General features: G+C 63.1%; 50 protein-coding genes and 1 CRISPR repeat array (1 of these 51 only partly in view). Of the genes, 23 read left to right on the top strand and 27 right to left on the bottom strand.

Features of this window, described 5'->3' with window-relative positions; genetic code table 11:
* Positions 1 to 604: the final stretch of a putative bifunctional diguanylate cyclase/phosphodiesterase gene (locus ACTIFE_RS15830; RefSeq protein ID WP_439530128.1), read on the top strand. Its footprint begins 1,400 nt before the window's first position; the window shows 604 of its 2,004 coding nt (coding positions 1,401–2,004); its start codon lies beyond the left edge, outside the window; its stop codon occupies positions 602 to 604.
* 27 nt (positions 605 to 631) lie between these two features.
* Here the strand turns inward: ACTIFE_RS15830 and ACTIFE_RS15825 are convergent, their stop codons facing one another.
* Positions 632 to 1,546: a polyprenyl synthetase family protein gene (locus tag ACTIFE_RS15825; protein WP_439530127.1), complete on the bottom strand. Its 915-nt coding sequence runs from the start codon at positions 1,544 to 1,546 to the stop codon at positions 632 to 634.
* A gap of 323 nt (positions 1,547 to 1,869) precedes the next feature.
* Between ACTIFE_RS15825 and mtgA the strand changes: the two genes are divergently transcribed.
* The 3 genes from mtgA to ACTIFE_RS15810 all read left to right on the top strand — a co-directional run bounded on the left by mtgA (position 1,870) and on the right by ACTIFE_RS15810 (position 3,515).
* Positions 1,870 to 2,574: a monofunctional biosynthetic peptidoglycan transglycosylase gene (mtgA, locus tag ACTIFE_RS15820; RefSeq protein ID WP_439530126.1), complete on the top strand. Its 705-nt coding sequence runs from the start codon at positions 1,870 to 1,872 to the stop codon at positions 2,572 to 2,574.
* A gap of 145 nt (positions 2,575 to 2,719) precedes the next feature.
* Entirely contained in the window at positions 2,720 to 2,905 is a 186-nt protein-coding gene (rpmF, locus tag ACTIFE_RS15815) for a 50S ribosomal protein L32 (protein ID WP_106753646.1), read from the top strand.
* A 193-nt stretch (positions 2,906 to 3,098) separates the two neighbouring features.
* On the top strand, positions 3,099 to 3,515 hold the full coding sequence (locus ACTIFE_RS15810; protein ID WP_439530125.1) for a hypothetical protein: 417 nt from the start codon (positions 3,099 to 3,101) through the stop codon (positions 3,513 to 3,515).
* A 55-nt stretch (positions 3,516 to 3,570) separates the two neighbouring features.
* Here ACTIFE_RS15810 and ACTIFE_RS15805 read toward each other — a convergent pair whose 3' ends face one another.
* The 3 genes from ACTIFE_RS15805 to ACTIFE_RS15795 form a co-directional block, all read right to left on the bottom strand.
* Positions 3,571 to 4,254, bottom strand: coding sequence for a septation protein A (locus tag ACTIFE_RS15805; protein WP_439530124.1), 684 nt, complete (start codon positions 4,252 to 4,254; stop codon positions 3,571 to 3,573).
* 153 nt (positions 4,255 to 4,407) lie between these two features.
* Positions 4,408 to 5,136: an acetoacetyl-CoA reductase gene (phbB, locus tag ACTIFE_RS15800; protein ID WP_439530123.1), complete on the bottom strand. Its 729-nt coding sequence runs from the start codon at positions 5,134 to 5,136 to the stop codon at positions 4,408 to 4,410.
* A gap of 203 nt (positions 5,137 to 5,339) precedes the next feature.
* Positions 5,340 to 6,524: an acetyl-CoA C-acetyltransferase gene (locus tag ACTIFE_RS15795; RefSeq protein WP_439530122.1), complete on the bottom strand. Its 1,185-nt coding sequence runs from the start codon at positions 6,522 to 6,524 to the stop codon at positions 5,340 to 5,342.
* Positions 6,525 to 6,858: 334 nt separating this feature from the next.
* Here ACTIFE_RS15795 and phaR point away from each other — a divergent pair, with 334 nt between their 5' ends.
* Entirely contained in the window at positions 6,859 to 7,461 is a 603-nt protein-coding gene (phaR, locus tag ACTIFE_RS15790) for a polyhydroxyalkanoate synthesis repressor PhaR (RefSeq protein ID WP_439530121.1), read from the top strand.
* 49 nt (positions 7,462 to 7,510) lie between these two features.
* On the opposite strand, the gene ACTIFE_RS15785 is transcribed toward phaR, so the two are convergent.
* Positions 7,511 to 7,942: a GlcG/HbpS family heme-binding protein gene (locus ACTIFE_RS15785; RefSeq protein ID WP_439530120.1), complete on the bottom strand. Its 432-nt coding sequence runs from the start codon at positions 7,940 to 7,942 to the stop codon at positions 7,511 to 7,513.
* A 131-nt stretch (positions 7,943 to 8,073) separates the two neighbouring features.
* Here ACTIFE_RS15785 and ggt point away from each other — a divergent pair, with 131 nt between their 5' ends.
* The gene (gene ggt / locus ACTIFE_RS15780; protein WP_439530119.1) at positions 8,074 to 9,669 is read left to right on the top strand and encodes a gamma-glutamyltransferase; all 1,596 of its coding nucleotides are present in this window, start codon (positions 8,074 to 8,076) and stop codon (positions 9,667 to 9,669) included.
* 69 nt (positions 9,670 to 9,738) lie between these two features.
* On the opposite strand, the gene ACTIFE_RS15775 is transcribed toward ggt, so the two are convergent.
* The 5 genes from ACTIFE_RS15775 to ACTIFE_RS15755 all read right to left on the bottom strand — a co-directional run bounded on the left by ACTIFE_RS15775 (position 9,739) and on the right by ACTIFE_RS15755 (position 13,179).
* The gene (locus ACTIFE_RS15775) at positions 9,739 to 10,104 is read right to left on the bottom strand and encodes a hypothetical protein (protein ID WP_439530118.1); all 366 of its coding nucleotides are present in this window, start codon (positions 10,102 to 10,104) and stop codon (positions 9,739 to 9,741) included.
* Positions 10,105 to 10,360: 256 nt separating this feature from the next.
* Complete coding sequence (gene rplT, locus ACTIFE_RS15770) at positions 10,361 to 10,720, bottom strand: 50S ribosomal protein L20 (RefSeq protein WP_106753637.1); 360 nt, start codon at positions 10,718 to 10,720, stop codon at positions 10,361 to 10,363.
* A 26-nt stretch (positions 10,721 to 10,746) separates the two neighbouring features.
* Complete coding sequence (gene rpmI / locus ACTIFE_RS15765) at positions 10,747 to 10,944, bottom strand: 50S ribosomal protein L35 (protein WP_106753636.1); 198 nt, start codon at positions 10,942 to 10,944, stop codon at positions 10,747 to 10,749.
* Positions 10,945 to 11,272: 328 nt separating this feature from the next.
* Entirely contained in the window at positions 11,273 to 11,815 is a 543-nt protein-coding gene (infC, locus tag ACTIFE_RS15760; RefSeq protein WP_439530149.1) for a translation initiation factor IF-3, read from the bottom strand.
* Positions 11,816 to 11,985: 170 nt separating this feature from the next.
* A complete protein-coding gene (locus tag ACTIFE_RS15755; protein WP_439530117.1) occupies positions 11,986 to 13,179 on the bottom strand; it encodes a glycosyltransferase family 4 protein in 1,194 nt (397 codons plus the stop codon).
* Positions 13,180 to 13,267: 88 nt separating this feature from the next.
* On the opposite strand from ACTIFE_RS15755, the gene ACTIFE_RS15750 reads away from it, so the two are divergent.
* Entirely contained in the window at positions 13,268 to 14,050 is a 783-nt protein-coding gene (locus ACTIFE_RS15750) for an alpha/beta hydrolase (RefSeq protein ID WP_439530116.1), read from the top strand.
* A gap of 16 nt (positions 14,051 to 14,066) precedes the next feature.
* Here the strand turns inward: ACTIFE_RS15750 and purU are convergent, their stop codons facing one another.
* Complete coding sequence (purU, locus tag ACTIFE_RS15745) at positions 14,067 to 14,945, bottom strand: formyltetrahydrofolate deformylase (protein ID WP_439530115.1); 879 nt, start codon at positions 14,943 to 14,945, stop codon at positions 14,067 to 14,069.
* A 333-nt stretch (positions 14,946 to 15,278) separates the two neighbouring features.
* Between purU and ACTIFE_RS15740 the strand changes: the two genes are divergently transcribed.
* On the top strand, positions 15,279 to 16,145 hold the full coding sequence (locus ACTIFE_RS15740; RefSeq protein ID WP_439530114.1) for a sterol desaturase family protein: 867 nt from the start codon (positions 15,279 to 15,281) through the stop codon (positions 16,143 to 16,145).
* A 239-nt stretch (positions 16,146 to 16,384) separates the two neighbouring features.
* Here ACTIFE_RS15740 and ACTIFE_RS15735 read toward each other — a convergent pair whose 3' ends face one another.
* Both ACTIFE_RS15735 and ACTIFE_RS15730 read right to left on the bottom strand, forming a co-directional pair.
* Positions 16,385 to 18,748 (bottom strand): 1-deoxy-D-xylulose-5-phosphate synthase N-terminal domain-containing protein, encoded by a 2,364-nt coding sequence (locus ACTIFE_RS15735; protein ID WP_439530113.1) that lies wholly within the window; start codon positions 18,746 to 18,748, stop codon positions 16,385 to 16,387.
* Positions 18,749 to 18,929: 181 nt separating this feature from the next.
* On the bottom strand, positions 18,930 to 20,135 hold the full coding sequence (locus tag ACTIFE_RS15730) for a methionine gamma-lyase (protein WP_439530112.1): 1,206 nt from the start codon (positions 20,133 to 20,135) through the stop codon (positions 18,930 to 18,932).
* A gap of 130 nt (positions 20,136 to 20,265) precedes the next feature.
* Here ACTIFE_RS15730 and ACTIFE_RS15725 point away from each other — a divergent pair, with 130 nt between their 5' ends.
* Positions 20,266 to 20,724 (top strand): Lrp/AsnC family transcriptional regulator, encoded by a 459-nt coding sequence (locus ACTIFE_RS15725; RefSeq protein WP_439530111.1) that lies wholly within the window; start codon positions 20,266 to 20,268, stop codon positions 20,722 to 20,724.
* 22 nt (positions 20,725 to 20,746) lie between these two features.
* On the opposite strand, the gene ACTIFE_RS15720 is transcribed toward ACTIFE_RS15725, so the two are convergent.
* Both ACTIFE_RS15720 and ACTIFE_RS15715 read right to left on the bottom strand, forming a co-directional pair.
* Positions 20,747 to 22,726, bottom strand: coding sequence for a TonB-dependent receptor domain-containing protein (locus ACTIFE_RS15720; protein ID WP_439530110.1), 1,980 nt, complete (start codon positions 22,724 to 22,726; stop codon positions 20,747 to 20,749).
* Positions 22,727 to 22,875: 149 nt separating this feature from the next.
* Positions 22,876 to 23,799 carry a LysR family transcriptional regulator gene (locus ACTIFE_RS15715; RefSeq protein WP_439530109.1) on the bottom strand — a complete coding sequence of 308 codons (924 nt, stop codon included), beginning with the start codon at positions 23,797 to 23,799 and terminating at the stop codon, positions 22,876 to 22,878.
* Between the two features lie 362 nt (positions 23,800 to 24,161).
* Between ACTIFE_RS15715 and ACTIFE_RS15710 the strand changes: the two genes are divergently transcribed.
* Genes ACTIFE_RS15710 through ACTIFE_RS15695 form a run of 4 tightly spaced genes read left to right on the top strand, consistent with a single transcriptional unit; the run spans position 24,162 to position 29,139 of the window.
* Entirely contained in the window at positions 24,162 to 25,763 is a 1,602-nt protein-coding gene (locus ACTIFE_RS15710) for an ABC transporter substrate-binding protein (protein ID WP_439530108.1), read from the top strand.
* On the top strand, positions 25,760 to 26,740 hold the full coding sequence (locus ACTIFE_RS15705; protein ID WP_439530107.1) for an ABC transporter permease: 981 nt from the start codon (positions 25,760 to 25,762) through the stop codon (positions 26,738 to 26,740). Before ACTIFE_RS15710 ends, ACTIFE_RS15705 begins: the two co-directional genes overlap by 4 nt.
* Positions 26,741 to 26,752: 12 nt before the next feature.
* Positions 26,753 to 27,556, top strand: coding sequence for an ABC transporter permease (locus ACTIFE_RS15700; protein ID WP_439530106.1), 804 nt, complete (start codon positions 26,753 to 26,755; stop codon positions 27,554 to 27,556).
* Positions 27,553 to 29,139 (top strand): ABC transporter ATP-binding protein, encoded by a 1,587-nt coding sequence (locus tag ACTIFE_RS15695; RefSeq protein ID WP_439530105.1) that lies wholly within the window; start codon positions 27,553 to 27,555, stop codon positions 29,137 to 29,139. The genes ACTIFE_RS15700 and ACTIFE_RS15695 overlap by 4 nt, the downstream gene beginning before the upstream one ends.
* Positions 29,140 to 29,370: 231 nt before the next feature.
* Here the strand turns inward: ACTIFE_RS15695 and ACTIFE_RS15690 are convergent, their stop codons facing one another.
* The 5 genes from ACTIFE_RS15690 to ACTIFE_RS15670 all read right to left on the bottom strand — a co-directional run bounded on the left by ACTIFE_RS15690 (position 29,371) and on the right by ACTIFE_RS15670 (position 33,946).
* Positions 29,371 to 30,744 (bottom strand): glutamate--cysteine ligase, encoded by a 1,374-nt coding sequence (locus tag ACTIFE_RS15690; protein ID WP_439530104.1) that lies wholly within the window; start codon positions 30,742 to 30,744, stop codon positions 29,371 to 29,373.
* 45 nt (positions 30,745 to 30,789) lie between these two features.
* Positions 30,790 to 31,494: a glutathione S-transferase N-terminal domain-containing protein gene (locus ACTIFE_RS15685; protein ID WP_439530103.1), complete on the bottom strand. Its 705-nt coding sequence runs from the start codon at positions 31,492 to 31,494 to the stop codon at positions 30,790 to 30,792.
* Positions 31,495 to 31,586: 92 nt separating this feature from the next.
* Positions 31,587 to 32,816, bottom strand: a complete 1,230-nt coding sequence (locus ACTIFE_RS15680) for an acyl-CoA dehydrogenase family protein (RefSeq protein WP_439530102.1) — start codon at positions 32,814 to 32,816, stop codon at positions 31,587 to 31,589.
* Between the two features lie 35 nt (positions 32,817 to 32,851).
* Positions 32,852 to 33,268, bottom strand: a complete 417-nt coding sequence (locus ACTIFE_RS15675; RefSeq protein ID WP_439530101.1) for an acyl-CoA thioesterase — start codon at positions 33,266 to 33,268, stop codon at positions 32,852 to 32,854.
* A gap of 9 nt (positions 33,269 to 33,277) precedes the next feature.
* On the bottom strand, positions 33,278 to 33,946 hold the full coding sequence (locus tag ACTIFE_RS15670) for a prephenate dehydratase (RefSeq protein WP_439530100.1): 669 nt from the start codon (positions 33,944 to 33,946) through the stop codon (positions 33,278 to 33,280).
* Positions 33,947 to 34,419: 473 nt separating this feature from the next.
* Between ACTIFE_RS15670 and ACTIFE_RS15665 the strand changes: the two genes are divergently transcribed.
* On the top strand, positions 34,420 to 35,310 hold the full coding sequence (locus ACTIFE_RS15665) for a LysR family transcriptional regulator (protein ID WP_439530099.1): 891 nt from the start codon (positions 34,420 to 34,422) through the stop codon (positions 35,308 to 35,310).
* Here the strand turns inward: ACTIFE_RS15665 and ACTIFE_RS15660 are convergent.
* The 7 genes from ACTIFE_RS15660 to ACTIFE_RS15630 form a co-directional block, all read right to left on the bottom strand.
* Positions 35,260 to 37,182 (bottom strand): MaoC/PaaZ C-terminal domain-containing protein, encoded by a 1,923-nt coding sequence (locus ACTIFE_RS15660; protein WP_439530098.1) that lies wholly within the window; start codon positions 37,180 to 37,182, stop codon positions 35,260 to 35,262. The genes ACTIFE_RS15665 and ACTIFE_RS15660 overlap by 51 nt on opposite strands.
* A 331-nt stretch (positions 37,183 to 37,513) precedes the next feature.
* Entirely contained in the window at positions 37,514 to 38,773 is a 1,260-nt protein-coding gene (locus tag ACTIFE_RS15655; protein ID WP_439530097.1) for a vanadium-dependent haloperoxidase, read from the bottom strand.
* Positions 38,774 to 39,019: 246 nt separating this feature from the next.
* Positions 39,020 to 39,709 (bottom strand): gamma-glutamylcyclotransferase, encoded by a 690-nt coding sequence (locus ACTIFE_RS15650; protein ID WP_439530096.1) that lies wholly within the window; start codon positions 39,707 to 39,709, stop codon positions 39,020 to 39,022.
* Positions 39,710 to 39,725: 16 nt separating this feature from the next.
* Positions 39,726 to 40,313: a flavoprotein gene (locus ACTIFE_RS15645; protein ID WP_439530095.1), complete on the bottom strand. Its 588-nt coding sequence runs from the start codon at positions 40,311 to 40,313 to the stop codon at positions 39,726 to 39,728.
* Positions 40,314 to 40,395: 82 nt separating this feature from the next.
* Entirely contained in the window at positions 40,396 to 41,178 is a 783-nt protein-coding gene (locus ACTIFE_RS15640; protein ID WP_439530094.1) for a hypothetical protein, read from the bottom strand.
* A gap of 39 nt (positions 41,179 to 41,217) precedes the next feature.
* Positions 41,218 to 42,612 carry an MFS transporter gene (locus tag ACTIFE_RS15635; protein WP_439530148.1) on the bottom strand — a complete coding sequence of 465 codons (1,395 nt, stop codon included), beginning with the start codon at positions 42,610 to 42,612 and terminating at the stop codon, positions 41,218 to 41,220.
* A gap of 305 nt (positions 42,613 to 42,917) precedes the next feature.
* Positions 42,918 to 45,299: direct repeats of the CRISPR family, unit length 31 nt; unit sequence GTTTCGATCCGCGCCCCTGTGAGGGGGCGAC.
* A 521-nt stretch (positions 45,300 to 45,820) separates the two neighbouring features.
* Positions 45,821 to 46,282 (bottom strand): Rrf2 family transcriptional regulator, encoded by a 462-nt coding sequence (locus ACTIFE_RS15630; protein WP_439530093.1) that lies wholly within the window; start codon positions 46,280 to 46,282, stop codon positions 45,821 to 45,823.
* 501 nt (positions 46,283 to 46,783) lie between these two features.
* On the opposite strand from ACTIFE_RS15630, the gene ACTIFE_RS15625 reads away from it, so the two are divergent.
* The 9 genes from ACTIFE_RS15625 to ACTIFE_RS15585 form a co-directional block, all read left to right on the top strand.
* Positions 46,784 to 48,154, top strand: coding sequence for a hypothetical protein (locus ACTIFE_RS15625; RefSeq protein ID WP_439530092.1), 1,371 nt, complete (start codon positions 46,784 to 46,786; stop codon positions 48,152 to 48,154).
* Position 48,155: 1 nt separating this feature from the next.
* Positions 48,156 to 48,887, top strand: coding sequence for a HEAT repeat domain-containing protein (locus ACTIFE_RS15620; RefSeq protein WP_439530091.1), 732 nt, complete (start codon positions 48,156 to 48,158; stop codon positions 48,885 to 48,887).
* 76 nt (positions 48,888 to 48,963) lie between these two features.
* Positions 48,964 to 49,815, top strand: coding sequence for a GNAT family N-acetyltransferase (locus ACTIFE_RS15615; protein WP_439530090.1), 852 nt, complete (start codon positions 48,964 to 48,966; stop codon positions 49,813 to 49,815).
* Positions 49,812 to 50,681, top strand: coding sequence for a class I SAM-dependent methyltransferase (locus tag ACTIFE_RS15610; RefSeq protein WP_439530089.1), 870 nt, complete (start codon positions 49,812 to 49,814; stop codon positions 50,679 to 50,681). Before ACTIFE_RS15615 ends, ACTIFE_RS15610 begins: the two co-directional genes overlap by 4 nt.
* Positions 50,682 to 50,689: 8 nt before the next feature.
* Positions 50,690 to 52,288 carry an FAD-binding oxidoreductase gene (locus tag ACTIFE_RS15605; RefSeq protein WP_439530088.1) on the top strand — a complete coding sequence of 533 codons (1,599 nt, stop codon included), beginning with the start codon at positions 50,690 to 50,692 and terminating at the stop codon, positions 52,286 to 52,288.
* Positions 52,285 to 54,120 (top strand): NAD(P)/FAD-dependent oxidoreductase, encoded by a 1,836-nt coding sequence (locus tag ACTIFE_RS15600; protein ID WP_439530087.1) that lies wholly within the window; start codon positions 52,285 to 52,287, stop codon positions 54,118 to 54,120. The genes ACTIFE_RS15605 and ACTIFE_RS15600 overlap by 4 nt, the downstream gene beginning before the upstream one ends.
* Entirely contained in the window at positions 54,117 to 55,613 is a 1,497-nt protein-coding gene (locus tag ACTIFE_RS15595; protein ID WP_439530086.1) for an amidase family protein, read from the top strand. The genes ACTIFE_RS15600 and ACTIFE_RS15595 overlap by 4 nt, the downstream gene beginning before the upstream one ends.
* Before the next feature lie 14 nt (positions 55,614 to 55,627).
* Positions 55,628 to 56,254, top strand: coding sequence for an FMN-dependent NADH-azoreductase (locus tag ACTIFE_RS15590; protein WP_439530085.1), 627 nt, complete (start codon positions 55,628 to 55,630; stop codon positions 56,252 to 56,254).
* Between the two features lie 82 nt (positions 56,255 to 56,336).
* Positions 56,337 to 57,171 (top strand): cation:proton antiporter (locus ACTIFE_RS15585; RefSeq protein ID WP_439530084.1); only part of this gene is annotated, 835 nt, incomplete at its 3' end.

The following is a 57,171-nucleotide window of genomic DNA, read 5'->3' as shown; positions in this document are numbered from 1 at the left end:
GGCCTGTGAGGCCGCCGTGCAGTGGCCGGACGGCATTTCGATTGCCGCCAATCTTTCCCCCTCCCAGTTTGAAGGGGGAACGCTGCCGGGCCGCGTCGCGGAAATCCTTGCCGACACCGGCCTGGAACCGGCCCGGCTGGAACTGGAGATCACCGAAACCCTGTTGCTGCGCGATGATGAAACGGTCATGTCGCAGCTTCGCCAGCTCAAGGCGCTCGGCGTCAGCATCGTCATGGACGACTTTGGGTCCGGCTACTCCAGCCTGAGCTATCTCTGGCGTTTTCCCTTTGACAAGATCAAGATCGATCGCAGTTTCATGGCCGCCTATGCGCAGTCAACCGAGACTGTCCAGAAGATCCTGTCGGCAACAGTGGCGCTTGGTCATGCCCTCAACATGCAGGTGACCATCGAAGGCGTCGAAACGGTGTTTCAGGCACGGGCCCTCGAGACGGTCGCCTGCGACCGGCTGCAAGGCTATCTCTTTGGCAAGCCCATGGCAGATATCGAAATCCCGGCGAGCTTGCTGAATGAGTTCCTGCGCACCGTCAATCAGGTATCCGAACATCCGGACACCGGCCGAGCCAAGACGGTCTCCGTTTCCTGATCCCTGCCAAAGCAGCAACAGCAGGCATCAATGGCTGCGGAAAGCCACAAAGCTTGCAATATCTGCAAGCCTCTGGCCGACCGGACCAAGCTCGCCGGCCAGCCCGGAAGCCTCCGCGACCAGTTCGGCAAGGATGGCGCGTGTCCGCTCTGGACCATACAGGCTGACCAGCGTCGCCTTGCCGGCCTCCGCATCCTTGCCAGTCGCCTTGCCCATGACCTCCGGTGATGCCTCCAGATCCAGAAGATCGTCGGCCAGTTGGAAAGCCAGACCAACTACCTCGCCATAGCGGCGCAAACGGACAATATCCTCATCCGAGGCATTGCCAAGCCGGGCACCGGCCTCGCACGCATAACGAAGCAACGCACCGGTCTTCATGGCCTGCAGCGTCCGGATCTCGTCTTCCGCCAGGGTCCGATGCTCCGACTGAAGGTCCAGCATCTGGCCACCGGCCATGCCGCCGACGCCGGCCGCGCGGGCCAGGTCCCTCGACAGCACCAGCCGGACGGCCGGGTCATCATGCACCCGCGGATCCGCGATCAGGTCAAAGGCTAGCGTCAGGAGACTGTCGCCCGCCAGGATCGCCGTTGCCTCGTCATAAGCCTTGTGAACGGTGGGCAGGCCCCGGCGCAGGTCATCATCGTCCATCGCCGGCAGATCGTCATGCACTAGCGAATAGCTGTGCAGACATTCAAGCGCGGCAGCAGCTACAAGGACGCCCGGATCCTGACGGCCAAACGCCCTCGCGCATTCGATCACCAACAGCGGCCGCAGCCGCTTGCCGCCATTCAGGGTGGCATGACGCATCGCGGCCAGGAGCCGCTCGGGCCGAACCCTTTCACCCGCTCGCGGTTCGGCCGACAGCGCCTCCGTGATCGTGTGTTCCATTTTCAGCGCCGTGTCGCGCAGGGCCTCTTCCAGCCAAGCCACGCCAATGCCCATACCTGTCCCCTGCCATTGCTTTGCCCGTTCACACGCCAGTGCGGAAAAGACCTGCCTTGCCTGTCCGCGCCGGCGTGGTCGAACAGGGCCCTGCGTGTCCGGTTTTCAGCGTCCCGTCAAGCGTCTTGGGACCCGGCACGGTCCCGCCCACTTTGACGTGGTCACCCAGCGCATGTAGAACAGTCTGAACGGGCCACATCTGGCAAGCGATCCGGTTTGCGGCAAAAGGGGCGACTGGCTGAGCGATGTTTGAACCTGTGGCGGGAGACAGCCGGCGGGATGACGCTTCTGATGCAACCGCCAGGCCACAGCTGGCAACAGCCATGAACGAGCGCCGCCCGCGCAGGGGTCTTGGTCGACGGATTGTCCGCTTCATATTCATTTGCGGCCTGATCGCGGTCGCGACACCGCCCGTGCTGACGCTTGTCTATGCCGTCGTGCCGCCGGTCAGCACCCTGATGCTGGGCCGCTATGCACAGGGGCTCTGGGTCGACCGGCAGTGGCGCTCCCTGGATGAAATCTCCCCCAGCCTGGTCCGTGCGGTCATTACGTCTGAAGACAGTGCTTTTTGCAGCCATGATGGCGTCGACTGGGTGGCACTCGAAAGTCAGATCGAGCGGCTCAACGCCGGCAAGGACGCCCGCGGTGCCAGTACGATCTCCATGCAGCTGGCCAAGAACCTGTTCCTGTGGGGTGATCGCAGCTTCGTTCGCAAGGGTCTCGAGCTGCCGCTTGCCATGATGCTGGATCTCATGCTGACCAAGCGCAGGATCATGGAACTCTATCTCAACATCGCCGAGTGGGGCGAAGGCATCTTCGGGGCGGAGGCGGCAGCACAAGCCTGGTTCGGCAAGCCGGCAGCGAAGCTGACCCAGGCTGAGGCCTCGCGGCTGGCAACCGCCCTGCCCAATCCGTTTCTGCGCAATCCGGCCAAGCCGGGCCGTGGCCACGCCCGTCTGGCCCGCACCAACGAAAGCCGCGTGGTTCAGGCCGGAGACATTTTTTCCTGCGTCCTGGGACGTCCTTAAGGGGCAAAAGAAAAATTCGGCTCTCCTCTGGCATATGCCGGACATTGCCTGTATAAGGCCCAGCATTCCGACACGCTGCGTGGTTTCACGCCCCGGGCAAACCCGGTCCGGGCGGCGTGGACTATGGACTACGGAGAACAAGAACATGGCCGTTCCGAAGAGAAAAACTTCGCGCATGAAGCGCGGTTTTCGCCGTTCCGCGGACGCCCTGAAGCAGCCGACTTACGTCGAGGACAAGGATTCGGGCGAACTGCGCCGTCCGCATCACGTCGACCTCAAGACTGGCATGTACCGGGGCCGTCAGATCCTTTCGATCAAGCAAGACGTTTGATCAAGGGATCGCTGCGGCGACTGAAATCCTGATCAAGGCCGGCGGCAACGCCGGCCTTTTTCATGTGCTCGGGTCCCTGCAAGGTCGTTTCATGTCGAGCAGTCAAGACCGGTTCCAGTCTATAATATGGCTTCACGCCGCCTGACATGTGCAGGTTCCCGAGCACCCTTGCAGACCCTTTCGGAGGTTTCTCATGTCGCTGCTTCTGTCCATTCCCCTGACTGTTCTGCCGTTGGTGCTCTATAATTTCGTGGCGTTCGGCTGGTTCGGACCGATCTCCGGCGACCCCTGGTTCGCCCCCGTCATAACAGTCGAGATGGTCTCGTCGGCCCGGTTCACCCTGGTCCTCGGCGACATGATCCTGACGCTCGCCCTGGCGCTGCTGTTTGTCGAGATCCTGAAGGCGACCCGCACCGGCACCGCCGTGCTCTCCGACCACATCCTGTCGATGGTGGTGTTTGTCGTCTATCTGATCGAGTTCCTGACCATCCGCGAAGCGGCGACCTCCACCTTTTTCCTGCTGATGGTCATTGCCGCGATCGATGTCATCGCCGGCTTCACGGTCACGATTTCCGGCGCCCGGCGCGACGTCAGCTTTACCGGCAACTGAAGGCGGACAGCGCAAAGCCGGAATTCGATCGGCAAGACTGGGGGGACATGGGTTGTCAGGTTTTCGGGTCCGGCCCTTGCCCTGCCGCACCTTCCGGCTCCGGCAACGCATGGCGCTGGATCAGCGGCAACTGGAACAAGGTGAAGACCAGGGTGATCGGCATCATGCCGAATACCTTGAAACTCACCCAGAAATCCGTCGAGAAGCTGCGCCAGACCACTTCATTGACGCCTGCCAGAAACAGGAAGAACAGGCCCCAGCGCAGCGTCAGCACGCGCCAGCCTTCATCCGTGAGGCGGAAGGCACTGTCAAAGACATAGCCCAGCAGCGAACGGCCGAACAGCAACCCGCCGAGCAGGATAACACCGAACAGGGTGTTGATGATCGTCGGCTTCAGCTTGATGAACAGTTCGTCATGCAGCCAAAGGGTCAACGCGCCGAACACCAGAACGATAAGGCCGGAGACGAGCGGCATGATCGGGAGACGCTTCGTCAGCCACAGCGACACGCCTAGCGACAGCGAGATCGCCACCATGAAGGCGGCCGTTGCCAGAAAAATGGGGCCGCCGAAAATCGCCAACTGAGGCACCGCCGCCTGGATCTGCTCGCCCCGCGCATTGAACAGGAAAAACACCGCGAGCGGTCCGAGTTCCAGCGCCAGCTTCAACAGCGGCGCCATCTCCTTGCCGCCCATCTCCTTGAGCCGCTGCGGGTCATTCGGTGCGCGTTCCAGGTCCATTGTCTCTCCACTGGCCGATCAGCCTTGAGTGTGTCCGATCCCCGCAGATAGGGACACAGGGCCCGGCGGGTCAACACCAATCACCCAGGAAAACGCCAAACAAAAAAGGGGCGCCACAGCCGGGCGCCCCTCTTGAGCCAACCAGAAACTGGTTCAGCCGTTGGCGATATACTGGCCGCCGTTGAGTGTCAGGACCGCGCCGGTCATGAAAGCGGCACTGTCGGCCGCAAGATAGACCACAGCCTGGGCGATTTCTTCAGGATGCCCAAGACGACCAACCGGAATGCCGGCGATGATCTGCTGCAGCACCTTTTCCGGCATCGCCGCGACCATGTCCGTGTTGATGTAACCTGGGCAGATGGCATTGACCGTGATGCCCTTGAAGGCATTTTCCTGCGCCAACGCCTTGGTGAAACCAATCACGCCCGCCTTTGCGGCGGAGTAGTTGGCCTGACCCATCTGGCCCTTCTGGCCGTTGATCGAGGAAATGTTGATGATACGGCCAAAGCTGCGATTGCGCATGCCTTCGATAACCGGGCGGGTCATGGTGAACATGCTGTCGAGGTTGGTCGACAGCACGGCCCGCCACTGTTCGAAGCTCATCTTGTGGAACATGCCGTCACGGGTGATGCCGGCATTGTTGACGAGGATCTCGACGGGTCCGAGGTCGGCTTCGACCTGGGCAATGCCCTTGGCGCATTCGTCCTCGCTGGCGACATCCCACTTGTAAACATGAATACCTGTGGCGGCCTTGAAGGCTTCCGCCTTCTCTGTGTTGCCCGCATATGTCGCGGCGACAGTGTAGCCCGCTGCCTTGAGGGCCAGTGAAATGGCTTCGCCAATGCCACGCGTCCCGCCGGTAACCAGTGCGACCTTGCTCATTCTCGTCTCCCAATGCTTCGGGCCTTCTTGACGCGAGGCCCTGTTCCCTTCTGACTGCTGCATTTCAGGCGGACACCGCAATTGGCCATTCGGACCGGGCCTCGCCATCATCAGACCGGCGGGCAGGCAAAGCGCCTGTCCGCAGGTCCAGATCTGGAACCGGAGTGAGACTGGCCGTCACTCCAGACTTGTCAGACGCGATCTCAGGCGCGCTCGACGCACATGGCAACCCCCATGCCACCGCCGATGCACAGGGTCGCCAGGCCCTTCTTGGCATCGCGGCGGCCCATTTCGTGCAGCAAGGTCACGAGGATGCGGGCGCCCGAAGCGCCGATCGGATGACCGATAGCGATGGCGCCACCGTTGACGTTGACGATGTCCGGGTTCCAGCCGAGGTCCTTGTTAACCGCACAGGCCTGGGCGGCAAAGGCTTCGTTGGCCTCGACCAGATCGAGATCGGCCGCAGACCAGCCGGCCTTTTCAAGCGCCTTGCGCGACGCCGGGATCGGACCCGAACCCATCACGGCCGGATCGACGCCGACCGTTGCCCAGGAAGCGATGCGGGCGAGCGGGGTCAGGCCACGACGCGCGGCTTCAGCAGCGCTCATCACCACCAGGGCGGCCGCGCCATCATTGAGGCCCGAGGCGTTGCCGGCGGTCACGCTGCCGTCCTTGGTGAAGGCAGGGCGAAGCTTCACCATGCTGTCCAGCGTCGCGCCGTGACGAATGTACTCGTCTGCGTCGATCACCTTGTCGCCCTTGCGGTCGGCCACGGTCACCGGGGTGATTTCGTCAACGAACTTGCCGGCCTTCTGGGCAGCTTCGGCCTTGTTCTGCGAGGCGAGGGCAAAGGCGTCCTGCTCTTCGCGGGAAATCTGCCACTTCTGAGCGACGTTCTCGGCGGTCTGGCCCATGTGATAGCCGTTGAAGGCATCCCAGAGGCCGTCCTTGATCATCGTGTCGATCATCTTGTAGTCGCCCATCTTGTAGCCGGCGCGCATGGGAGCGCAGTGCGGCGAGAGCGACATGTTTTCCTGGCCACCGGCGACCATGATCGTGGCATCGCCGCACATGATCTGCTGGGCTGCGATGGCGACGGTGCGAAGACCGGAACCGCAGACCTGGTTCAGCAACCAGGCGGTGGAGCCTTCGGACAGGCCAGCGGCAATTGCAGCCTGGCGGGCCGGGTTCTGGCCCTGGCCTGCGGTCAGGACCTGGCCAAAGACCAATTCGTCGACTTCAGCACCAGACACGCCGGCTTTCGCAAGTGCGGCCTTGATGACTGTCGCGCCCAGCTCGTGAGCTGGGACATTGGCGAAGGAACCATTGAAGGAACCCACTGGGGTACGGGTGGCACTGACGATAACGACGTCGGTTGAAGCGCTCATGAAGACCTCCGGATGACTGATTCCCCCAAGGGCACGGCAGATCCTCCGCTGTTTTTTATCCGGATCCGGCGGCCCCCACTCGACCCGACTAGAAACCGACGACTGGCGCAAGTCAACCGGACTTCACATGCGCAATGGCGCGTATTGCGGTGCAAACCGTCATCCTTTCGTCAAGCAACATGAAAGGGGTGGTCAGACACGCAGGGATTGGCATAGTCTCCTCTAAGGAGGAGCGGCACCGGACCGAAAGGCTTGGTGCCAAACGAGAACTTGCCGCCGCAGCGCATAAACCGGAAACCGGTCTGCCTGCGGTCTGCCGGGAGCTTACGACAAGATGGCAAAGACCAGCGAGCCGACCGTTATCAAAAAATACGCCAATCGTCGGCTCTACAACACCGGCACCAGCACCTATGTCACCCTCGAGGACCTTGCGGTCATGGTGAAGGGCGAGGAAGACTTCGTCGTCTACGATGCGAAGTCCGGCGAAGACATCACCCGTGCTGTGCTGACGCAGATTATCGTCGAACAGGAGGGCAAGGATGGGCAGAACCTGTTGCCGATCACGTTCCTGCGCCAGTTGATCCGGTTCTACGGCGACAGCATGCAGGGCCTCGTGCCCGGGTATCTGGAGTTTTCCATCGCCTCGCTGACGAAGGAACAGGAGAAGCTGCGCAGCCACATGTCAGGTGCGTTCAGCTCCACGGCGCTGGAAGCCATCGAAGAGCAGGTCAAGCGCAACAGCGAAATGTTCGAGCGGGCGATGAAGATGTTCCTGCCCTTCGGCCTTGGTGGAGCCGGCGTTCCGCCGAGCACAGACGCCGTCGACGCGGCCGCTGCACGCTCGACGCCCGCCAGCTCATCCGATCTGGACGACCTGAAGCAGCAGCTGGCGTCGATGCAGAAGAAAATCGACGCGCTCGGATCGGACAAGACCTGACGAGGCCCCCCGGCGCAGCCTGTCAGCGCCGGGTAGCCTGCCCTGCCCTTCAGCCGCAATCGGCCTCAAGCCCGACCGCCGCTATGCCGGCGGTCGCACAGGCTTCGTCATTGTCTGAGCTGTCACCCGTGACCCCGACAGCGCCCAGCACTTCACCGTCCAGATCCCGCACGAGCACGCCGCCCGGCACCGGAATGATCGCGCCACCGGATGCACCATTCAGCGCCTGGACAAAATGCGGTCGGGTTTCCGCATTGGCATGCAGCCAGCGGGTTCCCGTCCCAATCGCAAGAGCACCATAGGCCTTCCCACTGGCAATCTGCGGCCGCAGGATCGATGACCCGTCCTGCCGGGCGAGTGCGACCACATGGCCACCGGCATCCATCACCACCACGGTCAACGGTTTCAGCGACAAGCTGTCCGCTTTTTCAAAAGCGGCAGAAATGATTGTCTGTGCCGTTGCAAGTGTCATCTTTCCCATGACCCGATATCTCCGCTAAGACTGAAAGCCGATATCAACGGGCTAGCACGGCACAGCGGCAAAGCACAGAAAGCCCGCATGGAAAACACTTCCACCGCTGCGGAATAAATTGAACCTGGGGGAACAGCCACGTGGCCCGCAACTTTGACCTGCCCGGCAGATCGCCGGTCATCGCTTCCAGCGGCATGGCCGCAACATCGCATCCGCTTTCGACTGCAGCAGCCATGGAGATCCTGCAGGATGGCGGCAACGCCGTCGACGCAGCGATTGCTGCCGTAGCCGTGCAATGTGTGGTCGAACCGCACATGACCGGGCTTGGCGGTGACTGCTTTGCCATCGTCACGGAAGCCGACGGGCATATGGCCGGCTTCAATGGTTCAGGCGCAGCACCGAAAGCCATCAGTACGGCTGCGTTGGTGGACCAGGGCCTGTCCGAAATCACCCCGGACAGTGTCCATGCCATCACGGTTCCCGGAGCCGTGCGTGCCTGGGAGACCTTGTTGCAGGCGCATGGCAGCCAGCCGCTGAGCAAACTGCTGCGCCGGGCCATTTCCTACGCCCGCGACGGCTTTCCAGTCGCCCCGCGCGTCGCTCGGGATTGGCCTCACAGCATAGAGAAACTGGCTGCCGATCCGGCCAGCGCCAGAACCTATCTGGTGGATGGCGCGGCACCACGCACGGGCGATATCCTGCGCATGCCCCGCCTGGCCGACACCTTGAGTGCAATTGCTTCCGGCGGGGCAGACGCCTTCTACACCGGAGACATTGCCGAGGATATCGTCGCCACGCTCAAGGCACGCGGCAGCTACATGACCCTTGAGGATCTGAGCGCCTGTCACACCACAGCGGTCGCTCCGGTCCTGAAGGACTATCGGGGGTACACGCTCGCGGAATTGCCGCCCAACGGCCAGGGCCTTGTCGCCCTGATCATGCTGGGCCTGCTCGAGCGCTACGATATGGCCGCGCTGGATCCGATGAGCCCGGAACGGCTGCATCTGGAAATCGAAACTGCCCGTCTCGCCTATGCCATGCGGAACCGCTTCATTGCTGACCCAGGCCACATGGACGTGTGCCACTCGGCCCTGATCAGCCCGGAAGCGCTGGATCGGCTTGCAGCCCAGATCTCACTCGACAGGCGCAACGATTCCATCTCGCTTCCCGACCTCGCCCCGCAAACGGACACGGTCTATCTCAGCGTGGTCGACAAGGATGGGCTCGCCGTCTCCTTCATCAACTCGATCTTCAAGGAGTTCGGGTCGGGCGTGCTGGCGCCTGAGACCGGGGTCCTGCTGCACAACCGCGGCTGCAGCTTCCGCGTCGAGCCTGGCCACCCCAATACGATCGAGGGCGGCAAGCGGCCCATGCATACCATCCTGCCGGCCTTCGGCCTCAAGGATGGCGCCCCCTGGCTGTCCTTTGGCGTCATGGGCGGTCACTACCAGCCCTGCGGCCATGTGCATGTCCTGACCAACATCATTGACCACGGCATTGACGTTCAGGAAGCCATCGATACCCCGCGCCTGTTCCTGGATGACACATTCACCAAGCTGCAGGTCGAAAACGGGATTCCCCAAGGGGCTGTAGAGGGACTGTCCGCCCGCGGGCATGACGTCATCAAGGCGGGCGCGCCGATCGGCGGGGCGCAGGCGATCATGATTGACCGCAAGCGGGGCATCCTGACGGGAGGCTCGGATCCGCGCAAGGACGGCCACGCAGCAGGATACTGAAGCGTTTGACCCGGATTCCGTAGCCGCTGCTGCGCCGGGTCAAACGATGGCCGCCCAACTCCCTCAGGGTCAGAGCTGCGTCGAAACCACATGGCCCGGCGCACGGCGGCGCGGGGACGCTGCAACACTGCGATAACTCAGCACCCCGTCCAGCGCTTCGGCCGGCTGCGCGGTCAGCGCCAGGACCTCCATGTCTCGCATGGAAATCAGATGCGCAAGGAAAGCGGCATCCGGTCGATACAGGCCGTATCCCGCCTGACGTTCCTCGGGAGCAGCCACCATCGGAGCTGGCAGGCTCAGCGGTGTACGCGCCACTTCTGCCATTTCATCGGCGCTGGCTTCCCGCGCGCGGGCCTTGGCGCGCACCTGGGCTCGGACCTGCGCCCGGCGACGATCGGAATAACGGTCAAACGGACGGAATGGATCGATACGCAACGGATCTGCCTCTGTCTGTTCCGGTTCGGGACGCCCGGGGTGAACTCCCCTCGTTCATCGCAAGCCCCGTGCCAGACAGCGGGATTCGTTAATCTTTGACCTCTGATTTCATTACGCTTTCATGCAGAATGGTTAACACGGCATCAGGAGTTTTAAGCAAATCGGCGACATCCACTCGTCAAGGACCGCATTGAAACAACAAAAAAGGCGCCTCCTTGCGGAGACGCCTCTTTCCAACGGATGACCCGTGAAAGTCTCAGGCCGCCAGGGCGCCCTGTGCCTTCTCGACCAGGACCTGGAAAGCGGCCGGCTGGTTGATGGCGAGATCGGACAGAACCTTACGGTCGACTTCGATGCCAGCCTTGTTCAGTCCGTCGATGAAGCGGCCGTAGGTCAGGCCGTGCGCGCGGGTGGCAGCGTTGATGCGCTGGATCCACAGCGAGCGGAAGTTCCGCTTCCTGACCTTGCGGTCGCGGTAGGAATACTGAGCGGCCTTCTCGACGGCCTGCTTAGCAATGCGGATGGTGTTCTTGCGGCGGCCATAGTAGCCCTTGGCAGCCTTGATAACTTTTTTATGACGGGCATGGGCCGTTACGCCCCGCTTGACACGCGCCATGGGTAAACTCCTTGATTGTCAGGTGGTTATGCGTTCGGCATGTACTGCTTCACGATCTTGGCGTCCTGCGGTGCCAGCGTGGTCGAACCACGGGCGTTGCGGACGAACTTGGCCGTGCGCTTGATCATGCCATGACGCTTGCCAGCCTGACCGGTCTTCACCTTGCCGGTCGCGGTCAGCTTGAAGCGCTTCTTAGCTCCAGACTTCGTCTTCAGCTTGGGCATTTTGCATCCTTTCATTGGTGCAGGAGGTATAACCACCCGCTCGTTTGTTGGTGCATCGAGAGGTCGCCACGGCATGCCCGGGTTTCGCGAGGCACGGACTGATGCAAAAGACTGGCTTGAGACAACAGAAGAACGAGCCCGCAAAGAGCCGGACGACTCTGGACCGGTGGCTTATAGGGACAGGGCGCCGCGAAAGCAACCTGAATCCGGCAAACGAAGCATAGAAAACAAAACAGCCCGGACGAACGGCCCGGGCTGCCAAATTGCAAGGGATGCTGCGATCACCGCACCATCGTTCCATGTCTGGCAAAACAGCGACCCGGACGCCTCAGCGCTGGATCGGAGCCAGAACCATCACCATCTGCCGGCCTTCAAGGCGCGGCGAAGATTCGATCTTGGCCACATCTGCAGTCTCGTCGCGAACCTGCATCAGCAGCTTCATGCCGAGATCCTGGTGCGCCATTTCACGACCACGGAATCGCAGGGTAACCTTGACCTTGTCGCCTTCCGAGAAGAAGCGCTGGATAGCCTTCATCTTCACCTCATAGTCATGGGTGTCGATGTTCGGACGCATCTTGATCTCCTTGATCTCGACGGTCTTCTGCTTCTTGCGCGTCTCGGATGCCTTCTTCTGCGACTGGTACTTGAACCGGCCGTAGTCGAGGATCTTGCAAACCGGCGGCTCCGCGTTCGGCTGAATCTCGACCAGATCCATCCCGGCTTCAATAGCCAGATCGAGGGCCTCCTGAGTCGGGACGATGCCCCGGTTCTGGCCTTCGTGATCGATCAACTGGACTTCGCGAACGCGAATTTCATCATTGGTGCGCGGGCCATCCTTAGAAGGAGGCGGGGCGCGGAACGGACGGCGAATGGTCGCTATCTCCTCTGTCGTTGCAACTGGGCGGCTTCACTTCAGGCGGCGAATGCACCAAAAATCCCGGTCGTGAACGCCAGGATCGATGACCACACGCTGTTGGTCTGAAGCCTTGACAGAATCCGCCCATCCTCACCGAAAGTCAACAGCAGAAGCGGCAGAAAGCCTCAGGATCGCTTTGCCGGCGGCCATCCAAGCAGCTTGGCGTAAGTTTCAAGCGTTGCAGCGCACATCGCCTCGACCGTGAAGTGCCCCTGAACATGCGCCGCAGCACGCCGGCACAAGCCGGCACGCGCATCGGATGACAGCGCGAGCACAATCTCAATGGCATCCGCCAGGGCATCCGCATCCCCGGCAGGCACCCGCCAACCTGTCCGCTCCTCAGCCGGAACGTCGGGGGGGGCCAGAACGGTTTCCGGCACAGCACCAAGGTCTGACACAATGACCGGAACACCAGCGGCCTGTGCTTCCACCGCCGCACGGCCGAACGCTTCCGGTTCCGTGGAAGCGACAACACTCAAACTGCTCAAGGACAGGGCTGCCGCCACATCCGCGCAATGTCCAATCAGACGGACATCCCCCTGGAGCCCGGCAGCGTCGATCTGTGCCCGCAGCTCCGCAGTATAACTCTCCCGTCCCTGGTCGTCCCCGGCCAGGATTGCCAGCGGCAGCATTCGCCCGCGCTGCTTCAGGATCGCCATCGCGGAAATCAGAACGCGCTGGCCCTTCCAGCCGGTCAGCCGCGCCAGTTGCAGCAGCACCGGCCGGTCATCAACGATACCGAACTGGGCAGCCATTGCAGCCTTGCGTTCGGCAGTCACCGCCCCCGGCGCCAGTGCGGTCAGATCCGAACCGCGATGGATCACCGTCATTCGGTCGCGGGCAAAGCCATGCCGGGCTGCGATCAGGTCCGCCGTATAGCGCGAATTGGCAATCACCGCATCGCCCCGTGCCATCACCGAATTATAAAGCCCCTTCAGGGCGTTGGTCTGCTTGTAGATGCCATGATAGGTGGTCACGAAAGGCACGCCCAGACGACGCGCCGCAAGAAAGGCCGACCAGGCCGGCGCCCGGCTTCGGGCGTGGATCAGCGCAACGCCCCGCTCCCAGGCAAGCTTCTCCAAGCGCTTTACATTCGCGAGGATGACCAGCGGGTTCTTCGAGGCGACAGGCAGAACGACGTGCTCTGCGCCTGCAGCCTCTAGCTCGGGCACCAGGCGGCCGCCTTCGCTGACGACCAGCGCATGCCAGCCCCGTGCGACAAGGGCGGCGGCGACATCGACCGTCGTGCGCTCCGCCCCGCCGGTATCAAGGTCCGGAATGACCTGGAGGATGACGGGACGATCTGAACCTATGGCCAAGTTGGTCTCCAGGGGCACCAGAGCCCTTTCGTCTGCCGAAAGCCTGTGCCAAACCGGCAGTCGTGTTTAAGTTGACGGGAGCCATACAATGGGGACGACCGCACCGCAATTCCTGTCCGTCGGCGAAGGCGCAAACCAGCGCGAGATTGCCTTCCGGCGCTGCGACGGGCGGCAGCCCGGCCTGTTCTGGCTCTCCGGCTTCAAGTCGGACATGACCGGCACCAAGGCCGAAGCCCTTGCCGCCTTCGCAGACACATCGGGACATGCCTTCACGCGGATGGATTACTCAGGCCATGGCGCATCCGGTGGCCAGTTCGAGGACGGCACCATCAGCCGTTGGCTTGAGGAGGCAAAGGCCGTGTTTGACCGGGAGGCGAAAGGTCAGCGCGTCATCGTCGGCTCGTCCATGGGCGGCTGGCTCGCGCTCCTGCTGACCCTTGCCCATGTCGCTGAAGTTGGCCCGGGCAACAGCCGGATCAAAGGACTGGTCCTCATCGCCCCGGCGGCTGACTTCACACAGGAGCTGATGTGGAACCAACGCTTCGACGACTCCATCCGCCGCGAAATCATGGAAACAGGGCGCTATGAACGCCCGTCCGCCTATGGCGATGGCCCTTATGTCATCACCAGGGCCCTGATCGAGGATGGCCGGCATCACCTTGTCCTGAACCGGAGCCTGCACCTCGGCTGTCCGGTGTCTATCCTGCAAGGCCGGCTCGACCCCGACGTGCCCTGGCAACACGCCCAGCGCCTGGTCGACCACCTGCCACATGATGACGTGTCCCTCACCCTGATCCCGGACGGCGACCACAGGCTGTCCCGCCCCCAGGACATTGATGCGATGCTGCGGATGGTGGCGACCGCGCTCTAGGCGCGGCCGATGTCACTTAGCGGGCAAACACGATGGTCTTGTTGCCGACAATCATCACCCGGTTTTCAAGGTGATACTTCACGGCCCGCGCCAGCACGCGCGCTTCGATATCACGGCCGCGTGCCACAAAATCATTGGCAGACAGCGAATGGTTCACCCGTTCTGCGTCCTGCTCGATGATCGGCCCTTCGTCGAGGTCTGCGGTGACATAATGCGCCGTCGCACCAATCATCTTCACGCCCCGCTCATGCGCTTGATGATAGGGACGCGCGCCCTTGAAGCTGGGCAGGAACGAGTGATGAATATTGATGACCTTGCCAAAGAGCCGCTTTGACAGGCTGTCGGACAGGACCTGCATGTAACGGGCGAGCACGACGAGATCAGCGCCCGTTTCCTTCACCAATCCAAGCAGTTTGTCCTCCTGCTGCGCCTTGTTGTCCTTGTTGACCGGCCAGTAGTGGAACGGGATGCCTTCAATCTCGGCGGTGCGGCGGCTGTCCTCATGGTTTGACACGATTGCGACGACCTCTGCATCCATCCAGCCGACGCGGATCTGATAGAGGATATGCAGCAGCGCATGGTCGAACTTGGAGACCATGACGATCATCTTCTTGCGCTGCGATTGGTCCGTCAGCTCCGTCTTCATGTCGAAACGGGCAATCGCCGGAGCCAGAGCCTTGGAGATCGCGTCCCTCGTTAGCGTATCGGGCGCAAGAAAGGAGATGCGCATGAAGAACCGGTTGGTGACCTGGTCCCAGAACTGATCGCTCTCGGCGATGTTGGCGCCAAGGTCGGCGAGTTCAGTGGTCACCGCCGCGACGATGCCCGGCCGGTCTTCACAGGACAGGGTGAATACGAAGGATTTCATCGACAAGGCGGATCCCTTTCGGTTCATGGGGCGTGTCTTTTAGCACAGCAGCACCGGGAGAAAAGCCGCGCCTGATGGCGCTTTGACGCAGCACGTATCGGTCACTGTGTGCCGTTGCGCTCAGTCTTGCCTGCTCACTCGTCGCCCGGCGCAAGGAAATCCGCCACCATTCCCCGAATATCCGACACGGCAGGATCAGAAGACGATAGAGCGATTGTCAGCCCGCCCCGCCAGATACTGATGCACCGCCGTGCTCATCACGTTTGTGCCAGAGACGGCCTGCCGCATTGACGTGAGGCCACCGGCCCCCTCTCATGACACCATGAAGTTCCCAAAACTGATCAGCGACGGAGTGCCGCTTTGACGCAGGACATGCTGCTGGCACAGGAACAGGCGTTTCGTCTAGCCGCCTTTCTCGGCGTGCTGTTTGCAATGGCTCTCTGGGAGATCGCCTCGCCGCGCCGGCGGCTCGAGGTGCCCCGTGTCCTGCGCTGGTCCAACAACCTGCTGCTCGTTGTTCTCGACACAGTGATTGTCCGCCTTGCATTCCCGGTTTTGGCCGTTGGGCTTGCCTTGCAGGCGGAAGCTGGCGGCTGGGGTCTTTTCAATGCCCTTGATGTGCCCGGCTGGATCGCTTTCGTCCTCAGCGTCGTACTCCTCGATCTGGTGATCTACCTGCAGCACGTGCTGTTTCACTTCGTGCCAGGCCTTTGGCGTCTGCACCGGGTGCATCATGCGGACCTCGACATCGATGTAACCACTGGCCTACGGTTCCATCCAGTCGAGATCCTGTTGTCGATGGTCTTGAAACTTGGTGCCGTGGCAGCGCTCGGGGCGCCTGCCGCAGCCGTTCTGGTGTTCGAGGTGCTGCTCAACGCCTGTGCGATGTTCAACCACTCGAACATCCGGCTGCCCGCGAGCGTCGATCGCGTGCTGCGGCTGTTTCTGGTGACGCCGGACATGCACCGGGTCCACCATTCCGTGATCCCGCGCGAGACGAACTCAAATTTCGGCTTTTCCCTGTCCTGGTGGGACCGGCTGCTCGGCACCTATATCGCTCAGCCGGCTGAGGGACATGAGGGCATGAGCATCGGCATCCCGCAGTTCCGCACCCGCCGCGATCTCTGGCTGGACCGGATGCTGTGGCAGCCCCTGCGTGGCACAGCATACGGCTCCACCCGCAACGCCGACGACACGGGAGTGGCCAGGACAAAACCGGAGGCCTGAGGCCTTCGGTTGAGCTTGATGACAAACCTCGACCTCACCGAAGTCATCCCGGCCAAGCGAAGCGCCGAGCCGGGACCGGAGAGCCGGGGCCTCTATTTTTCAATGAGTTACCCTAGGAGAGACCTTGGCTCTCCGGTCCCGGGTCTCCGCTCCGCTGCGCCCGGGATGACGATAGAGGGTTTGTCAGCAGTTTGAACCGGAGGCCTGAGACCTCCGGTCAGTTTTCAATCAGCAGGCAATCACGCGCGCAACTGGATCGGGCGTCCCTGCGTGATCCGTGCAGCGGCAGCAACAATCGCATCCGCATCGATGCCAAAATGCCGGTACAGATCGGCAATCGTGCCGGTCTGGCCGAAATGCTCGACCCCGAGCGGGATGGTCCGGTGACCAGCCACCGCGCCGAGCCAGGACAACGTCGCCGGATGGCCGTCGATGACGGTGATCAGCGTGCAATGCGACGGCAGCTGGCCCATCAGCCGTTCGGCAAGGCTCGTCGCCGTCTCGTGGCCGCGCGCCCGCGCCCGCCGCGCCGCCGTCCAGCCGGCGTTGAGCCGGTCGGCGGAGGTCACCGCCAGCACGCCGATGTCACGCCGCGCGCCCATCATGCGGCCGGCCGCCTCAATGGCCTCGGTTGCCACGGTGCCCTGATAGGCAATGACGACTTCGGCATTCGGCCCCGGTTCGCGCAGCCAGTAGGCGCCGTCGATGACGCCCTGCTTGAACCCAGGGTCCGGTCGGCGCAGCACCTGCTCGACCGGGCGCGTGGACAGGCGCAGGTAGACCGAACCTCCGGTCTCCTCGCGCAGCCAGGTGCGCTCGTCCAGATCGCCCTTGCCTTCGCGCTGCATGTAGTCAAAGGCCCAGTCCATGATGATCGCCAGTTCGTCCAGATAGGCCGGCTCGAAACTGGCAAGGCCATCCTGAGACATGCCGATCAGTGGCGTGCCGATGGACTGGTGCGCCCCGCCCTCCGGTGCCAGCGTGACACCGGACGGCGTGCCGACCAGCAGGAAGCGGGCATCCTGGTAACAGGCATAGTTGAGGGCATCGAGGCCGCGCACGACGAAGGGATCGTAGACGGTGCCAACCGGGATCAGGCGCTCGCCGAACAGGCTGTGCGACAGGCCGGCCGCCCCCAGCATCAGCATCAGGTTCATCTCGGCAATGCCGAGTTCGATGTGCTGGCCCTGTGGCGAGAAGGCCCATTTCTGCGCCGACGGAATGCGCTCGTCACGGAACGTGTCGCCGCGCGGATCACGGGCGAACAGCCCGCGCCGGTTGACCCAGCCGCCGAGGTTGGTCGAGACGGTCACGTCCGGCGAGGTGGTGACGATGCGGTCGGCGAGCGGGCCGCCTGCGCGCGCGATCTCGTCCATGATCTTGCCGAAGCCAGCCTGCGTGGAAAGCATCTTGTCGGACAGCGCCGCGACACCCGGAGCCGGCAGGGTCTCGGCCGAGTAACGCCGGCGGCCACGGGCAAAGAACGGCACCGTACCGAGGAAGGCCTTCAGCCCGGCCACATCCTCGACGGCGGCAAAGGGCTCCCACTCCGCTCCATGCGGCACGCCCATGCGGCCGCGGAATTCTTCCATCTGCGTCGGCGTCATCAGGCCGGCGTGGTTGTCCTTGTGCCCGGCCAGCGGCGTGCCCCAGCCCTTGATCGTATAGGCGAGGAACACGGTCGGCCGCTCGTCCTGCGCGCTGTCGAAGGCGTCCTTCAGCGTGTCGAGGCAATGGCCGCCAAGGTTTTCCATCAAGGCGGCAAGCTCTGGATCCGAGCGGCGGTCGAGGAGCGCAGAGACTGCTCCCTGGTCGCCGAGATCCGCCATCAGCCGCTCGCGCCAGGCAGCCCCGCCCCGGAAGGTCAGCGCGGAATAGAGCGCATTCGGGCAGGCATCGATCCAGGCGCGCAGCTTGTCACCGCCAGGCTCGGCAAAGGCTGCACGCTGCAGCGCGCCGTGCTTGAGACGCAGCACGCGCCAGCCGAAGGCATCAAAGATCTGTTCCATGTGGGCCCAAAGCCCCTCGCGGACGACGCCGTCGAGGCTCTGGCGGTTGTAGTCGATGATCCACCAGACATTGCGGACCTCGTGCTTCCAGCCTTCCTGCAGCGCCTCGTAGATGTTGCCTTCGTCCAGCTCGGCATCGCCGATCAGCGCCACCATGCGGCCCTTCGGCTGCTTCAACCAGCCGTGGCCTTCGAGATAATCCTGCGTCATCGAGGCAAAGATCGGCAGCGCCACACCGAGCCCGACCGAGCCGGTGGAGAAGTCGACGTCATCCACGTCCTTGGTGCGCGACGGATAGCTCTGCGCCCCGCCATAGGCGCGGAAATTCTGCAGCTTCTCCAGCGTCTGGTTGCCCATGAGATACTGGATCGCATGGAACACCGGCGAGGCATGCGGCTTCACCGCCACCCGGTCTTCCGGTTTCAGCGCATGGAAATAGAGCGCGGTCATCAGCGACACCATGGAGGCGGAGCTTGCCTGATGGCCGCCGACCTTCACATCGCCGTCCCCCTTGTCGCGCAGGTGGTTGGCGTTGTGCACCGTCCAGCAGGCCAGCCAGAGCAGTCGCTGCTCGATTACCTTCAACTGATCCATCATCCTGTCTCCTCGCCGCGAACCGTACCGTTCGGTACCGCTTTCGTGCCCAAGTCATGCCAGCATTTCGCAGCAAGATGTTACCGGTTCGGGCGCCATTTAACGCCCGAACCGGAACACCATTTCGCGATTCCGCTGCCCGGAGGTTTTTCTTCACCGCTTGCAGCAAGGGGCAAGGATCTTAGGCTGCCGCTGCGTCCCGGCCCGCCAGCGCGCTGTCCAGATCACCGATGATGTCAGCGACCTCCTCAAGGCCGACGGACAGGCGGATCAGACCTTCTCCGATGCCATGGGCCGCACGCTCTTCCGGCGTATAGGTGGAATGGGTCATCGAAGCCGGATGTTGGATCAGGCTCTCGCAATCGCCGAGCGACACCGCACGCCGGATCATCATCAGGCGGTTCATCAGCGCGGACCCGGCTGCAAAGCCACCTTTCAGTTCGAAGGCGATCATGCCACCGAAGCCTGGCATCTGGCGGCGGGCGAGATCATGCTGCGCGAAGCTTTCGAGGCCCGGGTAGTAAACCTTGGCCACCGACGGATGCGCTTCCAGGAATCGCGCCACCTCCATCGCCGAGGCGCAATGGCGCTCCATGCGCAGTTTCAGCGTCTTGAGGCCACGCAGCACCAGATGGGCGTTGAACGGCGCCATGACGGCGCCCGTCATGTCCTTCATGCCCACGAGGCGGATCTGCTGGATGTCCGCACCTGGCCCCACAGCGATGCCGCCGATCAGGTCGCCATGGCCACCCATGTATTTGGTCGCCGAATGCACGACAATGTCGGCGCCCAGCTCGATCGGGCGGGTGAGCACCGGCGTCGCATAGGTGTTGTCGACCACTGTGCGCGCACCGGCCTTGCGGGCAATGGCGGAGATCGCGGCGATGTCGACGAGCCGCATGTTCGGGTTCGCCGGTGTTTCGAAATAGACGATCTTCGTCTTGTCGCTGATCGCCGCTTCCAGATCGGACGGGCTCGTCAGGTCGACATGGGTGATGGTGATGCCGAAGCGGGCAAGGCCATGGCGCAGGAAGGCGAAGGTGCAGCCATAGAGCGTCTTGTCGGTGATGACCTCATCGCCCGGCGAGAGGAACGTCCACAGCACCGAGGTGATCGCGCCCATGCCGGAGGCCAGCGCAAGGCCAGCTTCCGCCCCTTCGAGCACGGCGCAGCGCCGTTCGAGCAGATCCAGCGTCGGATTGGAAATGCGCGAGTAGAAATAGCCGCCCTCGCGGCCGGCGAAGATCGCAGCACCCTGCTCGGCGCTGTCGAAGGCGAAGGTGGAGGTCAGATGCATCGGCGGCGTCAGCGCGCCCTCGTTTTCCATCGGGTCGTAGCCGTGATGGATGGCGCGCGTTGCAAAGCCGGCATTGGACTTCAAGGTCATGGGCAACTCCTCCAGATCAGATGATGCAAGGAGAATACTGCTGACAGACTGGCATGTGCTTTCAAGATATGCCACGCTGCCGATCCATATTAGCAGATACTGCCAACACCAACCAGAGCCTCGACCGTCAATGCCTCAACTGGACCCAAAGGACCGCCAGATCATCCGCGCCTTGCAGGAGGATGGACGCCTCACGAACCAGGACCTTGCGGAAAAGGTGAACCTGTCGCCCTCCCCTTGCCTGCGCCGGGTACGCTTGCTGGAGGAGCGCGGGGTCATCACCGGCTATGCCGCCAAAGTCGACCCGGCCGCCTGCGGACTGGAGATCACGGCTTTCATCCGCATTTCCCTGCAGCGACACGAAGGCGCGAATGTCTCGGATTTCGAGGCCCGCGTCCGCCGCACCCCGGAAATCCTCGCCTGCTATCTGATGACGGGCGAGGCCGACTATTTACTTCGCGTCGTCGTCGCCGACCTGAAGGCCTACGAGGCGTTTGTGCGCGACCAGTTGCACCACATCCCGGGCATCGCCTCGATCAACACCAGTCTTGTCTATGGCGTGGTCAAGGAAACCAGCGTGTTCCCTTGACCGGTGATCCGCCACTGGAGCCTCAGAATTTCAGACTGCCGCTGAGCCTGATGCTCCGCCCCATTTCATACAGCGTCGAGGTGCCGCCTGAGACGTAGTAGGGCGTTGTATGATCGAGGTAATTTTCATCGAAGATGTTGGTGATCGCGAGACCGAACTCCTGTGCGGGTGTCGGAGTCCAGACCAGCGCGAGATCATGCACGTTGTAGCCAGGCAGTTTCCCGGCAGCAAAGCTGGATGGCAGATCCTTTTCCGGCAGAACCACCGTGCTCGTCCAGTCGATCCGCAGATTGTGATCTACAAATGTATAGCCAAGCCGCCCGACAATCTTGTCGCCCTGAACCGCCACACTGCGCAGCCAGTCACTCGGACTGACCCACTGCCCATTCTGCTTCACATCCGAATGGGCGTAGCTGAGGTCCGCCGACCAGTTGTTCCAGTCCCGCCCGAGTCGGGCAGTGAAGCCGATCACGTCCACATCCCCGGCATTGCGCCGGGCAAAGGGCAGGCTCCGTCCCTGCCAGTTGAGGATCGTATCATCGATCCGGGTCTTGTAGCCGGTAAAGCCCGCGCGCCAGCCGTCCCGCTCGAACTCGATGCCAGCTTCGGCCGTGCGAGCGACCTCGCCCTTAAGCGTGCGATCCGTCTTCGCCCGGTCGATGCCCGGGCGATGGATCAGTGTCAGCCCCTCAATGGGGCGCACTCCTCGAAATGCCTCGGCCCAAGACGCGAAGAACGTCAGACCGTCGATCGGTTCGAAGTCGATCCGGGCGCTCGGATTGAGACGCCCGTTGTCATAGTGATTGCCGGCCAGATCGGTCAGAAGCGCCCGATCATACCGGAGCCCGCCCTGCAGCGACAGATAGTCGGTCAGCGCGTAATCGGCCTGGACATACAGACCATGCGTCTGACCTGTCTCGGTCCCCTTGCGGCCTGACGCCAGTTCGCCGCGTGACTGCTCCCAAGTGAAATCATAGCCGTAAGTCAGCGCGAGGCTGCCAAACTCGGACCGGTTGCGAATATCGAGCCCGCGTGTCAGCCAGGAGGATGTCTGCCGATCAGCGATCAAGCGGGTCAAAGAGCTCTTGTTGTCGTAGACGAACAGTCCAAGGTTGATCAGCGGATTGTCAGATGGGTCGAAGCTGTACCGGAGGCTTGTGGTCCTGCGGGACATCTCCTGATCTTCCGCAATAAAGTCCACATGGCTCGGCGGCACGCCGAAGTTCGAGCGATAGGCGCGAAAGCCATTGTCTTCCTGATAGTCCGCGATGAACTTGATCTGATGCCCCTCTGCGGGACGAATTGTCAGCTTGGCAAGGCCATTCAATGGCTGGTTGTCGGTGTCGCTGACGTCCCGCCCGGCCCCATCCTTGTAGTCGCGCGCCCATGTCTTTGAGCCATAGAACAGATAGCTGAAATACTCGTTCGGCATGCCATAGGTGGCAAACGATGGCTGAATTCTGGATCCGTTGGTGCCCGCCGAAAACTTCACCATCGAGCCGAACTGGCGATCCGGAAGCAGCAGATCTTCCGCATCCTTCGTCTCATAGCGGATCGTACCGCCAAGGGCGCCTGGACCGGCGAGTGCTGCACCGGTACCCGCTCCGATGTCCACCCGCTTCAGGATACCGGGATCAATCAGCATGTTGCCAGAGTGGGCGTAGAGGTTGCCGGCCTGTTTGGCACCATCGAGCGTGACGTTGAGATTGGTCTCTTCGACACCGCGAACATAGACCTTTTGCGCCTGCGTCCTGTTGCCACCGGCAACCGCTACGTCTGATGACTTTGCAAACAACTCATTCAGTGTGGTTGGTTGCGACTGCTGAATCTGGCGTGCGTCGATGACCTCTGTCGTGTCCTTGGCCTTGTCATTCGTGACAGTAATCTTGCCAAGATTGGTGATCGGCCTGTCGTCAGCACGCACATCCGATGACACGAGAGTTGTTGCAGGCAGCAGATAGCAGGCCGCCGCAGTGGTGAAAAAACAGTGTCGCCAACCCATCCCAATACCCCTACCCAGGTCAAGAAACATCCCGATTTCAGCGACTTGCCAGCCACTGACAGGATGTCGGGAGGTATAGGACAGAGGTGGGTCGGCAAACCAATCGCAATATCTGAGTATAAACCTCAGGTTTTTAGAGCCTGTATACCTCAACACACACGGCGGTCGCGTTGCTTGCCCGCACCTGAGCTGCAAACACCCCGAATACAGGTCCGAAGCCAGCGATGCACCGGATCGGCATCCAGTCTCGGATGCCAGAGCAGCGAAACTGTCAGCTCTTGTGGTGGCAGAGGCAGGTCAAAGCTGAAAAGCCCTGCTCGGAGCATACCGGTATGGCGCTCGGGAACCGTCGCGATGAGATCCGTTGTGCGGGCGAGGGAAACAGCAGTTGTAAAACTGCTGACAACTACGCCGGGTTTGCGTTCCGTTCCAAGTCCCGCAAGCGTCTCGTCGATCGGCCCCCGGTCCTGCCCGCGCCGGGTAACCAGCACATGCCGGCCGCCAATATATCGGTCGAAGGTGACCTCGCTTTCAGCCAATGGATGATCCGGGCGAACGACGCCGATGAACCGGTCCCGGAACAGAGCCTGGGCCCGCAACTCCGGCCCCGTCGACTTGCGGACGACACCGATCTCGATATCCGCCGTTCCATCTCTTAGCGACCCGGCGTCCCGATCCGGTTTCTGGATACAGCGCAGCTGGATCCCGGGTGCCTCCTCGGCTATGCGGTCCAGCAGCGGAGGAATGAAATTCTCGAAGAACCCGTCGCTGGTCTGCAGGGTGAAGCAGCGCGTCACGCTGTCAAGATTTGGCTCGGCCATAGGCCGAAGGATCGATTCCGCCTCCAGCACAAGACTGCCCACCCGTTGGCGAAGCTCCAGTGCGCGCGGAGTGGGCACCAGTTCACGCCCCGCCCGCACCAGCAATGGGTCCCCCGTCGTTGACCGCAGGCGGGACAGGGCACGGCTCATGGCAGACGGGCTGAGGTTAAGGCGGACGGCAGCCCGGGCGACATTGACCTCGTCCAGCAAAACGTCCAACGCCACCAGAAGATTGAAGTCAGGAGTGCTCATGCCGTTCCTTTCTGCCTTGCCCGGGATCGCTCGCATCGCGCAGGGATTGATTGCATGCGACGCGCGTTCCGGACTGGGTCTGTCGACGGTACTTTGCCAGAGCTTGAACCTGGAGCCGGCGAGACCCTGTCTGATCCGAAGGCCAGACAAGGTAGCCCTATAGTCCGTCCAAGTTCCGGACTTCGGGATTTTACGCAGTGCACCTAGAAAATGTCCTTTCGCAATTCTTGAGATCAGACCTCAGGAATAACGATTTGCCTGACGTCGGCTGAACACCCTAGCGTTGCGCCACGCTTGAACCTGACCGCCAGCCAGCAGCGATCATTTGCCTGCTGAAGCGTGTCCAGCCGTGGATCGACCCCATGTTCCGCCCAAACTTGCACCTGGCAACCGCCGCCATTTTTCTATTTTTATCAGGCATTTCCACCACACCGGGCATCGCACAGGCGACGGGCGAGAAGCGCCCCCTGGTCATTGCCGACAGTCGCGGTGACTACGGGCTTCTGGCGCCGTTTGCCCATATGAAGAACGGCCCCGCATATCTCTACACCAGCTATATTTTTGACACGCTGGTCGCCCAGGACAAGCAGGGCAACCCTGTCCCCGGGCTGGCGACAGCCTGGACCAGAAGCACGGATGGATTGAGCTGGGAAATTGAACTGGATGACCGGGCGCGCTGGCATGACGGCAAGCCGGTGACCGCCGAAGATGTCGCCTTTACGGTCACCTATATGGCCGAGCATCCCTACGCCTTTGCCAGCACGTCCGGCATCGCGAGCGTGGAGATCCTCACATCAACACGATTAAAACTTCAATTGAAACAAAGTGATGCCGGGTTTGTGTCCGGACTGCTGACTTCGCTGCCAATTCTGCCGCAACACATTTACAGCAGCATTTCCAACCCCGAAGTCTTCGCCGAAAGAGCAGCTGCTACGGGCAGTGGACCCTATATCCTCGAAACTCAGGACAAGGCGCAGGGGCGCTATCTGCTGCGGCGCAACGAGGACTATTATCGCGGAACGCCACTATATCCGGCGGTCGCCATCGTCAAAATGTCAACCGATGCCGCCATTGTCGCTCTGAAACGCGGTGAAATCGACGTTATCACCGATGTCCCACTGGACCGGGCCGAAGCGATCCGATCGTCAGGGTTCAAATTGGTCGAGGCGCCGAGCAATCATCCGATGCGGCTGACGTTCAATCACGCCGGACCTTTCAGCGCAAAGGCGGCTCGCCAGGCCTTGGCCCATGTCATCGACCGTCAGGCACTCGTTGATATTGCCTATCGTGGCGCAGCGGTCGTGGCAGATCCCGGGTTTTTCCAGAAAGGTTCCCCCTGGCGTGATCCGCAAGGTCAGCTCAGCTATCCTGTTGATATTTCGAAGGCAAACGCTCTTCTGACCAGCCTGGGATGGTCACGGGACGAGGCGGGCCGCTGGTCCTCGAACAACCAACCGATCACCTTGCGCCTTGTGGCCCAGCCCCAGGCGAAGGCAGTCGCCACAGCGGTAACAGATCAGCTGGAAGCTTTCGGACTGGCCGTGGATCTGCGTTTGCTGGAGCTGGCGCAAGTGCAACAGCAGATCGAAACAGGACACTACGAATTGGCGTTGTTCTCATCCAGCACCTTGGGTGACCCTGTTTCACTGATACGGAAAGTCTTCGGCCCAGCCTTCAACAGTGACCGCTTCCCTGATCATCCCGAGCTTCGCAACCTCTTGCAAGAACAGGCAATTTCCGCAAACGCCGCGGATCGCCTGTCCCTTCTTCACAAGGCTCAAGCGCTCTATGCCGAGGAACTGCCGTCGCTGTTTCTCGTCAACCCGATCTGGGCGACCGCGCATAATGACCGCGTTTCTCCGACGTTTCTTCCTGATGGCGTCGCGATCGGCATCCCTATGGCCATGCATCAGGCAGTGCTGCTGCCGCCGGTTTCGCAAGCAACCGGAAAGGCCGCAAGATGAGCCCGCCGTTGCTTTCCCGGCATGTGGTGCAGGGATTTGCGGATCGGATCGTCGTCTTCCTGCTGCTCGTCGTGCTGACATTCGTGCTGCCACGGCTGATGCCGGGGGACGCACTGGACCTGATGCTGAGCTCAGATGTCACGCGCTCGATGAGCCGCGCGGAGACCGACAATTTGCGCCAAAGTATGGGTCTTGATGCGACATTTGCCACCCAATTCCTGACCTATGTGACCCATCTGACCGGCGGTCATCTCGGCTACTCGATCCAGCATGCCGCCCTTGTCTCCGACCTCATCGCCAGGGCCCTGCCGTGGACACTGCTGCTCGTCCTCTCCGCCCTGCCGGTCTATCTCGGCATCAGCGTGGTCAGCGGGATCGAGGCGGGCCGGGCGCCCGATGCGCCGGTTGACCAGACGGTCACCGGGGTGATGACGCTCCTCGCCAGTATCCCGCCCTATTCGGCTGCGGTCTTCCTTCTGCTCGGCTTCGCGGTGCTGTGGCCCCTGTTTCCGGCGAGTGGTGCCGAGCCGCTGTTTCCCTCGTCCGATCCACTGCAACGTGCCATGGCAATCACGCGTCATGCGGTCCTGCCGGTACTGGCGCTGTCGCTGCACGAGATCGTCCGTTTCTACTTCCTGACCCGGGGCGAAGCCGTCGGTCTTTCCGGACGGCCTTTCGTGCTCAACGCGAGGGCAAGAGGGATCGGAGGCTGGCGGGAGCGCGTGAACTACTTCGGCCGCAACCTGCTGCCGGCCCTGCTGGCGCGCATGACCGACTCGGTGGCGGCGCTGTTCGGTGCGGTGATCTACATCGAGATCGTCTTTGCCTATCCTGGCATTGGCTTGCTGCTCTATGAAGCAATCCTGAGCCGGGACCATGTGTTGCTGCAGGGGATCGTGCTGACGATCGCAGCCGTGTTCCTGATGGCGAACTGGGTGCTGGACACCGCAAGCGCCAGCCTTGCGGCAAGGGGCTAGGCGGTGAGCCGCATGTCCTGGCATCCGTCCCTGGCAGCGACAGCTATCGCAGCCGCTGCCGCCCTGTGCCTCATGTTGCCGGAGGTTCTGCCGCCCTATATCACCAGCCGCGATGTGCTGCAGCCACCAGGACCTGCGCATTGGCTGGGCACCAACGACATAGGACAGGACGTGCTGACCGGCCTGTTGCGGGCAACCCCCAATACGGTGTTGATCGCGCTGCTGACGGCCGCTGCGGCGCTGGTCCTATCGATCCTCTTTGCAGGACTGACAGTGACCGGGCCCCGCTGGCTGCAACGAACGTTGATGCGTGTTGTCGATGTGCTGCAGATCGTCCCCTCTGTCCTGGTCATTCTGCTGGTCGCCGCCTGGGTGCAACCCGACCTCGGCGGGATCGCGCTGCTGCTGGCACTGACGATCTGGCCGGACGATGTCCGCGTGCTCAGGACCGTCTTCCGCCGAGAGCTCATCCGGGAAAACGTTGCCGTCGCACGGCGGCTCGGCGGCTCCTGGGCCTATTGCCTCGGACGACACGTGCTGCCGGCAATCGCTCCCGTACTCGTCGGACTGTTCTTGCAACACGTCCGGCAGGCGGCGCTGAAGACGGCCGGACTTGGCTTTCTCGGGCTGACCGATCCACGGCTGGTAACCTGGGGCGGCATGATGCAGGACGCGCTGGATTATCTGCACACGAGCGCCTGGATCTGGCTGCTGGTGCCACCTGCTGCCTGTCTGACCCTGTTCCTGCATGGCGTTCTCAGGGCCGGGGGACAGCTGGAGCACGCAGGACAGACGGTGAAGGCGGGGCTGACGTGATCAGGATCGACGGGCTCAGCCTGTGGGCAGGGGACAAGAACATCCTGGCCGATCTCTCGCTGGATATCCGGCAGGGCGAAACCTTCGCCCTCATTGGCGCATCGGGCAGTGGCAAGACAAGCCTCGCCCGGCTGCTGACCGGCTTGATCCGGCCCACGCCAGCCGCCCGCCCCGGCCCCGGCCCCGGCGCCGGTCCCGGCAATGGCAATGGCAATGGCAATGGCAATGGCAATGGCCTCAGCTATCATGCGTCGGGCAAGGCCGAAGTGGCCGGCGTCGACGTCCTCACAGCACCTGAAAGCACAATGCGGCGCCTGCGCGGTCGTCGCATTGGTCTCATCATGCAGGCACTGGCCGACTCGCTGAACCCGCACATGAGCGTGTTGGACCATATGCGGGAACTGCTGCAGGTGCGGGGCATCAATACTGGAACAGCAGAGCAGATCTATCTCGACTTCAATGTACCGGCACGTTTGCATCATCGTCGGCCAATCCATCTCAGCGGCGGCGAGATCCAGCGCGTGCTGACCGCCCTTGCCCTTGCCGGCAAGCCGGATCATCTGGTGCTGGATGAACCGACGGCGGCTCTTGATGCGGAAAACCGCGCGCTGGCGCTGACTGCGTTTCGAAAGGGTGTGAGCGAACGGGCTCAATTGCTCATCACTCACGATCTGGACCTTGCCAGAGCGCTGGCCGACCGTGTCGGCTTTCTGGATGGCGGCACGATGGTTGAAATGGGTTCGGCAGAGCGGCTCCTGTCCCGGCCGGCTCACCCTGTCGGGCAGATGTTGATTGGCCGCAGCGCAGGATCCGAATCCACGCGCGCACCACACGGCACTGCCGCCTGGCGGACAAAGGACGATCCTCAAAACCAGCTGGAAGCCGGAAGCGAAACGGATGTACCCGGCCTTCAGGCCATAAAGGTAAGCCACGGCTTCGGAGCCTGCCAGATCCTCGATGGGCTGTGTCTGCATGTCGCCGAAGGAACCTGTGCTGCAATCCTTGGACCGAGCGGTTGCGGAAAATCGACCTTGGCGCGCATTCTCGCCGGGTTTGAACCTCTGCAGAACGGAACGCTGGTCTGGGGTCATGCGGGGACGCAGACGCCATTGGCGCATCCACCCTCGCTGATCTCGCAGCATCCGCACCGAGCGCTTGCCCGGCATTTCACCGTCAGGGACGTCCTGATGGAACCCATGCGGCTGGCGCGCGCGCGCCGCTGGTCCTGGTCCACGCGCGCGCAGGGCGATGATCTGGACCGTGTCGCAGCACTGCTGACAGACGTCGGCCTGCCGGTCGACGAGGCATTCCTGCAGCGCAAGACGGCAATGCTGTCAGGTGGCGAGGCCCAGCGCCTCGTCATTGCGCGGGGTCTGGCAACCCAATCACGCTGCCTGGTCGCAGATGAACCGACCTCCGCGCTCGATCTGTCGGCCCGGACCCAGATCATCGCACTGCTCAACCGGCTCAAGGCGGACCGACGCCTGACGCTGGTCCTGTTCACCCACGACCGGTCCGTGGCCGAAGGCCTGGCTGACAGAACCTATCGCCTTGCTGGTGGGCGGCTGGTGGCAGAGGCTTAAGAGTGAATATTAGCCGTCTTATCATCTCAACAAATGCCCGTCCCTACCGGCATGACCTCGCCGCCTCGCCGTTTCCTCAGCGGTCATCCCCGCCGAGTGCGGGGATCCATACGGCCTGAACCGGAGCCGGCGTCGCAACTGCTCACGGGGTTGGCTGGATCCCCGCACACGGCGGGGATGACTCGGGGTGTGGGTCTGGCACTGTGCGCTGGCACGCCGAAGGACCAGGGTTCAGCACTGATAGTCGCGAAAAAGAGGCTCAACAGAGCCGTTCCATGGGCCATGGAACTGGGCGAGCATGTCGTCTGCAAGGGTGGCACCGCGATCGAGCATGTCATCCAGAGGAGCCAGGAACATGCGCTCGTCACGGTCATCATCATTCAGACGGGCGCGATTCTTCAGGCCGAGGCGGGAAATGGCCATTATCTCCCGGGCCGTGTCCAGCAGCGGCCGGCCACGGAACGGCGCCTGCAGCGCATGTGCGGGCACAGCGTTTCGCAAGGATTCAACCTCCGCCACGGTCCATTCAGCGGTGGCGTCATGCGCGGCCGCCAGCGCCTCATCATCATAAAGCAGGCCGACCCAGAAGGCGGGCAGCGCACAGATGCGCCGCCAGGGGCCGGCATCCGCGCCGCGCATTTCCAGAAAGCGCTTCAGACGCACATCGGGAAACAGCGTCGACAGGTGGTTGATCCAGTCACCCACGGTTGGCTGCCAGTCGGGCAACTGACCTTTAAGCCCTCCGGCCATGAACTGGCGGAAGGTCAGGTGCGTGCAATCCTGGTACCGACCGTCCCGGATGACGAAATACATCGGGATATCGAGGGCCCATTCGGCGTAATCGGCAAAGCCGAAAGTGTCGCTGAACACGAAGGGCAGAAGCCCTGCGCGGGCATTGTCGGTGTCCCGCCAGATATCGCCGCGCCAGGATTTCAGGCCATTGGGCCGGCCCTCGGTGAACGGCGAGGCGGCGAACAAGGCTGTCGCTAGGGGCTGCAGTTTCATCGAGACCTGCATCTTCCGGCGCATGTCGGCCTCGCTGGAGAAGTCGAGATTCACCTGAATGGTGCAGGTGCGGTACATCATGTCGAGCCCCTGGCTTCCGACCTTGGGCATATAGCGGGTCATGATGTCATAGCGCGACTTCGGCATGCGCGGCGTCTCGTCGATGCGCCACACCGGGCTGCCGCCAGCGCCGAGAAAACGGATCCCGAGCGGTTCGGCGATCGCCTGGAGATGGACGAGATGCAAACGGGACTCGCGGCAGGTCTGATGCAGGTCCTCCAGCGGCGCACCGGACAGTTCGAATTGACCACCCGGTTCGATGGAGATCGCCCCCTGTCCGTCGGCAGACGCCAATCCGATCACATGCCCGTCATCCAGAATAGGTTCCCAGCCGAGCCGCTGCTGCATGCCGTCCAGAAGCGCGCAGATGCTGGCCGGGCCATGGTAGGGCACGGGGCGATTGCCTTCGGCAAAGAAGGCGAACTTCTCGTGCTCCGTGCCGATGCGAAAGGCGGCAGCGGGCTTGCAGCCCTCCGCCAGATAGGCGACGAGCGTGCCGAAATCCTCCAGCGGCGCGGCGTTGGTGGTGTCACGAGCCATGGATGAAATAACCTTCTGCCGAAGCGGAACTCTGACGACGCGCGATCATGCCGCCACCGGCCGGGCCGGCTCGGCACGGCGGCCTGCCCCGTCGTAAAGGTCGAGGCAACGCTCGAACCAGTCTGCGACCCGGCTGCCCTGCGGCAGGATAGGGGTATCAAGGCAGACCCTGGCCCACTGGAAGGCCCCGAAGACCACATGGTCGCAAAACAGGGGAGAGGCTCCGCCAAACCACGGCTGCTCGCCCAGAACGTGATTGAGCGGTGCAAGCCGCGCCTCGAAGTCCGCCATCGCCGCGTCGCGGCCGGCGTAGATTTCCTCGATGCTCTTACCGAAGCGCTTCTGGCGAACGGCCGTGAAATGCGCCTGATCCGCCGGTGACATCATCGCATGCATGTTGCGCACCGCCGCCGTGGAGACCGGCGGATGCAGGACCGTGTGGCAATAGGCCTCGAAGAACCGCGCCATGGCAATGCCACCCGTCCCGCCGAAGAGCGACGGCGCATCGGGATAGGCCTCGTCGAGATAGACCGCGATCCTGAAACTGTCACCTTCCAGATGACCGTTGTCGTTGAGCACCGGCACGCTGGTGAATGACCCGTCCTCGATCCGGGAAATATCGGCGAAAGACAGCGGCACCAGTTCGAAGTCGAGACCCTTGTGCCGCAGGGCCAGAACGATCTTCCAGACATGCGGCGAGAAATGCCGGATGCGTTCGGCGCAAGCAAGACTGTAGAGACGTCGCGGCATGGCGAACCTCCTGATAGACGGATCCAAGGATGTGTTTCCGGACAATGCCCGCCCCGGCCAGGACGCCAATCTCAGGCCGGAGCGGGCTGCGTTCAGGCAACTGCGGCCTGAACTGGCGCGGGAGACGGCTGAGCCTCCCGATCCGGTTGCGCCGGCTTCACAGCCCGGTCAGACACGGCGCCAGCTTTTGGCGCCAGCCGGATCATCTGGTTCATGATGTTGCGGCGGTGCATCTCATCGGTGCCGCCAACGGCGCAGAAGGCGAGCGCGTTGCGCAGGAAATCAGCGACCGGGCCCTCATGGTAGCCCTTGCTGCCATAAAGACGCAGCAGGTCCAGCGCGCTGTCGACCACCGCATCGGCGCCGACGAGCTTGGCGATGGAGCACAGCATCACCGAGTCCGGCGTGCCGGCGAGCAACCGGCTGAGCGCGCCATAGGCGACCCATTTGCCACTCTCCATGCCAATGCAGATATCCGTCAGGCGGCGCTGCACATGCTGGTGCTCGAGGATCGGAACACCGAAGGTTTCGCGCCGCTGGGCATAGGCCAGCGCCTCCGCCAGCATCGGCTCAAGCATGGCGGCCGCGACCAGCCCGTAATAAAGCCGGCCGAGGGAGACGATGTCGACCAGATTGCGCAGCCCCTCGCCCGGAACGCCGAGCATATGGCCGTAGTCGAGCCGGACGTCGTCAAACCGCAGGGAGCCGGTGGGCAGATCCCGGTTGCCGAGCTTGTCATCGCGCGGGCCGGCATGGACGCCGGGCATGGACGCATCGACCAGCGCCAGCGAGATGCCGCTGCGTTGATGGTCATCGAGCTTGCAGATCACCAGGATGAAGCCCGCCACCGGTGCGTGGGCAATGTTGTATTTCGACCCGTTGAGCGCGAAGGTTTCGTTGGCCAACGGGGTCAGGATCGACGAGGTCGCCCGCACATCGGTGCCCGTGTCGGGATCGGCGATGGCCGTGGCAGTCAGTTCGCCGGCAAGAATGCGCGGAAGATAGTGTTTCTTCTGCGCCTCGGTGCCGAAACGGTCCAGCGCCCGCACCATGCCGGCCTGGGCGATGATGGACAGCAGGATCCCCGGCGCGCGCAGGGAGGAGGCAAGCCCCTCCAGCGCAGCCGTGAAACCCCACCAGTCACGTCCCTCACCGCCCTGCTCGGGCGGAACGATCATGCGCCAGAGACCGGCCGCGCGAACCGCGTCCCAGGTGGACTGGTCAAAGGTATCGGCAGCACGCGCATGGGCAGACATCTCGCGTCCGATCTCCCGGTAGAGGCCACGCAGGCGCATCTGGTCCGGCGTCCATAGCAGTTGCATCGTCACCTCCCCTGAAGGTCGTTCGGGAAAACCGGTCAGAGCGAGCCCTGGAAGGTCAGGATCTTGTCCTTGAACTCGTCCGGAACCGGATAGGTGGCCTGCTTGGCATAGTCGAACATGACATGCACCGAGTTGCCCCGGGCAACGACCGGCCGGTCCTCGTCGTCAAGGTGCATGACATGTTCCATCTCGAAGCTCTTGGTGCCGAACTTGGTGATGTGACTGCAGATGACGATCTTCTCGCCGTATTTCGCCTGGGCAACATACTCGCAGGCCGTCTTCACCATGATGTGCGGAAGCTTTTCACGCTTCGGCGTCTGAAGGATCTCGTGCATGTATTCGAGATAGGCCGACTGCAGATAGTCATAATAGACCGGGCTGCTGACGTGACCCATGGAATCGGTGTCGCGATAACGGATCTCGACGGCGGTTTCAAAAGACTGACGGGTCATGTTCTTTCCTCATACACTGCGATTGCACGAAAGGGCCTGGCCCGGGGCACAGGTTGCTTGATCCGCCCCACCGGCGGCATGGGGACCGTGGATGGTGAAAGCCATCGGGACGGAGCCGAAGCTGCGCACGATCTTCAGGTCGAAACGGTCGATGGCGCGGCGGGTGGTGATGCACCCATCGGCAAGGCCTTTGATGCAATCCTCGGCCGCCGCGACATTGCTGGACGAAAAATGCCGGGTGATCTCGGACGGCAGCAGTCGCTCCGGTGCCGGATGGGTGGCGCAGACCTCGGGCATTGCTCCGGTCCGCGAGGCCAGCACCATTTCGTCGGTGTTGGCGATGAACACATCGAGGATCCTGAGCAGCTGGATATGGCCGTAGATGACGGAATGCAGATGCGGATAGGCGGCGACACCGACAAAGACCGCATCCTCCCGCAGCGCAACAGCCTCGGCTGCTTCCTCGATGGACCCATGCAGGCGGATCTGGGCGGAAGGGCACTTGCGGCTGCGCCAGTGCAGGCCCGCCCGTTCGCAATTGGTTCCGCTCGGCCCGAGGGTATGGACCTGATGAACCCAGGCAAAGGAAGCAACAACATCTTCAAGTTGTGGAATATATGGCGGACGCTCCGTGCCCGGATAAGGGGCCTCTAAAGGCTCGGACCAGCTGTTGCTCATCGCCGTTCTCCTTCAATCCACCCGAGATACGGGTCCAGACAAAGTAATTTGGCCGCAATAATCCGCCAGATCAGCTGATTGGCAGCGTTCAATTCAAACGCACCGTCATCAATGCCCCTAGACCATACGCAGCCTCCCGGCAGCACAGCAAATCGCATTTCCTGATTGCAGGCATCAGCACAGGTGAGGAAGCTGCACCAGAAGCACACGCAATAAGGGTGTCCGAAAAGGATCATGAGAGGCGCATCAAGGCAGCATGTCACATCCGGAGCCCCCGTCTTTTCTGCACAAAGATTCGCCACCTCGCAGCGCGTCCTGGCTGCAGTGCAGCATGAACCGGCTGAAACACGGCGCTTTTGGATTTGTGACGCACTCCGGCGCATCCCATGATTGCAAGACAAGGTGGTGGACAGCGCAGGAGTGATGCGGCAAGGGTTGACCGGGCGCGCCACGTGACGTAGCGGGAAGTCAATATGGATTTTCATCAGCTGAGGACATTTGTCGCCGTTGCCCGAGAGGGCAGCATCACACGCGCATCGGAACGGCTCTACCTGAGCCAGCCGGCCGTCAGCGCACATATCAAGGCAATCGAGGATACCCTGGGCCTGACGTTGTTCGACCGGACGTCGCGGGGCATGTCCCTGACGAGCGACGGACAAAAGCTGCTGCTCAAGGCAGAGCAGACACTTGTCGCGCACAGGGATCTGATTGACGAGGCCTCCCGGATCAAGGGGCAACTCACCGGCAGGCTGCACATCGGCGCAGGCAGCAGCATGAGCATGGATGCCGTCGGCTTGCTGATGATGAACCTGTCGCGGCGGTTTCCGGACGTCGAGGTGACACTGCAGCATGGCACGTCGCCGGAGATCCTCGCAGGATTGCGCAGCGGGGCGCTGGATGCCGGGTTCTACAACGAGGCCGGAGAACCCGAAGGGGACCTCGACTGCCACGACGTCGCCGAGTTCAGCATCTATCTGGCTGCGGCCCCGGGCCTGGTGCCGGACTGTGAAAAGACGGACTGGCAGGCTTTGGGAGAACTTCCCTGGATCTTTCCGACCGGGGGGACCTGCTGCGGGGTTGCGGCCGAGAACGTGTTCAGGCGCCACCAGTTCCGGCCACGCCGGATCATCAGCATCGACCGGGAGAGCATCACGCTCACACTGGTCACCGGGGGTATTGGCCTTGGCCTGCTGCACGCAACAACAGCGCTCGAGGCACAGGACCGCGGCGAGGTCGAGCTGATCACAGAGGTGCAGTCGGCCGTACGTGTGCTGTTTGCGTCCCTGAGCAGCCGCAAACAGGATCCGCTGATTTCAGCCCTCCGCATGATCTTGCAGGAACCCGCCAACACCCCCGTGAGCTGAAGTCGGTGCCGGGGCGTCGGGGCATTGCGCAGGAACTGTCGCCAAAGCTCGGAGGCTCGTTCGAAGATCATACCGGGCAACCGCATCGCCCTCGCCCCGGACGATGGCGCAGTCCCACCAGACCTGATCGAACGCGCCATCGATTGCCCTGGAAATCTGGCGCGCCGTCAGGACGACATGCAGGTCATCGCCTGGATAGACCGGACTGGAAAAGCGGAGCGACTGGATCTCGAACCGGTCCAGACGGGCTTCCTGACGCGTTGCCAGAAGGACGCCAGCGGACAAGCTGAGCACAAGAAACCCGTGCGCGACGCGCCCGTCAAAGAACGGATTGGAGCGGGCCGCACCGTGATCCATGTGCGCATAGAACCGGTCGCCGGTGCGCGCGGCGAAGTTCTCGATGTCAGCCACCGTGATCCGGCGCGCTGGTGTCACGATCGTGTCGCCAGGTTGAATTCCGGCCCCAGACCCGGCCAGCGCATGAGGCTGGGCGTCACGGCGCATCGCTCCGGGCACCCATTGCCCGAGCACCGAAGCCAGCATCTCCGGTGATCCTTGGAGAGCAGACCTTTGCATGTAGTCACGCAGCAGCGACACAAGGGTCTCGCCATGGGCATAGTCAGGCAATGGTGCAGCCCGATCTGGCGGATTCTGCCAAGGATGCGAGGTATCGCGCAGGCAGTCAGGGCCTTGTGAGGCCGACGCCGGCTGCGGTCGCCTGGCCGGTTGCAACAGATGGATGCCGACACCGGACCCGTCGTGGCAGAGCACACGGCGGTGCCTTGGGGCCAAACTCCGGCACAGACTATCAGCAAGCGTGACTTCGCGGGCAAAGACATGTGCCACCGCTGCGGGCGCAAGGCTCGCCAGACGATCCGCAAAGCTGACCTGGGATCCATGGGCCATCAGGGCAATCACGGGCCCATCGGCTTCAATTCGCGTCAGAACTGCAGCATCGACGAGTGTTTCGAGGCAGATCACCCGCGACCGGGGATGATCCGACGCGCTGGCGGGAAGTGGCTTCATCAGCTGCTCGCAAAGCGCAGCCGCAAGCTCTGCCGGCACCAGAACCTGACAGATCACCCCATGCCGGCTCGACGACACCTGGACCTGCCGCAATCGATCCACGCAGGCCGCGAACAACGGATCCGCCGGGCCGACATCCTGGCCGAGAACGAACGTGCTGGTGCCGCAATCCTCGACCAGAAGACGAGCCGAGGCAGCAGCCAGCAACGGATCGGCCCGCAGGGCGCGTCCCTCCGCCGCCGAACCTCGGAACGTCACGACATCCTGGCTGCCAAGATGGCAGAAGACGTTTTGACGCGGCCCGCTGAAGAGTTGCAGCGACGCATCCGGCAAGACGCCCGTCGCGAGGGCATCGCGGACAAAACGGGCAGCAAGCGCTGCACCTGGCAACCCGGGCAGGACCAGCACCGGAAGACCTGCAAGGAGCGTCGCGCCAATCCGCTCTGCTAAATCAAAAAGTGGCAGATCAGAGAGTGGCAGATCTGGCCCGGTGAGAAGAACGGCGACGCCGCGCCGTGAAACCAGAACATGCTGGCCAAGGAACGTGCCGTCCGCAGCAAGCTGTTCTGGCTCGCCGTCTGCCAGATGCGTCGTATTGGGCAAGATCGACAAGGTGGCCCGCGCCATCGACCGCAGTGCGGCGACGGCCGCCTCAAGATCCAGCCGGCGCGCGAACACCGTGCGAGCGGGATGCACGCCAACGGAGAGATATGCAGTCTGGCGTTCTTCCAGCCGGTCGGCCAGGGATTGCAGCAGCGCTGCTCGCGCATGGAACGGCTGCCGCCGCAGTGCCGCCCCACCGGCACTTCGCGCCAGCGTCAGGGCCGTCTGGATGTCTGCCGGCACCGGTCTGCTAAAAGCGTCTGGCAGGCTGGCATCAGTGAGCACTGAGGATTGCACTTCATGGCGGCCCCGAACGCCGCTGGCGCATGACCGGGCACCCTTGACGCTGTGCTGGCCAGCCTGAGGAACAGTCTGGAGATCTGATCCGGATCGAAAGCTCTCACCGGGACGCCAAGCGCCGGCAAGATAGCTTGGAGGCGAGCTGCTCAGAAACCTGTCCTGCATCGATCTGCTTCCCGGTTCTGGAGGGTCATGGGCGCGCCGGAGGACGTTGCCTGTCAGTAATCCGCAGGTGGACCGGAACACCGGCCCACCCTCAGATTTTCAATCGTGGTCAGTTCGGGCAACGATCTGCCAGCGACGTTCCAGCTTCAGCCTGGGCAATCCGCGGCATCATCGCCGTTCCCAGGGTGTGCGCAGCGACTTGCCGCCCGAGCGCCTGACCGGTGATGTTTGACCAGCGGAAATGCACTCCGGCATAGATACGCGAGAGCGCCTCTTCCTCTGCATATGCGCGGAAGCTGTTGTAATTGCGCGGCTTGCCGGGCTCGTTCTCCATCGTGAAGGCGAACTGGCCGGCGCCCAGCTCTGCTTCCAGAACGGCCTGGGCTGCCGCGCCATTGCTGCAATGCTGGCAGGGATACTCGGGATGCATCGGCGCCTGCAGGACCGAGGTCCAATCCGGATCTGCCGCAAGCTCCGGCTGGCCAAAGCCAGCACCACCGGCGCGGATCACCGTGTACGGACGCCAGAAAGCGTAGTCATACTTCGCCTTGAACCCGGCAATCACCGAATCCTGAAGGGCGACATTGAGCAGCGCAAGCACCCTTGCCTCCTCCAGCGTCGTGGCCTGGCAGTCCGCCAGCCGCTGGCGGGCAATCTTGTTCCACGGGAAGAGACCGTTGCCCGCATGCGATTTCGCGATGGCGAGCTTTTCCGGGTCGGTCTGGGTCAGCGCCCCACCCTGAAGCCTGGTTTCCTCGATATCGCGCAGGTGCTGCGCGCTGCCGACCGGCGGCGGTGGCGGAACCTGGAACTGGCCGGCGGAGGCCAGCGAAAATGGCTTCAGGTTCTTCATGCGCGGGCTGACCATCGGCGCATCCGACGTCGGCTGATAGATGCCCGGCGCGGCCGCTGCCTGTGTGAAATCCGGGGTGAAGTCTGCGCCGTCATTGTCTCGCAGCGCAAGGATGGCCTTGGCCGCACTGTCCCCGAGGGCGACCCCGGCATCTCGTGCAGCCGCATCGGAAATGCCAGCAAGAACGTTGGCGTTCGCCTTGCGCAGATCCGGCTCCTTCTCCGGAACGAATGTGGCCAGGACCTGATAGGCAGCCTGTGAGGCGGCGGCTCGTTCTGAAGCGCTGGATGGCTCGACATTGCCCAAGGCGTAAGGCCCGTAAGTCCCCGTGACGGCGTTTGCAGCGTCAAACATCGCAACATGCAGAATGGTCAACCCACGCTGCTGGCGCTGATTGGTCCACTTTGCTTCTTTCAAGGTCTTGATGGCGATGACCTGCCAGTCGGATGAAATTTCCGCTTTTGCTGGCAAAGGAAGAATAATTCCGGTCGCAACGAGCGCAACAAATGATGACATCGCACATTTCGCGACAAAATTAATCTTGAATGACATTATGAATACCCCTCCAATAGACAAATAAACCTTACGACAATTGAATTCCAGCTAGCAATTCGATTTTCCAAATGACCTCCCTCACGATCATGGAGGACACGACACTGCAATCAAAAACGAGTGCAAGCACCGCCGGGACAGCCGCCCTGTCAGCTGGAACAGATCAAGCAGAACCGGCGCGGCAGGCCCGCAGCGAAGGGGGTCAAGGACTCAGACGCTGGCTGCAAGCAGGGGCACCGCCAACCCGTTCATCTCGCGCCGGATCCGGTGAAGGCCATTGTCCGGCAATCCGAGCTGGTCAAGATGGTCGACCGTGTTGCGGAAATACTCAGCGCAGGTACCGAGCGGCCCTTTGGCTGTCGCAAGGCAGGCCGCGATCTCGGCGGTCGTCAGCCCCCGCACATAACGTTCATGCGACCGGTTGGCGACGAAAGTCACCGCGTCCGTTCGCCGGCCATCGGCAAGCCGCAAACTCGCCCAGCGCGCCTCATAGACGCCACTGGCCATCTCCCGCCGCCACAAGAGCAGCAGTTCGTGCTCAGCCTGATGCGCGGATATCCGAAAGGCCACGCCGCGACACGCGCCACCCCGGTCCAGCGCGAGCGTCAGACCCGGCCGGTCCGGCGTCCCACGGCCTGTCCGCGTCCAGATGCAGAACCGGCGATGCCAGCCCTTCGTGACGGCAGCCTGTTGCTCGTCGAAAAGGAATGTCGGGTTCCAGATCAGCGAGCCATATCCGAAGACCCAGACATCCGCTCCGCGGTTTCCAGGACGCCGGGACAGGGCATCTTCCAGCGAGGCCTCGATCTCGGCATCGCTGCGAAGAGGTGCTCCGGGCAGCGCAGCGGCCCTCCACTCGGCCAGCAAAGAGCCATCCAGCAACCGTTCCCGGGTGATCATGACAACCTCCGCGGTTTCAGGCTGCCAGACGCAAGGCCAGATGTTCGCGGATGGCCGAAACGACGTCTTCCGGCTCCGGCAGCGTGTAGTGGCCGTACATGCGGCCGTAGTCCGGCTCGTACTGTTCCTTCCATGCCGGCTCGATCACCGTATGACCATCGGTGCGCACCATCTCGACGTTGCGGCGAACGACCGGCTTGGTCCAGATGGTCGGCCCCATGACCGGGAAGAACAGGATCGGGAATGTGGCGACCAGAAACATCATGGTGAGACGGTTCTGCGCCGTGCCATGTGCCGCTGCCGCCAATGTATTGGCGGTGGCCGGAAGAACGATCATCAGATCATGATCGGCAGCGATCTTGCCCGGGCGGTCCGTGTTCCAGTCCTTCGGGTCCTCACCGCAGATCACCCGCTCGACGATCAGACCGATGCTGTCGGCATTGACGAAGGTGAGCGCTTCCGGGGTCAGGATCACGCTCATGCTGCAATCCATCAACTGGCGGATACGCCGGATGTAATGCGGCAAGAGCATTGCATCGACCGATCCGGTGACGCCGACAAGAATGCGCGGCTTTGCGGGTTCAGCAGGTTTCAGCTTGTCCATGACGACAGATCCTCGGATGGCTTTCGGCGGTGTCGGAGCTTGGGGGCCGGCAGGACAAGCCGCCGGCCCCGCGAATACACGATCAGGCCTTGTCGGTGGCGGAGGTCGGCCAGGTGGTGTTGGTGGCGCGGCGTTCCAGCGTTGCCTCGTAGGAATAGATCCAGCCGCCGAGCAGCTTGGCGATATCCGGGCGGCTGCCCTTCTGCGTCACCGCGATCCATTTCTGGTTGAATGGATGCGGCCAGTCGAAATGCTGGCATTCGACGCCCGCCTCGTCGGCAATCGCGCTGATCGTTTCCTTGCGGTAGCGAACGATATCCGGATAGAGCCAGTCGTTGCCGGTGTAGTCGGTTCCATCCAGGCTTTCGAAGAAGGTGGCGAGGAAGATCGACTGCGGCACCATCACCTTGGCCGCCTCCTGAAGGCAGAGCTTGATCTGCCAGGTGGGCGCGTGGGTGAAGATGGAATGGGCCATCAGGAAGTCGAACTTGCGCTCGAACCGGGTGAACTCGAAGTCGCTGTTCTTGATGAAGGTCGGGCGCTTGCGATTGGCAAACTCCTCGCCGAAATGGCTCTGCAGGCCATCCTGAACCGCCCAGTCCTCCGGATCGATGCCGAAGTACTTGCCGGGACGCAGGTACATGATCGCGAAACGGCCGCCGCGCAGCGAGCCGCAGCCGATGTCCAGCAGCGTGTTGGTCTCGCGCATGCCCATCAGCGTCAGAAGGTTGAACTGGGTGACGCCGATCAGGTCGTAGTAGTTCGGGGGGCCAACCCAGGCCCGGTAGTGATCACCGCCGATTTCTGCGTCTTCGCCGAACTGCTCATGCAGCCCCTGCTTTTCCGAAAGGACCAGTTTCGTCATGCGTGGCTCCCGCTTTGTGTGAGGCTGGACAAAACACCTTTACCCACCAGCCTTGGGTTGGATGGCCCCGCGCCTCGGCCGCCCCGCAAGGCCGCCAGCCACTGCGGCCACAATCGCCAGAAGCACCATCACGGCCGCCACGCAGAATGTAACGGTGAGGCCGAAACCGGCGGCATCGGGCGTGGCGGCGGCCACATCCGGCGTTCCGACGGCGAGGGCAAAAACCACTCCCATTAGCGAAGCGCCCGTGATGAGGCCAAGGTTGCGCGACAGGCTGAGCAGTCCGGAGATGACGCCGCGTCGGCCGGCCTCGACATTCATCATCACGGCCGTGTTGTTCGCCGCCTGGAACAGCTGATAGCCCGGGGTCAGCAGCGCGATGGCGACCACATAGCCGGGCAGCCCGAAGGCGACCGGCGCAAAGGCAAGCGCCAGCGCCCCCACCATCATCTGGACTAGACCGGCCACGACAATTGCATTGGCCCCGAACCGGTCGACGATCCGCCCGGCCGGAATGCCACTGAGGGTGGAGACCAGCGGGCCGACCGACAGAACCAGCCCCACAGCGGCAACCGACAGGCCAAGGCCAATGGCGAGAAAGAACGGGCCGACCACCAGCGTCGCCATCATCACCGTGGAGACGAGGATGTTCATGACCAGGCTGGCCGCAAGGCGCGGTTCACGCAGGGCCGGCAGCGACACCAGCGGCGAGCGCACCGCCGTCTCTGCAAAAAGAAACAGCCCGAAGCCAACGACGGCCACCAGGATCAGCGCCGGCGTGAGCCCGGTGAGCGCACCGCCGCCGCCCGTCACGGCAAGCGCATAGGCACCAAGGGCCAGGGCGAGGAGCAGCGTGCCGAGCGGATCGAAGCCCTCGCCGGCCTCGCGCGGACGATCGGCGGGAAGGAACCGCAAGGCCAGCAGCGCCGCCAGCCCCCCCAGAGGCACCATGACAAGGAAGATTGCCGGCCAGCCGGGCCCGGCGACCAGCAGGCCGCCCAGCGAAGGCCCGAGCGCCGTTCCGATCGCCGACATGGTGCCGAGCAGTCCCATGGCACTGCCCGTCTTGTCCTTCGGCACCGTGTCGCGCACCATCGCGACGGTGAGCGCCATCAGCACCGACGCCCCGGCTCCCTGCAGCGCCCGCGCACCAATCAGAACGGGAAGGTTCGGCGCAAGGCCGCAGACGAGCGAGGCCAGCGAGAACACCACCAGTCCGCCAACCAGCACCCGGCGGTGACCATAAAGATCACCCAGCCGTCCAGCGCTGACGATCAGCACCGTGACGGCAAGAAGATAGGCGATGATCACCCATTGCACCGCCTGAAGCTTCGCCGAGAAGGCAACCGCCAACTCCGGCAACGCGACATTCGGACTGCTGATGCCGAGCGAGGACAAGAGAACGGACAGGGCAAGCGCCACCAGCGGCAGGATGTAGTTCGGGGCCGCACCTTCGCCTGTGGTGACAGGGCCGTCAGCGGGCGTCTCACGGGCATCGGGCGCATTGGTATCAGGCGCATTCGCAGCTTGGGTCAAAACCAGGGTCCATCCATGGAACTCACTGGTTGCAACCCTAGCTCCCTGCGCGCCGCCTCAGAAGGCGCGTCGGACGCATCTCTGATTTCCGCCAGCCGCAATCGGCCGTGATCACTGGCGCTGCCCTTTCACTCCGCGCGTCAAACCGCGCGCCAGTGCGGAGGCGACATCCGGCCGTCATCAAACTTGCCGTTCGGCGCGATGTTTCGATCCGCGCCCCTGTGAGGGGGCGACCCAGCGCCTGGGGGTTGTCCCAGTCATTGTCGCGGTTTCGATCCGCGCCCCTGTGAGGGGGCGACCATTTGCGAGCAAGTGGATCACCGGTGGGGCACCGTTTCGATCCGCGCCCCTGTGAGGGGGCGACCACCGCGACAGCCTGGCAGGATGTAGCAGGCATGTTTCGATCCGCGCCCCTGTGAGGGGGCGACACGCCTAGGAGCTTGGCAAGCTGCCCCTGACTTCGTTTCGATCCGCGCCCCTGTGAGGGGGCGACGTGGCGCGTTGAAGCCGGTTGTCAGCACAGCAACGGTTTCGATCCGCGCCCCTGTGAGGGGGCGACCACCACGTTGCGCGTGTCTGATCGGCCACCGATGGTTTCGATCCGCGCCCCTGTGAGGGGGCGACGCCCAGGTGTCGGCAACAGTCCGCGGCATCATTGTTTCGATCCGCGCCCCTGTGAGGGGGCGACCGACTGTCTGCAACCATCATCAATGGCCGCTGCCGTTTCGATCCGCGCCCCTGTGAGGGGGCGACCGATGCGGACAAGGCCGGTGGTCGTGGTGTTGGTGTTTCGATCCGCGCCCCTGTGAGGGGGCGACAACATGCCATGCCCCTTGTTGTTTCTTCCAATGCGTTTCGATCCGCGCCCCTGTGAGGGGGCGACGACCAGCACGGGGAGGAATTTTACACGGACAGCGGTTTCGATCCGCGCCCCTGTGAGGGGGCGACGATCTCATCGGAACCACCAATGGGGCGGTTGTTACTGTTTCGATCCGCGCCCCTGTGAGGGGGCGACGCAACGATGATCGCCCTTGCCCAGCCCATTTTGGTTTCGATCCGCGCCCCTGTGAGGGGGCGACGACCTCGGCATAGATTTTGCCGCCGCTCTCGACCTGTTTCGATCCGCGCCCCTGTGAGGGGGCGACTCGGCGGCGGACACGTCGTCTGTCGGGATGTGATGTTTCGATCCGCGCCCCTGTGAGGGGGCGACGGGCCGGTGGGGTGCCCAAGCCTACTGGCGTGCCAGGTTTCGATCCGCGCCCCTGTGAGGGGGCGACAGACCTTGACGTCCGCGCCCGCGCCGACACGGCTCGTTTCGATCCGCGCCCCTGTGAGGGGGCGACCGGGCCTATGTCGGCGAGCCCGCATCCGGGGCACTGGTTTCGATCCGCGCCCCTGTGAGGGGGCGACGCGCACGGCTGGTGATGTCCTGGTGCTCGAGCAGTTTCGATCCGCGCCCCTGTGAGGGGGCGACGGTCCAGTTGGTCCCGGTCATTCCGGGCTTGAGAGAGTTTCGATCCGCGCCCCTGTGAGGGGGCGACCAGCGTCAAAAGGCTCCGCGCCCCGAACGGGGTGTTTCGATCCGCGCCCCTGTGAGGGGGCGACACCTATTGATTGATGAAGTTCAATTTTTAGACAGTTTCGATCCGCGCCCCTGTGAGGGGGCGACTGCTTCATCTCCGTGATGACAGTGCGGGAGACACGTTTCGATCCGCGCCCCTGTGAGGGGGCGACTCACGTCAATTGTGTGCGGCCCCGTGAGCAGCGATGTTTCGATCCGCGCCCCTGTGAGGGGGCGACGGTGAGGTGATGACCACTGTCGCCCGAGGCACGGTTTCGATCCGCGCCCCTGTGAGGGGGCGACTACCTATCAGCGGGTGATGTCTCGGGGCAATAGGGTTTCGATCCGCGCCCCTGTGAGGGGGCGACAGGAGGGAACTGTCGGCGGCTGGATCGAGAGCGAGTTTCGATCCGCGCCCCTGTGAGGGGGCGACTCCCGGATCAGCCTCTACCAGAGCGTTGACCATGTTTCGATCCGCGCCCCTGTGAGGGGGCGACTGTTGGCTCGGATGCAGCCGGAACGGCTTGCCCTCGTTTCGATCCGCGCCCCTGTGAGGGGGCGACCGTGACATGCTTGCGCAGCTCGTCCATTTCCCGGCGTTTCGATCCGCGCCCCTGTGAGGGGGCGACCCACTTCGTCCGGGTCATAGATGCCCGAGAAGCCGTTTCGATCCGCGCCCCTGTGAGGGGGCGACAGCGCGCATTTCAGTCACGGCAGGTCTTGTAAGCGTTTCGATCCGCGCCCCTGTGAGGGGGCGACAACGTCGAGCGGGACCAGAGCCGCGCCGCGATGACGGTTTCGATCCGCGCCCCTGTGAGGGGGCGACCTTCAGCCGGATCAAGTAATGTTGTGTCTTCAGAAGTTTCGATCCGCGCCCCTGTGAGGGGGCGACCTGGTGGGATGAGTCAACGGCTATCCTAAGATAAAGGTTTCGATCCGCGCCCCTGTGAGGGGGCGACTCTTCGTAGCCGTTACGGCTCTCAGACTGGTGCAGTTTCGATCCGCGCCCCTGTGAGGGGGCGACGGTGTGGTCGTAACAGGTTGCACGGCAAATGCAAATCGGGACGCATGCGCGAACGGTCGCGCTGGCGCTGCCTGCGGCGTGATCATACGCAGGGCGGGTTTGAAATCCTTCTGAGTTTTCAAAGGGCTGATGCAAGCGCGAACCGGCCGGGGTTTGCGGGCACGCTTGAGGTTCGCGCGGTCTGACCGCGATGGCCCCGCATGTGCAGGCAAAGGCGGGTTCCGGCGTCGCCGTCTGCCGAAACCGGACAGGGAAAAGCTGCCAGCCTGCTTCAATGCGGCCCGCCGCCGAAACGGCATGACACGGCTTGATCCCGCATTCATGCGTTTTGGAACCCGAGGCTCAACCTGCAATCCGAGAGCTGACAAGACTGCACCCGAACAGCCTTGCGGCTGGCAATCCGGCGCGCCGTGAGCCTCGGATTGAAGACCGAGCGCAGGAGCACTGCGAACCCGCCGCCCTCCCCAGCGCGCAGGACGGCAAAACCTTCAGGGTCGGCGACAGACTGGCAGCCTCCGGGGTCAGGCGAGTTGGAGGCGCCCGCCCTTCATGGCGCATTGCAGGATATGCGCCAGGGTAACCTGTTTCAGCCGCGTCTCGACGACAAGATCAAGATCGGTGTAAAGGTCATAAACAACACGGTCGATGGCCCGGCCCTCGTCACAGTTGGATTCCGGCATTCCGTGGCGCTTGCGGAACGGCCCGGACCCCTGCACCGCGAAATAGATGTCCCAGAGCGTCACCTGATCAGCCGGGCGGGCAAGTCGATAGCCACCGCGCGCGCCCAGAACGGCTTCGGCAAGACCGGCCTTCACCATCGATCCGATGATCCGCTTCACGATGAGCGGATTGACCGAAATATTATCACCGACAAAAACTGCATTGGACAGGTCAGGCGAGCGGAAAGTCAGGACGCACATGGCATGTACTGCGACCGAAAAGCGCTGATCAACCCCGCCTGTCGACGCGTCCTTTGCAACCATTGAGTTTTGCCCTTCCTGAATACGAAAACACCTGGGTCGGGACATTACCAGCTGAGACCGATATCCAACAGCTGTGGCAATTTTAACAGGGATTGATGGTTAAACAGGCAATTACAACCTGAAATTTCATTTCAACCGAGCCTAAACAGGGAAAGCGATGTCAGAATTTTTTCACGCGCTTCCACACTGTTTAAAAGTCAATTGCCCTCAGCTACCTCCATTAAATTACCAAATATTCAAAAGTAAAATAAGCACGCTAAATATATCAAAAAAATTATATTGCTTTAAAATGAACTTCATACAGACTGCTTCTATTAATTTTTTTTTGATCTTGAATATATACTTCGGACACATGATCCAATTTTATCATCACCGATCCAGAGTCTGAACTTTCAACCGCGACAGCAGTGCCGCCTGCAACGCCGTCGCTCGCTTGACGGATTAACGGATCGGTAATAGGAACGGATAGTGTAGCCATTATTTTTAAGGTCAGTGACGCCAATGACCACCTATTATCGCACCGGAAATTTCAACTACAAGTCGAATTCTCTGGTCTGGGGATTCGGCGGAACCTATGAAACCGCCACGACCCTCATCTTTCGCGGCAGCATGTCGATTGATGCCCCCGCCGCCCTCGCCGTTGCCGCCGTTTCCTTCGAAAGCGCAACCGTGAACGTCACTGGCACGATCAGCAGCACGGCCCGCGCCGGAGCTGTTGTCACCCTGCCCGTGCCGGTACCGCCCGGCAAGCCACAACCGAGCGGACCGGTGGATGAGCTCATTGCCGCTGGCTCCGTCATCGGCGATGCCCGCGTCACCTTCTCAGGCTCGGTCCATGCTCAGATCGAAGGAGGAGGGACGATTGGCGCCTTTTCCGCCCTTGCTGATGCCTATGTCACCGCATCGGGCCGAATGGTTTCAGAAAGAGGATTTGCCCTGCGCACCCAGGCAGCCTCCAGCGATGCCCATTCCGTCACCAGCGGGCGGATCGAGGCTGGCGGCGGCGAGTGCGCCATCATGGTCGAGGGGCGCGAGAACAGCTTCGTCACCAACACGGCGAGCGTGATGACGGGCGGCGATCATGTTGACGGCATTCTGGCGACAGCCCGCGTCGACCTCACCTTTTCCGGCGACCGTGTTGCGGCCTTGGCAGGCTCGAATGTCACGATCACCAACAGCGGCTCCCTTTGCACCAGCGGCGACGGCATCCGCGCGGAAGCGCAAGGAACCATCGCGATCCGCAACACCGGCCGCATCGACGCGGGCGGCATCGGCCTCAATGTCCGCGACATCGACGGCAGTGACGGGATCGGCCAGGCGATCATTCACCAGCGGGGCGTTCTGGAGGGCGGGACCGGCGGGATCATCGTCACGGGCGATTTCGCGACCACTGCCATCGACGTCGCTGGCGTGGTCAAGGGCGGCAGCGGTGCAGCCATCTCGACGGGGGCAAGCAGCGACAGCATTCTGGTGAGAAGCGGAACCAAGATCTTCGGCGACATCCTGACGGGTGCGGGCAACGACGTGATCCGCATCGACAAGGGCGCTCAGGTTTTCGGCGTGATCGACACAGGCAGTGGCAATGACACCGTCTTCCTCGGCAACGCCGGCTACGTGGTCAACGGCGGTGCCGGTGATGATGTTTATTATGCCGGGAGCGGCCGTGACGTGTTCCGCTTCGGTGCGGGCAGCGGCGGCCATGACCAGCTGATGGGGTTTGACCTGCGCCGGGACACCCTCGCCTTCGATGTGGGCCCGGTGGACATCCGCATCGATGGCCGCGACACGTTGATTGCCTGGTCGGACGGCAGCCTGCGCCTTGTCGGCGTCGCCAGCACGGACCTTGATCTCAGCAGCAGCTGGGTTGGCTGACATGGCTGCGGCTATCGACGAAGACCGCAAGGCGGCCCTGTCGCGCGGCGACATTGCCTCGTCCAATCTTGCCGAAATCCTGGCGATCGACTTCCGCATGCTGATGGAAACGCTCGCCCCTGGCGCCGGGCTGGCAGCTTTTGAAAAGGAAGGCATTTCCCGGCGCATGGCATTGTGTGGCGGCGCGTTGCTCGATCACTGCGGCGCCGAGGTTCTCTCCGCCTGGATCGACCATCGGAGCGATACCGTCCGTGGGCTCGCCCTGTTTGGCCTGGCAAGGCTGCATGAGGAAGCCCCTGTCGCCGACGTGCTGGCAATGGTCCGTCCCTTTGCAGCGGACGGGCATTTCGGTGTCCGGGAATGGGCCTGGCTGGCGGTTCGGCCGCGGCTGGTGCGCGATCTCGACCAGTCGATTGCCGCGCTCACACCATGGACCGGCGATCCGGATGTCAACATCCGGCGCTTTGCCGTAGAGGCGCTGCGGCCACGCGGCGTCTGGTGCAAGCATATTTCCGCCCTGCGCGAGGACCCGGCCAAAGGGTTGCCGCTTCTGGAGCCGATGCGGCGCGAGAGCGAGAAATACGCCCAGGATTCCGTCGCCAACTGGCTGAACGACGCCGCCAAGGACCAACCCGACTGGGTCAGGGCCCTGTGCCGGCGCTGGCTCACAGACACCAACGATTGCCCGCCGACGCGGCGGATCACCACTCGGGCCTTGCGCTCATTGAAATAGTGGTTGGAGACAAGCCATGAAAGACCGGCTCGGCCGCTTCAAGAATGCTCATTTCGCATTGCTGCCTCCACAACTTATGCGTTTATTTGCAGTGCGACGCATCCGTACGAGCGACATTTCCTTTCCGGATGTGACCTTCAAGATCGTCTCGACCGAAGAAGAGATGGCCGGGGCCTTTGCCCTGCTCGAGGACAGTTATGTGCGGCGCGGCATCGTTGCCAAAGGTCAGATGCGCTTGCAGGTCATCAGCCTGCTTCCATCGACCACGACCTTTATCGCCAAAAAGGGCGACCAGGTTGTCGCCACGCTCTCGCTGATCGAGGATTCCGATCTCGGCCTTCCCATGGAGAAGGTTCACGCAAGGGAAGTCGCCGGCGTGCGCCAGCTCTTCCGCAAGGTGGCGGAAGTGGGGGCGCTCGCGGTGCGCGCGGATCAGCGCCGGACCGGCCTGTCCATCATGCTTTACAACATGATGTACCGCTGGGCCCGATACTGGCGGCATGTCGATGACCTCATGATCGCGGTGCATCCCTCGGCCCGGTTCTTCTACAGGAACCTCCTGCTGTTCCGTGCGCTCGGGCCCGTGCAGACTTACGAGGGCCTGCGCGGGGCTGCGTCCCTTCCCATGCGCCTCGACATTCCCGGCGTCCAGATGCGCTTTCACCGCATCTACCGCGGGCAGGTCGTCGACGCGCGATCCGGGCTCGATTTCTACGACTTCTTCTGCGCGCCGTCGGACCGCTTCGACTTCTCCGCACATCCCGATTTTCGCCGGCCGGTCGCCATCTCTGGCCCCCTGGAAGACCGCGCGGTCAGTGGCCTGATGCGGCGGTTTTCGTTGTGTCCGACGGCCATGGAGGACCGCGAGGCGGCAGCCCTGCGCCGCCATTTCCCTGACCTTTCCCTGACCCTGGACGGTGCCGCATGACACTCGACCTTCCCCTTGCCGTCTTTCACGAGATGACCACGCGCCAACAGTTGCCACGCACGCCGGAGACCGAGCTGGTCATGAACGGCGTGCAGACGGTGGAGGACTATTCCAGCTGCGGCGAGGAAGGCGGCGCCCTGTTCGGGCCGTATCTTTACAACGCCTTGCAGGTCTCCGCCCGCGTTTCGCCGGGAAACAGGGTGATCGACCTTGGCTGCGGATCAGGCCGCCTTTTGAACCTGATTGCCAGCTGGAATCCGGATGTTTCTTTCATCGGGATCGATCTGGCTCCCGTGATGCTCGCCACAGCGCGTGAGCAGGCGGAGCTGCTCGGCTTGCGCAATGTCACCTATCTTGAAGCGGATTTCTCGCGCCTTGACGACTTTGGCCTGCATGAAGCCGACGCCGTCATGTCCTCGATGGCGCTGCACCACCTGCCCGATCGTGACAGCCTGACCCGGTGTTTCCAGGCGATCAGCCGCGTTCTGAAGCCGGCCGGACATCTCTATCTGATGGACTTCGGACGGCTGCGCTCCCGTCAGGCAGTCGAGATCTTCGTCGGCAAGGTCGCCCGCACGGAGACGCCCGCGCTCAGCCAGGACTATCGCGCCAGCCTCTATGCCGCCTTCACCCCGGAAGACTTCGACCAGGAAATCCTGCGCCTTGGCCGCATGGACGTCACCCTGCATCGCAGCGTGATCGCGCCGCTCCTGATGGTTGCCTGCACCCCGGCGACCCGTCCGGCGGGCCAGCGCGCGGTCAATGCCTTTTCGCGCGCCCAGCGCCAGCTGTCGGCGCACCGCCGTGCCGAGCTGTCGCAGATGCGGCTGTTCCTGCGGCTGGGCGGTCTGGGCTTCCCGCTGTGATGCGGCCCTTGCCATCGCCAGATACGGCCCTGGAGCGGTTTTGCCTGGCGGTGCACGCCAGCGGAACAGCTGGCCGTCTGGGCGATGCCGCCAGTGCCGACGCGCGCGGTCACGACACGCTGGAGTGGGCGCGCCCTGCCGCAGCCCCTCTCGTCCTGCAGCTTGAGACCGAGGGCGAGATCCGGGCGGCGCTGGATCTGGCCCGGCGCGAAGGCTTGAGCATTCATCCGATCTCAAGCGGGCACAACTGGGGTTATGGCACCGCGCGTGCCGCCAGCCCTGAAACACGGGTGCTGTTCGACCTGAGCGGCATGGCACGCATTCTCGACTTTGATCCCGACCTCGGCATGATCACCGTTGAGCCTGGCGTCACCCAGGGCCAGCTCGAGGCCTTTCTGGCCGAGCAGCAGGCGGATTTCATGGTGCCGACCACCGGTGCAGGCCCCGCCTGCAGCCTCGTCGGCAACGCGCTGGAACGTGGCTATGGCATGACGCCGGTTGCCGACCACTTTCAGGCCGTGCTCGGGCTGACCGCCGTTCTTGCCGACGGGTCGCTGTATCGCTCGCCGTTTCTCAGAGCCTCCCCGGAGCAGTCCTCGCCTGCCGTCTACCGCTGGGGGAGCGGGCCCTATCTCGACGGGCTGTTCAGCCAAAATGGCGGCGCCGTCGTCACCAGCCTGACATTGCAGCTCATGCCGCGGCCAGCGGCGGTCGAGATGTTCGTGTTCTGGCTCAAGGCCGACGCCGATCTGGAGCGCACCATCGACACCATGCGCAGGATCCTGACCCGAAGCGGGCTTACCATCGGCGGCATCAACCTGATGAATGCGGCCAGGGTCGGTGCGCTCGCCGGAGATGCCGCCCTGAAAGGCGCGCCCTGGATCGGAACCGGCGTCGTCTATGGTGACCCTTCTGTCGTGCGCGCCGGCCGCAAGGTGTTGCGCCGGGCGCTGAGGCCCGTTGCCGCGCGGATGGCCTTCGTCAACGGCGCGCGCCTGCGTCTTGCCGAGACGCTTGCCCGTCTGCCGCTTGTCGGCCGATCTCTGGCCCCGCTCGTTGCTCCCGTCAGCGCTGCCTATCGCATGCTGGCAGGCCACCCGGGCGAGTTTGCCCTGGCGCTCGCCTATGGCGGTGCGCCGGCGGCGATGCCGCACAGCGGACGGGACCCGGCCCGCGATGGTTGCGGCCTCTTGTGGTACGCCCCGATCGTTCCGATCGAGGGAAATGCCGCCCGGCGCTACATCGAAATGGTCAGCAAGATCTGCAACGCCCATGGTTTTGCCGCCCCGATCACCTTTTCCACCCTGTCCGCTTCCGCCTTCGACAGCACGGTGCCGCTGCTGTTTCCGCGCGACCGGGAGAACAGCGACAGGGCTCTGGCGTGCCTGCGCGCGCTCATTGCCGAAGGCCGCCGGCTCGGGTTTCCCCCCTACCGCTTCCACAGCGGCCTCATGGATGAGGCCACCGCCGGGAACGATGCCTACTGGCAGATGGCCGAAAAGGTCCAAAACGCAATCGACCCGGACGGCCTCATCTCGCCCGGACGCTACCGCCGCCGCGCCGAACCCGATGCCCTTGCCCCCCTTCTGCAGGAGACCCTCGCATGACCCGTATCGCGATCATCGGCCGTGGCCTCGCCGGCAAGATGGCAGCCCTGTACCTTGCCCGCGACATGGCCGACGCGGACATTACCGTGATCGACCCGGAGGCCGAAGGGCTGCCGGTTGTGGGCGAGTCCACCGTCGAGGTGACGGCCCAGTTCATGAAGGCACTCGGCCTCGGGGAACATCTCGAGGAAGATCACCTGCACAAATATGGCCTGACCTACTACTTCCGCCTGCCACCCGGCGAGGGGCCCGATACACCGGACTACATCCAGCACGAGGCCCCCGGGATCATCCGCCTGCCCTCCTACAATCTCAACCGGCACAGCTTTGATGCCGAACTGGACGCCAGGATCGACCCGCTGGTCACCCGTGTCACCGGCCGCGTCCACGGGGTTGATCTGTCCGAGCAGCCCGGAGCGCCGCAACAGGTCAACGTCCAGCTTGCCGATGGCTCGACCCGGCAGATCGAAGCCGATCATGTCATCGACTGCTCGGGACGCATGCGTGTCCTGACCAAGCAGTTCGGCCTGCACCAGGACCCGCCTTACCAGCGCTGCAGCTACTGGTTCCGATTGCAGGGCTTCGACCGGCGCATTCTCGACGGCTTGCGACTGGCCAAGCTGAAGCAGCACTGCTTCGACTCCTACTACGTCACGCATCACTTCTACGGTCAGGGCTACTGGATCTGGATCATCCCGATGCGCAGCGACACCGGCGAGGACATGGTGAGCTTCGGCATCACCTACCGGCCGGAAGTGATGGGCGAGAAGCGCATGGGCTTTGAACGGCTCTGCGAGGTGCTGGAACGCGACCACCCACAGCTGAAAGCGCTGATCCAGACCGGTCGCAAGCTCGATGACAGCCGCTACTTCAACTACATGTATGAAGCCAGCAGCTACTACGACCGCAAGGGCCGCTGGTTCCTGCTGGGCGATTCCGGCTTTACCTTCGACCCCGCCAACAGCGCCGGCATTGCCTATCTGGCGCATCAGATCCCGCAGATCACCGGCATGATCCGCAAGGCCCGCAAGGGCATGCTGACCCCTTGCTATGTCGAGGCACTGGAGGGCCACCTGCGGGCCCAGCTCGCCCTGCAGGACCAGTGGAGCAACTGGTACGAGGTCATGAATGACCCGGTGAAGATGGCCTGGACGCTGATCGTCGCCAACATGGGCTATTTCCACCTCGTGGTGCCGAACTACATGAGCGGCGCATTCCTCAATGCCGGCGTCGCCAAGCAGGTCTCGATGCTGCTGCCCCGCTACGAGCGTGGGATGCAGCCGCCGGTCTATCCGTTCCCCAAGCTGCTCGACGCCCTTGCCATGACGACGGACCCGCAGGACCTGATCCGCAGGGCACCGGCGCTCTACGAGACAACGGTGCCTTTCAGCTACTACCGGCCGGATGACATTCCGCGTGGCCGCCTGATCAGTCGCTATTTCCGCAAGCGCGCGTATTTGCGGATGAAGGCGCTGGCCCTGCTGGCGCCGCTCGGCAAGCCGAAGCACTGGCTGCTCGCCATCGGGCAGACGCTGCTGGCCGGCGGGGACCTGGCTCGCTCCGCGATGATCGGTCTCCTGCCCTGGACCTATGAGCGGGCTGCATCAGTGAAGCCGGCCCATCAGAGCCCCTTTTCGCCGCCTTATGCCTTTCTCTTTGCGCCGAACAAGCACATCGGCATGGCCCAGTCGCGGCTTGTCCAGCGCCGGCAGGCGGCTGAGCGGGCCCGGCAGTTGATGCCGCGGCTGCCAGCCGACGACGTCGTCACTGCACAGCCCCATGCTCATGCTTCGCAACTGATGCGCAAACCTGCTGCGGACGCTGCGGCATGAGCTCATCCAGTCGGCCGGGTCCCTTGCTGCCTCCTGCGGCTCAGACGGGGGCGGCCGCACCGCTTGCGGTTGCGGTCGCCCTGCAGGAAACATTCGCCAGCGACCTTACCGAACAGGCGTTGCAGCGTCTTGGCCACGTCGGACCCCGGCTCGGCGCGCTGGCTGGCCTTCTTCCGGATCAGGCGCGCCGCGCCGCGCGGGCCGCCGACGCCGCAGCCCGAACGCTTGGCACGGAGGCATTGGTCCGCCAGCCGCTGCTCGGGGTGCCGATCACGGTCAAGGAAGGCCTGAAGGTTGCCGGCGCGCCGTGGATGATGGGCGCGCTCCGTCACCGCGCCCGGATCGCTGACGAGGACGGCACCGTCGTCCAGCGGCTGCGGAGGGCCGGCGCCGTGATTGCCGGTGTCGGCAGCATGGCCGAGATGGCGCTGTGGCCGGAAACGGTGAACCGCATCACAGGACGCGCGGTTCATCCGCTGGACGCAAGACGCACACCCGGTGGCAGCTCGGGCGGCGATGCGGCCCTGGTGGCAGCAGGCGCAGTGAGTGTTGCCGTCGGCACGGATGGCGGCGGCTCGGTGCGCATCCCCGCCGCCTATTGCGGCCTCTATGCGCATAAACCGACGGCTGGACTGGTGCCCCTGACCGGGCATGTGCCGCTGGACCGGGGCCCCGCAGCGGCTGCGGCGCCGCTGGCACGCTTCTTTGCCCCCGGACCGATGTGCCGCGAGGCAGCCGACCTTTGGCCGATGCTGTCGGTGATGGCTGGTCCCGACGGAATACATCCGGACATGGAGGCTCCGCTTCCCTCCAGCCTGCCTTGGCCCACTCCGGCACAGCTGGAGGGGCGCATCGTCCATGTGCTGCCCGCCCCGTCCATCAGCGGCTGCGAACGGACGGACCCAGCCCAGATCGCAGCCGTGGAACAGGCCGCCGGCTTGCTGCACGCGGCAGGCGCGCGTTTGCAGTCCGTGCGGACCGACCTGCTGCAGGATGCGTTCTGGATCTGGATGGGCACCCTGCGCTGCGCCGCTGACGTGACGATGGAACAGCTCGTTGGCGACGGCTGCCGCCTGCCGCTGCTGCGCCAGTCCTTCCGCCATATGACCGGCCGCGGCGAACATACCACCGCCGCGCTGCTGCTGGCCTGGAGTGCAAGGCTCGATCCGACGGGCCCCCGGCTCTGGCGGCGCTGGCGTGACCGGGGCCTCGACCTGTCAGCGGAGCTTGCCGACGTGCTGGCGGGCGACGCATTGCTGCTGTGCCCGCCGGTGCCCGGACCAGCACCGCACCATGGCCATGCCTTCCGCCATCCCTTCAACATCGGCGCAACCGCCGTGTTCAACGTACTCGGCAATCCCGCCACCATCGCCCCGGTTCTCCTCGGGCCGGAGGGCTTGCCGCGTGCCGTCCAGATTATTGCATGCCCGGGTGCCGACCACCTTGCTGTGTCTGCCGCCCTGGCCCTCGCGCGGACGGAAATCTTCCCTTAAGACAGGACACTTCCATGAAGAAGACTTTGCTATCCCTGAGCTTTTCGCCCCGCGTCGCATCGACCAGCGCGGCCCTTGCCGACGGGTTCATCGCCGACTGGCACAAAGCAAATCCGGACGCAGAGCTGCGCCGGCGCGCCCTCGGCCGGGAGGTGATCGCAGGGCCGGACGACGCCTGGATCGCCGCCAACATGACGCCGGAGGCCGAGCGCACCCCGGAGCAGGTCCAGCGCCTTGCCGCTTCGGATCAGGCCATCGCCGACCTGCATGCGGCCAGCCATATCGTCATCGCCACCCCGATGTTCAATTTCGGTCTGCCCTGGACGCTGAAGTCCTATGTCGATCTGATCATCCGTGTCGGCAAGACCTTTTCCTTTGATCCGGCCACCGGCTTCGGTCCGCTCCTGTCTGCCGACAAGAAGCTGATGATCGTCTGGTCCAGCGCGGGCGAGTACCAGCCCGGCACGCCGACAGCACCGTTCGACCATCTGACGCCCTATCTGCGCCAGGTTTTCGGCTTCATGGGCGTCACCCAGTCAGACGCGGTCTCGGCCGGCAACATGTGGGGCGGCCCGGATGCAGCGGCCGCTTCGCTTGCCTCCGCCCGTGCCCAATTGGCCGCACTCAGCCCGAACTGGTAGGCCCGCAAATCCACAAAGGCCTGTTCTGCCACTTTATGCCGGGCGGTATGCCCGGCATCTTTTCACATCGCCGGAGCCGCATATGCAGATCCCGATCACCGAACTGTTTCTCATGGCCCTTCTGGTGATCTTCACCGTGCCATATCTGGTCTGGCGTCTGCTTGGCCAGCGCAGCTGGGCGCCGCTGGTCGTGGTGCAGATCGTCGGCGGCATCCTGCTCGGCCCCGGGGTGTTGGGCGCAGCTCTCCCGGATGTCTACACGCTGGTCTTCACGGAGAAAGTCATCACGGCCCTCAATGGCATCGCCTGGTGGGCCGTGATGATGTTCGTCTGGGTTGCCGGCATCGAGCTCGACCTGCATGAAGCCTGGGCCAAGCGGCGGGAAACCGGCACGGTTGCCTTGCTCGCGCTCATCGTTCCGCTCGGGCTCGGCGCCGGTGCGGCAGCTGTGCTGCTCACCACCGACGGCTGGATTGGTCCGGGCGGGGCATATTGGCAAGTGCTGCTCGGCATTGGCATGGCCTGCGCCGTGACAGCGCTGCCGATCCTGGTCCTGTTCATGGAAAATATGAACATCCTGCGCGCAAACCTTGGCCAGCGCATCCTGCGCTATGCAAGCCTTGACGACGTGGCCATCTGGGCCGTTCTGGCCTTGATCCTGCTCGACTGGGAAAGGGTAACGCGGCAGGCCGGCTTTCTGATCATGTTCATTCCAGCCGCCTTGCTCGCCCGCCGGATCATAGCCGCTTCCGGAGAGCGGGACCGCTGGATCCTCGGGCTGATCTGGTTGATTGCCTGCAGTCTTGCTGCCGACTGGGCCGGGCTGCACTACATGGTCGGCGCCTTTCTGTCCGGCTCTGTTTTGGACAGCCGCTGGTACAATCTTGAGCGGATGGATGCGTTTCGCGGCACGGTGC

Origin of the sequence: Pannonibacter sp., assembly GCF_051860505.1 — a bacterium.
Taxonomy (GTDB): Bacteria; Pseudomonadota; Alphaproteobacteria; order Rhizobiales; family Stappiaceae; genus Pannonibacter.
This window is presented reverse-complemented; position numbering and strand designations above follow the sequence as displayed.

What these genes read in the sequence shown, in the direction of transcription:
- ACTIFE_RS15825 (WP_439530127.1), bottom strand. Translation starts at nt 1,546, where the DNA reads ATGGGCATTGGCGTGGCTTGGCTGGAAGAGGCCCTGCGCGACACGGCG.
- mtgA (WP_439530126.1), top strand. Translation starts at nt 1,870, where the DNA reads ATGAACGAGCGCCGCCCGCGCAGGGGTCTTGGTCGACGGATTGTCCGC.
- rpmF (WP_106753646.1), top strand. Translation starts at nt 2,720, where the DNA reads ATGGCCGTTCCGAAGAGAAAAACTTCGCGCATGAAGCGCGGTTTTCGC.
- ACTIFE_RS15810 (WP_439530125.1), top strand. Translation starts at nt 3,099, where the DNA reads ATGTCGCTGCTTCTGTCCATTCCCCTGACTGTTCTGCCGTTGGTGCTC.
- ACTIFE_RS15805 (WP_439530124.1), bottom strand. Translation starts at nt 4,254, where the DNA reads ATGGACCTGGAACGCGCACCGAATGACCCGCAGCGGCTCAAGGAGATG.
- phbB (WP_439530123.1), bottom strand. Translation starts at nt 5,136, where the DNA reads ATGAGCAAGGTCGCACTGGTTACCGGCGGGACGCGTGGCATTGGCGAA.
- ACTIFE_RS15795 (WP_439530122.1), bottom strand. Translation starts at nt 6,524, where the DNA reads ATGAGCGCTTCAACCGACGTCGTTATCGTCAGTGCCACCCGTACCCCA.
- phaR (WP_439530121.1), top strand. Translation starts at nt 6,859, where the DNA reads ATGGCAAAGACCAGCGAGCCGACCGTTATCAAAAAATACGCCAATCGT.
- ACTIFE_RS15785 (WP_439530120.1), bottom strand. Translation starts at nt 7,942, where the DNA reads ATGGGAAAGATGACACTTGCAACGGCACAGACAATCATTTCTGCCGCT.
- rplT (WP_106753637.1), bottom strand. Translation starts at nt 10,720, where the DNA reads ATGGCGCGTGTCAAGCGGGGCGTAACGGCCCATGCCCGTCATAAAAAA.
- rpmI (WP_106753636.1), bottom strand. Translation starts at nt 10,944, where the DNA reads ATGCCCAAGCTGAAGACGAAGTCTGGAGCTAAGAAGCGCTTCAAGCTG.
- ACTIFE_RS15750 (WP_439530116.1), top strand. Translation starts at nt 13,268, where the DNA reads ATGGGGACGACCGCACCGCAATTCCTGTCCGTCGGCGAAGGCGCAAAC.
- purU (WP_439530115.1), bottom strand. Translation starts at nt 14,945, where the DNA reads ATGAACCGAAAGGGATCCGCCTTGTCGATGAAATCCTTCGTATTCACC.
- ACTIFE_RS15735 (WP_439530113.1), bottom strand. Translation starts at nt 18,748, where the DNA reads ATGGATCAGTTGAAGGTAATCGAGCAGCGACTGCTCTGGCTGGCCTGC.
- ACTIFE_RS15730 (WP_439530112.1), bottom strand. Translation starts at nt 20,135, where the DNA reads ATGACCTTGAAGTCCAATGCCGGCTTTGCAACGCGCGCCATCCATCAC.
- ACTIFE_RS15725 (WP_439530111.1), top strand. Translation starts at nt 20,266, where the DNA reads ATGCCTCAACTGGACCCAAAGGACCGCCAGATCATCCGCGCCTTGCAG.
- ACTIFE_RS15720 (WP_439530110.1), bottom strand. Translation starts at nt 22,726, where the DNA reads ATGGGTTGGCGACACTGTTTTTTCACCACTGCGGCGGCCTGCTATCTG.
- ACTIFE_RS15715 (WP_439530109.1), bottom strand. Translation starts at nt 23,799, where the DNA reads ATGAGCACTCCTGACTTCAATCTTCTGGTGGCGTTGGACGTTTTGCTG.
- ACTIFE_RS15710 (WP_439530108.1), top strand. Translation starts at nt 24,162, where the DNA reads ATGTTCCGCCCAAACTTGCACCTGGCAACCGCCGCCATTTTTCTATTT.
- ACTIFE_RS15705 (WP_439530107.1), top strand. Translation starts at nt 25,760, where the DNA reads ATGAGCCCGCCGTTGCTTTCCCGGCATGTGGTGCAGGGATTTGCGGAT.
- ACTIFE_RS15700 (WP_439530106.1), top strand. Translation starts at nt 26,753, where the DNA reads ATGTCCTGGCATCCGTCCCTGGCAGCGACAGCTATCGCAGCCGCTGCC.
- ACTIFE_RS15690 (WP_439530104.1), bottom strand. Translation starts at nt 30,744, where the DNA reads ATGGCTCGTGACACCACCAACGCCGCGCCGCTGGAGGATTTCGGCACG.
- ACTIFE_RS15685 (WP_439530103.1), bottom strand. Translation starts at nt 31,494, where the DNA reads ATGCCGCGACGTCTCTACAGTCTTGCTTGCGCCGAACGCATCCGGCAT.
- ACTIFE_RS15680 (WP_439530102.1), bottom strand. Translation starts at nt 32,816, where the DNA reads ATGCAACTGCTATGGACGCCGGACCAGATGCGCCTGCGTGGCCTCTAC.
- ACTIFE_RS15675 (WP_439530101.1), bottom strand. Translation starts at nt 33,268, where the DNA reads ATGACCCGTCAGTCTTTTGAAACCGCCGTCGAGATCCGTTATCGCGAC.
- ACTIFE_RS15670 (WP_439530100.1), bottom strand. Translation starts at nt 33,946, where the DNA reads ATGAGCAACAGCTGGTCCGAGCCTTTAGAGGCCCCTTATCCGGGCACG.
- ACTIFE_RS15665 (WP_439530099.1), top strand. Translation starts at nt 34,420, where the DNA reads ATGGATTTTCATCAGCTGAGGACATTTGTCGCCGTTGCCCGAGAGGGC.
- ACTIFE_RS15655 (WP_439530097.1), bottom strand. Translation starts at nt 38,773, where the DNA reads ATGTCATCATTTGTTGCGCTCGTTGCGACCGGAATTATTCTTCCTTTG.
- ACTIFE_RS15650 (WP_439530096.1), bottom strand. Translation starts at nt 39,709, where the DNA reads ATGATCACCCGGGAACGGTTGCTGGATGGCTCTTTGCTGGCCGAGTGG.
- ACTIFE_RS15645 (WP_439530095.1), bottom strand. Translation starts at nt 40,313, where the DNA reads ATGGACAAGCTGAAACCTGCTGAACCCGCAAAGCCGCGCATTCTTGTC.
- ACTIFE_RS15640 (WP_439530094.1), bottom strand. Translation starts at nt 41,178, where the DNA reads ATGACGAAACTGGTCCTTTCGGAAAAGCAGGGGCTGCATGAGCAGTTC.
- ACTIFE_RS15630 (WP_439530093.1), bottom strand. Translation starts at nt 46,282, where the DNA reads ATGGTTGCAAAGGACGCGTCGACAGGCGGGGTTGATCAGCGCTTTTCG.
- ACTIFE_RS15625 (WP_439530092.1), top strand. Translation starts at nt 46,784, where the DNA reads ATGACCACCTATTATCGCACCGGAAATTTCAACTACAAGTCGAATTCT.
- ACTIFE_RS15620 (WP_439530091.1), top strand. Translation starts at nt 48,156, where the DNA reads ATGGCTGCGGCTATCGACGAAGACCGCAAGGCGGCCCTGTCGCGCGGC.
- ACTIFE_RS15615 (WP_439530090.1), top strand. Translation starts at nt 48,964, where the DNA reads ATGCGTTTATTTGCAGTGCGACGCATCCGTACGAGCGACATTTCCTTT.
- ACTIFE_RS15610 (WP_439530089.1), top strand. Translation starts at nt 49,812, where the DNA reads ATGACACTCGACCTTCCCCTTGCCGTCTTTCACGAGATGACCACGCGC.
- ACTIFE_RS15600 (WP_439530087.1), top strand. Translation starts at nt 52,285, where the DNA reads ATGACCCGTATCGCGATCATCGGCCGTGGCCTCGCCGGCAAGATGGCA.
- ACTIFE_RS15595 (WP_439530086.1), top strand. Translation starts at nt 54,117, where the DNA reads ATGAGCTCATCCAGTCGGCCGGGTCCCTTGCTGCCTCCTGCGGCTCAG.
- ACTIFE_RS15590 (WP_439530085.1), top strand. Translation starts at nt 55,628, where the DNA reads ATGAAGAAGACTTTGCTATCCCTGAGCTTTTCGCCCCGCGTCGCATCG.